Raw genomic sequence first — 56,118 nt, 5'->3', positions numbered from 1 at the left:
TTGGGCGCAAATGACGCACCAGCTCGGCCAGGGCTGCGCCCGGGGTGATGTTTCCCTGCTGCAGATCGAAAAACAAGGTGTCTAGCGTGGAATGTGGCAAGGTGAACAGCGCTCCGTGGTTGGTGCCAGCCAGCAGGGGGTCGTGCAGCATCAGCCCTTATGCAGGCAGCTGCCCGCCTCATGTGTTGTCGTGCAGGGCGCGCTTATGGGCAGTTGCCTGCTGGCTTGGTCTGGCAGATGGAGTTAAGAGATAAAAGCAATATCAGACAATTCTTATTCTTGTTCAGTTCAATTCCTGAGCTACTAATCCGGATTGAGAATGGAATTTCTTTGTTCAGGGTGCTGCAGCAAGACTTTGCTGAATAATGGCCTGAACTGCCTTGTGCTGCAATTTACGGCGGTTGGTAATGACGTAATAGTGTTCCTCCACCCCGCTGACCTGGCCCAGCAAACCCAGTTTGCCATTCCCGGTAATGTCATCTGCAGAAAATGCCGGTGCGGGAAACAGGCCGGCACCTTCCTCGCCAAAGGTTTGCAACAGCGCGCCATCCTTGAATTCCCCGACGACTTCCGGCCGTATGCCCAGTTCGTTCAGCCAATGTTCCAGTTGCGCCCGCAGCACATTGTCCCGGCTGGGGAGCAACAAGGGCGCACGATGCAGGCTGTGAGGAAAATCCGCCTGATAACGGGCTGCCAGTGCTGGTGTGGCGTAGATCATTACCGGGCAGCGCGCCAGCAAATGCGATTGCATGGCTTGTTGTCCGGCGGCCGGGGCCGGGCGGTCGGCCAGTACCAGATCCAGGCTGTGGCTGGCCAGTTCGTTCAGTAACTGGTCGAAAGCTCCTTCAGTGCAGTGCAGTCGCAGTCGTTGCGGCAAGGCCAGTGCCGGTTTGAGCAGACGGTAGGCAATGCTTTTGGGGAGTACATCGCTGACGCCGCTGCTCAGGCGCAGGGTGTTGTCCAGTTGTTCGTCGGCCAGCAGCTCCTGCAATTCCTCGCCCAGCTGAAAAATCCGGTCGGCATAGGTCTGTGCCATGCGTCCGGCCTCGGTCAGCACCAGGCCACGGCCTTGCTGCTTGAACAGGGCGCGGCCGATCTGCTGCTCCAGCCGTGAAATCTGACCGCTTACTGTCTGGGCGCTCATGCCCAGCTGTTGGGCGGCGGCAGTCACGCTGCCGGCGCGCGCCACAGCCCAGAAGTAATGCAAATGCTTGTAGTTGAGATGGCTGAGCATGATGATTCGAAAAAATCGTAAGGATTTTACTATTTTATTTGATTTTTTCGTGGTTCAGAAACATCTATCATGCAGCATCTGAATGTCGTGGCTACGTAAGGGATACGGGCCATCAACCAACCACCACCGAGGGGATAGATCATGAAACGCGTGATTCTGCTGATCGCCACCAATATTGCGGTGATGCTGGTGCTGAGCATCGCCGCCCAGTTACTGGGCATCAACCGCTTCATCACCGCTGGCGGCCTGAATATGGGCAGCCTGCTGGCCTTTGCCGCCCTGATGGGCTTTGGCGGTGCCTTCATTTCGCTGTGGATGTCCAAGACCATGGCCAAGTGGAGCACCGGTGCACGGGTGATTGAGCAACCTGCCAACGAAACCGAGCGCTGGCTGCTGTTTACCGTGCGCAAGCTGGCCGACCGTGCCGGTTTGCCCATGCCGGAAGTTGCTGTGTACGACGGCGAGCCGAATGCCTTTGCCACCGGTGCCAGCAAGTCCAATTCACTGGTAGCGGTATCCACCGGCTTGCTGGCCTCCATGACCGAGCAGGAAGTGGAAGCGGTATTGGCCCATGAAATTGCCCACATCCAGAATGGCGACATGGTGACGCTGACCCTGATCCAGGGCGTGGTGAATACTTTTGTCTTCTTCCTGGCCCGTGTGGTGGGCTATGTAGTGGACAACTTCCTGCGCCGTAATGATGAAGAATCGTCCAGTGGCACCGGTATCGGCTATTTCATTACCGTGATTGTGTGTGAAATCGTGTTTGGCATTCTGGCGTCTTTCATCGTGATGTACTTCTCGCGTCAGCGTGAATACCGTGCCGATGCCGGCGCAGCCAAGCTGCTGGGCAGCCCGCAGCCCATGATTGCCGCGCTGCACCGCCTGGGTGGCGTGCACGCTGGGGAATTGCCGCAGAACATGGCCGCGTCCGGTATTTCCGGTGGGGCCGGCCTGATGGGGCTGATGTCCAGCCACCCGTCGCTGGAGTCGCGTATTGCCGCCTTGCAGGCTGCGCGCTGATTCACCCGGACGGTTGCGGGAGTGAACGATGAGCAGGCCTGTCCTGCTCATCTGCGTTTTATCCGGTCGCATGCCGTCATGGCAGTGCACCATGGGGAAAGATGAAGACGATGGAATGGCTGAATCTGCTGTTTGCCGGTACGCCCTTGTGGATGTGGCTGATGTTCATGGGCATTGTGATGGCCTTGCTGGTGTTTGACCTGGGGGTGCTCAACAAAGACGACCACGAAATCGGGGTGCGTGAAAGCCTGAAACTGTCGGCCTTTTACATTGCCATGGGTCTGGTGTTTGGCGGCTGGGTGTGGTGGTATCGCGGCGGGGATGCCGGCATGCAGTACCTCACCGGCTATCTGGTGGAAAAATCGCTGTCGATGGACAACATCTTTGTGATGTCGCTGATTTTCAGCGGCATGGCAGTGCCGCGCCTGTACCAGCACCGGGTGTTGTTCTGGGGGATTCTCGGCGTCATCGTGCTGCGGGCCGCCATGATAGGCCTGGGGGCAGTGCTGGTAGCCGAATTCAAGTGGGTACTGGTGCTGTTCGGCCTGTTCCTGTTGCTGACCGGGGTCAAGATGCTGTTCAGCCAGGAAGAAAGCCACCCGTCGCTGGATGACAACAAGCTGTACCAATGGCTGCGCCGTCATCTGCGCCTGACGCCCACTTTGCATGGCCATCATTTTGTGGTGCGGGGCGAACAGCATGGGCTGAGTCGCGGCTGGTGGGCCACCCCCTTGCTGCTGACGCTATTGCTGGTGGAAAGCGCTGACCTGGTGTTTGCGGTGGACAGCATCCCGGCCATCTTTGCCATTACCCAGGACCCCTTCCTGGTGTATACCTCCAATATTTTTGCCATCCTGGGCCTGCGGGCGCTGTATTTTGCCCTGTCGGCCATGGTGCACCGCTTTGAATATCTCAAGTATTCACTGGCCATCGTCCTGGTGTTCATTGGCGTAAAAGTGGGGCTGGTCTACCTGAACGACATTCAGCTGGTGAACTTCCACATCCCCACCGGCATATCGCTGGTGGTGACGCTGGGGCTGCTGGCCGGTGGCGTGCTGTATTCGCTGTACAAGACGCGCAACGCCCCGGGTGACAGCCTGTCATAAAGACGTTCTGAGCGCGCCAACCGTGTTTGGTCATGAGCCAGGCCTGGTCTGCCAGCAGCAGCCCGGCTTTTTTCTTGTCGCCAGTCGGCTTTGCCTTTAGCATGGTTATTCTTTGGGAGATGGCATTCCTCCCGCCTGTTTGCGGCTTCCAGTCCGGAGGTGGCAGCAGCGAACCGCCCATCCGGGCTGATGATGCCTGCAGGTATCCCTGGCTGGGAGCTGCAGGTGCGTCAGTAATTTCCGGCTGGGGAGGTGATTGAGTTTTGTCATTCAGAAGAATCTTATGTCTGCCATTTCCCGTTCCGAAACACTTGCCATGCTGCCGCGCATGAGCAAGTTACTATTGCTCTCCTGCCTGGTTGCCTTGCTGGCCGGGTCCGCTTCTGCCTTCTTTTTGCACAGCCTGGTGTGGGCAACGGCAATGCGCCTCAGCCAGCCCTACTTGTTGTTTCTGCTGCCGCTGGCCGGTTTTGCCGTTGGCTGGGTATACCTGCGTTATGGCCGCCAAGTGGAGGCCGGTAACAACTTGCTGATAGACGAAATCCACGACCCCACCCGCATCGTGCCCTTGCGCATGGTGCCGCTGGTGTTGTGGGGCACCGTGATGTCCCACCTGTTTGGCGCATCGGTCGGACGTGAAGGTACTGCCGTGCAAATGGGCGGCGCACTGGCCGATCAGGTCACCCGCGTGCTGGGCTTGGGTAATGCGGACCGGCGCATCCTGCTGATCTGCGGCATTGCCGCCGGTTTTGCCTCGGTGTTTGGCACCCCGCTGGCCGGTGCGGTGTTTGCGCTGGAAGTACTGGCCATCGGCCGCATGCGTTATGACGCGCTGTTTCCTTGTCTGCTGGCGGCCATTGTGGCCGATCAGGTGGGTCTGGGCTGGGGCGTGCAGCATACCCATTACGCCATCAGCCAGTTTCCCGTGCTCAGTGCCTGGACCTTGCTGGCCACGCTGGTGGCCGGGGCGCTGTTCGGCCTGGTGGGCAAGTTGTTTGCCAACAGCACCCATGCCTTGTCGGCGCAGATCAAGCGCCATGTGCCCTATGCGCCGCTGCGGCCCTTGCTGGGTGGTGTGTTGCTGGTGGCCATCGTCTGGCCCACGGGGGCCGAGCGCTTTATCGGGCTGGGTATCCCCACCATTGTGGGCGCATTCACGCAGCCACTACCTGCTTATGACTTTGCCGCCAAACTGGGCCTCACCGTGCTGTCACTGGCCAGCGGTTTCAAGGGGGGCGAAGTCACGCCGCTGTTTTTTATCGGGGCCACGCTGGGGAATGCCTTGTCCCCCTTGTTGCACCTGCCGTTTTCCTTGCTGGCCGGACTGGGCTTTGTCGCAGTGTTTGCCGGTGCGGCCAATACGCCGCTGGCTTCCACCATCATGGCGATGGAGCTGTTTGGCAGTGAGGTGGGCATCTACGCTGCACTGGCCTGCGTGGCCAGTTACATGTTCTCCGGCCATACCGGCATTTATCGTTCGCAACGCATCGCCCATGGCAAGCACCGCCCGTTTCCGCGCGGGCTGAAACTGAGTGAACTGGCGGCATGGCGGCGTCGGCAAGAGTAAGCGCCGCTGACAAAAAACCTGCGCTTGCATTGTGCCTTCCGGCCGTATCCTTGTACTGTCGGTCTCGACGCGTCTTGCCCCAGGGACGCTACGCTTTTTTGTTAGCCGCTCTGAGTCTGGCAGGGTGGTTTGTCCTGTTTTTCACGCCAGTCTGGCTGTCCGATTGGGTAGAAAATTTCACTGGTGAAATTAAATATTCATCCATGAAATTGCTTTGACCTGCGGACAGCCGGCTGGTCTGATAGTGCCAATACTCTAGTCGAGGAGTTTGGCCCCATGCAGTGCTATCAGAATTTCATCAATAACGGCTTTGTCGCTTCCGAGGGCGATGCCGTGTTCACCGTGCTGGACCCTGCCACCGGCCAGCCCTACGCACAGGTGCCTGCCGCTACCACTGCCGAGGCCTTGCGTGCCGTCGAGGCCGCTACCACTGCACAAAAGCCCTGGGCGGCACTGCCCGCCTGCGAGCGTGGCCGGTATCTGCACCAGCTGGCTGCTGCCTTGCAGGCCAGAGCCGGTCAGATCGGTGCCGTTCTGGCGCGCGAATCTGGCAAAAGCCTGAGTGATGCCACCAGTGAGGCAATCTATGCCGCAGAAATCACGCGCTACCATGCCGAATGGGCCAGGCGTATCGAAGGGGAGGTCATTCCCAGTGACAACCCGCAGGAAAACCTGCTGCTGATGCGTGAGGCCATCGGCGTAGTGGCCTGCCTCATTCCGTTCAACTTTCCTGTCTACACCTTGCTGCGCAAGATTGCCCCGGCATTGATCACCGGCAATACCGTGGTGGTGCGCCCCAGCAATAACACCCCTTGCTCAGCTTTTGAAATCGCTCAGGCTGTACTGGATGCCGGTTTGCCCGCCGGGGTGGTGAATATCCTGACCATGAGCCATGTGGTGGCCGAAACCGTGTGCACCCATCCCCGTGTGGGCATGATCACCCTCACCGGCAGCGTGGGCGCAGGGCGCAAGGTGCTGGAGTACTCGCGGGTGAATATCGCCAAGTCATCGCTGGAGCTGGGCGGGAAAACCCCGGCCATCATCGAGGCCGATGCCAACCTGGTACAGGCTGCCAACGATATCGTGGCGTCAGCCCTCAGCCATTGCGGGCAGTTGTGTACCTCGGTGGAGCGGGTGTATGTGCAGGAAAGCGTGTACGAAGACTTTGTCCGCTTGCTCAAGGAGCGCTTTGCCGCCCGCCAGTACGGCAACCGTGCCAGTCATCCCAACTACATGGGGCCGCTGGTCAATGCCACTACCCGCTTGAATATCCACCAGATGGTGGCGCGTGCAGTGGACGATGGTGCGGTACTGGAAACCGGTGGTTTCATTCCTGAAGGCCCTGGTTATTTTTATCCCCCCACCTTGCTGACCGCTTGCCGCCAGGACATGGAAATCGTGCAGGAAGAAATTTTTGGCCCGGTGCTGTGCGTGCTGCAATACCGCACAGTGGACGAAGCGCTGCAGATGGCCAACGATCACCAGTTTGGCCTGGCCTCGGTGCTGTACAGCGAAAACTATCGGACGGCCATGCGCTTTGCCAATCATATCGAAGCTGGTGAACTGTATGTCAACCGCACCCCGGCCGACCCCTATCAGGGCTATCACTCCGGCTGGAAACGCTCGGGCCTGGGGGGAGACGATGGCAAGCACGGCATGCTGGAGTTCACACAAACCCGCCTGGTGGTATTGAAATACTGAGCAGTGCGGTTGCCTGACCCGGATTAAGACCCGCTGACAAAACCCCCGTGCCTGCCTTACCCCTCCTTGCCGTACTTCTTGTACTGTCTGCGTCGGCGCGCCTTGGCTCGGGGTTCTCTACCAGGTTTTGTTAGCGACGCTAAACAACAAGTCTGCACACGACAGGATGGCCAGCGATAAGGCCGCATTCAAGCCCTGCGGTGCAGCAGGAGACACCATCAAGATGAATCATGCTGACTCGATGGCGGCAGCATTGCCGCTGCCTGCCCACAAGCGTTTGCGCTATTTCCAGTTTGGCCTGTTATTGCTGGCGGCGGGTGCGATCTATCCCTTGCTGTATTTGCGGCAGAATTTTGAAACCACCATTTTGCAAAGCTTCCATATCACCAGCGGCGATCTGGGGGTGTTTTATTCCATGCTGGGCGTGGTGTATGCCGTCAGCTATTTGCCCAGTGGCTGGCTGGCCGACCGCTTTCCCCCGCGCTTGCTGATTGCCTTTTCCTTGTCGGTAGTGGGCGGGCTGGGGTTGTGGTTTGCCACTTTCCCGGCATACCAGGCACTGGAAATCATCTTCATCGGCTGGGGACTGGCCGCCGGACTAACCTTCTGGGCGGCCTTGCTCAAAGGGGTGAAGATGCTGGCCAGTGCCAACGAGCAAGGCCGCTTCTTCGGCATTCTGGATGGTGGACGCGGTCTGGTGGAGGCCATTCTGGCATCCATTGCACTGGCCATTTTTGCCTTTCATGTGGAGCGGGGCGAGGATAGCCGGCTGGCCTTGCAGCAGGTGATTTACCTGTATTCCTTTACCTGTCTGGCTATTGCCGTACTGATTCTGCTGTTTCTGGACAAGGGCGTGGCAGAGCGTGATAACGGGGCTGAGCGCCAAAGCAGTGTATTCACTGATTTGCGGCTATTGCTGGCCATACCGCAAGTCTGGCTGCTGGCGCTGATCATCTTTTGCGGTTACCAGCTGTACTGGGCAACGTATTCCTTTTCAGCCTATTTGCAGCAGGGCTATGGCATGAGTGCCGTGGCTGCCGGTTTCATCACCGTCACCAAATTGTGGATGCGCCCGATTGGCGGTGTGGGTGGTGGTTTTCTGGGTGACCGTTTTTCCAAGGAAGGGGTATTGGGCCTGACCATGTTGCTTGCCTCGCTCAGCCTGTTCGGCCTGATCTTTTTCCCCGCCAGCGCAGGTATTTATTTCTTGCTGGCGCTGGTGTTGCTGCTAGGGGTGCTCACCTACGCCATTCGCGGTTTGTACTGGTCCTTGCTGGATGCCTGCCGGGTGCCGCTTTCCGTTACCGGCCTCGCCATTGGTCTGATTTCGGTCATCGGCTATTTGCCGGACATTTTCCTGCCCATGATCAACGCGGCATTTGCCACGCATTATCCCGGTATCGATAGCTACCGATTCTATTTTGCATATATCGCCTGCTGCGGCCTGATGGGCACTGTTGCAGTGTTTACCTTCAACTATCTGAATAAACAACGGGAGTCTGCGTGATGAAAATCGTCTCCATGGAAACGCATGTTGTCGCGGTGCCGCCGCCTCATGTTGGTGGCATGTACTGGATTTTTGTCACCCTGAAAACCGACTGCGGTATTCAGGGCGTGGGGGAGGTGTATGCGGCGACTTTTCATCCACGGGTGATGGTGCCGGCCATTCAGGATGTGTTCGAACGCTATTTGCTGGACCACGAGCCGCACCAGGTGGAGCGCTTTTACCGTGAGTGCTATTCCAGCGGTTTCACCCAACGGCCTGATCTTTCCATGATGGGCATTGTCAGTGGTCTGGAAATGGCCTGCTGGGACATCATCGGCAAGGCGGCCAATCAGCCGGTTTACCAGTTGATTGGCGGCAAGGTGAATGAGCGCCTGCGCTCCTATACCTATCTCTACCCCCAAAATGCCCAGGGACAGTACGACTATGATGATCCGGATCTGGCCGCTGAATGTGCCGCACAGTACATGCAGCAAGGTTTTACCGCGCTGAAGTTTGACCCGGCCGGGCCTTATACCGCGTATTCCGGCCACCACCTGTCACTGGAGGTGATGGATCAATGCGAAACCTTCTGCCGCAAGATTCGCGAGGCGGTGGGTAGCCAGTGTGATTTGTTATTCGGCACTCATGGCCAGATGACGCCTGCGTCTGCCATCCGTCTGGCAAAAAGGCTGGAAAAATACGACCCGCTCTGGTTTGAGGAACCGGTGCCGCCCGGCCAGGCCGATGCCATGGCGCAAGTGGCACGTGCCACCAGCATTCCTATTGCCACGGGTGAGCGGCTGACCACCAAGTATGAATTCCACGAACTGCTGCAAAAAGGAGCCGCCGCCATTTTGCAGATGAATCTGGGCCGGGTGGGCGGCATTCTGGAAGCCAAGAAAATTGCCGGTATGGCCGAGTGCCATTACGTCCAGATTGCCCCGCATCTGTACAACGGGCCTGTTGGTGCGGCGGCCAGCATACAGCTGGCGGCAGCCACGCCCAACTTCCTGATTCAGGAAAGCATCATGACCTGGGGCGGCTTCCATTCCCAGGTGCTCAAGCAGCCTATCCGCTGGGAGGAGGGCTTCATCATTCCGCCCACCGCGCCGGGACTGGGGGTGGAGTTGAACATGGAGGTGGTCAACGCGCATTCGCCTTATGCAGGCGAACGTCTGCACCTGTTGATGGACCCCAAGCCGTTTGATGTGCGGACGCAGTCATCCGATGCCTGGAAGAACCGCTGGAATAATGACGAGGCCCTATGAACCAGTATGATTTCATCATTATCGGGGCGGGCTCTGCCGGCTGCATCCTGGCCAGCCGCCTGAGTGAGTCCGGCCAGTACCGGGTGCTGTTGCTGGAGGCGGGCGGCAAGGACGATTCCTTCTGGTTCCGCCTGCCGGTGGGGTATGTGAAGAACTATTACAACCCGCAAACCAACTGGATGTATTACACCCAGCCGGAGGCCAATCTGGCCGGGCGCAAGCTGTATGCGCCGCGCGGTAAGGTACTGGGTGGCTCCGGTGCCATCAATGCCATGATTTACGTGCGCGGCCAGCCGGCAGATTTTAATGACTGGGAAGCCGCGGGCAATCCGGGCTGGGGCTATCGCGATGTGTTGCCCTACTTCAAGAAGCTGGAAAACCATGCGGGGGGAGCCAATCCCTGGCGGGGTGACAAGGGATTGATCGGCATTACGCCAATGCGGGATCAGGCTCACCCCATTTGCCAGAATTTTCTGGAGGCCTGCCAGCAGCTTGGTTTGCCGCTGAACGAGGATTTCAATGCCGCCAGCTTTGAAGGGGCGGGCATTTATGAAGCCAATATCCGGCATGGCGAACGTTCATCCAGTGGTACTGCCTATTTGCACCCGGCCATGGAACGCGCCAATCTGACCGTGGAAACCCATTGTCAGGCACAAGCCATCCTGTTTGACGAGGCAGGGCGGGCCAATGGGGTTGAAGTCAGGCAGAACGGCGTGGCACGCCGGTTTTCGGCCAGCAAGGAAGTCATTGTGGCCGCCGGGGCGGTGGATTCCCCCAAGCTGTTGCAATTGTCCGGCATAGGCGACGCCGCCTTGCTGCAAGAGCTGGGCATTCCCTTGCGTCAGCACTTGCCGGCGGTGGGGCAGAATCTGCAAGACCATCTGTGTGTGTCGTTTTACTACCGCGCCAATTGCAAGACGCTGAACGATGAGCTGGGCAGCCTGTGGGGGCAGGGCATGGCGGCGCTGCGCTATGCCTTCACCCGCAAGGGGCCGCTCGCGCTGAGCGTGAATCAGGCTGGCGGCTTCTTTCGGGGCAGTCGTGAAGAACAACAGGCCAACTTGCAGCTGTATTTCAACCCGCTGTCCTACAGCATTCCCAAGGATGCCAAGGCGGCACTCAAGCCAGAACCTTATTCCGGCTTTCTGGTGTGCTTCAATCCCTGCCGTCCCAGCAGTCGTGGCACAGTGAGCATCAGCAGCAAAGACCCGGCTGTGCCGGCCAGCATACGGCCTAACTACCTGTCCACCGACAAGGACAGACGCGAGGCGGTGCAGGGCAGTCGCTTCATCCGGCGTCTGATGCAGGCCGAGGCCTTGCGCCGGATTACGGTGGAGGAGGTTACTCCAGCTGGCCGGGTGGATGACGATGACAGCATGTTGCGTTTCTTCCGCGAGGAGTCCGGCTCCATTTATCATCTGTGCGGCAGTTGCGCCATGGGGCCGGACCCGGCCACTGCGGTGGTTTCCCACCGCTTGCAAGTGCATGGTGTGGCTGGCCTGCGGGTGGTGGATGCTTCGGTCTTTCCCAACATCACCTCGGGCAATACCAATGCGCCGGTGATGATGGTGGCGGAGAAGGCGGCGGACATGATTCTGCAAGACTGGCGCTGACCGCAGCTAACAGCTGCGCACACACAGCCTGTTGCAGTGTGTACAGCTTGTGCTGTCTGCGACGGCGCTGGGTGGTTTTGTCAGCCACAGCAAGGCCCTGGCTGGCCATGCTTAACACTCCCGCCCGGGTTGGCTCGCTGCTGCGGGCCACTCGGGCTTTGTCACAGGACTCGTATCTTGTCTGAACGACCAACCACGCCTGCTGTTGACAGCGCCATCGCCATTTTGCAGTTGCTGGTGAATGCCTCCTACCCGCTGACTCAGGCCGAAATCAGCAGCCAGACCGGCATTCCGGCGGCCAGCTGTTATCGCATTCTGGGCAGCCTGTTGCAGGCTCAGCTGATTGTGATGGACCCGGGGCGCAAGAAGGCTTACGGCATCGGCTCGAAGATCTTCCAGATGGCCTCTACCATTTATGGTCGGCAAAGCATCATTCCGTATTTCCATCCGATTGCGGAAATTCTCAAGAATGAAGTTCACAAAACCGTGTTGCTCAGCATTCCGGTGGGCAATACCGTGGTGGTGGTGGCCAGGCTGGAGGCTACACTCAGCAACCATTTTCATTCTTATATCGGCCAGACGCTGCCCTTGCACCGGGCGGCGGCGGGCAAGGCCATTTTGAGCCTGCGCAGCAAGGAATACCTGCAGCATTATCTGGCGGGCGAGCATCTGGCCGCGACACCGGAGCTGGACAGCCAGCTGGAGCGGGCACGGCGTCTGGGCTATGCCCTCACCCATGGCGAGATCGAAAAAGGGGTCAGCTGTCTGGCCGCGCCGGTGGTGAACCTGAGCCATGAGCCGATTGCCGCCATCAGCATCTGTGTGGGCAGCGAAGAATTGAGCGAACAGGCCAGTCGCAGTTATTCCAGCCCGCTGATACAGGCAGCCAGGCAACTGGCGGCGCGCATAGGCTGAAGCCTGGCTGTCAGGCCGAGGTGAAATAGCCCTCCGGCCCATCGGCCAGGGTGCTGGAGATGATGCGCAGCCCCTGTTCCATCTGCAAGGGGTCGACCGTGCCACTCAGGCAGATGCGCACCGCATGCGGCGGAGCGGTGCGGCCCACGGTAAAGGCATCGCCCAGCTTGATGGCCACCTTGCGTCGCCGCAGCATGGTGCCGAATTCGGTGCCGCGCCACGGTGCCGGCAGATACAGCCACACATGCGGGCTGCCCGGATGGCTGAGCATGGGGTAGCCCTGCAACAGCGGCTCGGCCAGCTGACGGCGATGGGCGATATCCAGCCGCTGGGCGTGCAGCAATTGCTGCAATACCCCGTTTTCCATCCAGCGACAGGCAATTTCCACGGTCAACGGTGTTGCCATCCAGCAATTGGCACGAATGATGGCAGCCAGCTTGCCCGACCATGCGCGTGGTGCCTGCACCATGCCAACCCGCAGGCCGGGGGAGACCGACTTGGACAGGCTGCAGACAAAAAACACCTGTTCGGGCAGCAAGGCTGCCAGGGCGGGAGGCGGCTCCGCCAGGATGGCTGCCGGTGTCGCGTCTTCGATGATGTGCAAATGCTGGCGGCGTGCAATCTCGACAATCTGCTGCCGTCTGCTTTCGCTCATGGTGGCGGTAGTGGGGTTGTGCAGGGTGGGCACGCAGAACAACAGCCGTGCATTGAAGGCACGACACATCTGTTCCAGTGACTCGGGTACCAGGCCTTCGTCATCCACGTCCACGCAAATCAGTTGCAGCCGCATTTGCTGTGCCAGTGCCACGATGCCCGGGTAGCTCAGTGCTTCGCATAACACGGCATCACCCGGCATGGTGAGAATCCGGAACAGGCAAGCCAGGGCGTGCTGCGCACCATTGGTGATGGCGACCCGGTCCGCCTCGCCAGAGAGGCCGAAACGGCGCAGCCAGCCGGCAATGGCAAGCCGCTGCCAGGGGTGGCCGCATTCCGGCTGGTAGTCCAGCACCCGTCGTTGGGCCGCCTGATCCTGGCTGATTTCCAGCAGGGTTTGGGCCAGGGCCTGGTCTTGTCCTACCGGCACAATCACGTTTTGCCCCAGGTCTATCAGTGTGCTGTCTGGCTCTTGGGCCAGGGCCTGGGGCAGTTCATTGCTGACCTGGCGTGCCAGCACATAGGTACCGTCGCCAATACGCGACATCACCCGTCCCTGTTCTTCCAGCCTGGCATAAGCCCGGCTGATGGTCCCCACGGTCACGCGCAAGGCACTGGCCAGCGTGCGGTGTGCCGGCAGCTTTTCCCCCACCACCACCTGGCCGCCATCCATCACCGCGCCGATGGCATCTGCTATCGCCTGATAGCGAGGCTGCGCGCAGGTTTCCAGGTCAGGAAGCCAGCTTTTGATGCGCAGTACCAGGTCCATGATTTCCTCGTGATGGCGCGATGCGCCGTGATGGGCGAGTGGCCATGGTAACAGCGGCTGCCGCTGCATTGTATGCAGTCATTTACTCGAATTGACTGCATTGTGGTGTGGCAATTAGAGCGATTACTCTGCGGCAAGCCAAGGCAATGTCTCCCCTGACAGCCGCAGGGTACGCGGCCTTGCCTGCCTGCTTCCTAACCCTGTAATTCCCACTCCCTGAGGAGAGTCAGCATCATGCACATCGGAGAATCCTTTGTCGGCAGCGGTCCCAATGCAGCACACATCAATGTCCTGATCGGCCCGCGCAACGGACCGGTCGGTTTGTCTCTGGCCAATAGCCTGGCTGCACCACGGCTGGGTTACATCCCCTTCATGACCTGCCTGCAACCCAATGTGCCGGTGAAGCCCGCCACCCTGTTTGTGGCCAAGGCCGATCTGCGCGGCGAAACGCACGAAACCATGACCTGGGGCCCCGCCCAGGCCGGTGTGGCCAAAGGGGTGCAGGAATGCCTGCTGGATGGAACCTTGCCGCCGGAAGCGGAAAACGACTGGGCCGTAGTGGCGGCGGTGTGGGTGAGCTGGGGAGCGGACAATGCCCGTCAGGTTTTTGCCAACAATCTGCAAGCCACGCGTGAAGCCATTCAGCGTGCCATGGCTAATCTGCCCACCTTGCAGCAAGTGACGCAGGCCTGCGCCCAGCCGTCCAATCCCTTCTTCGACAGTGCAGCCTGAGGTGGCCGGAATGGAATACGTCAATCTGGGCCGTAGCGGCCTCAAGGTATCGCGGCTGTGCATGGGCACCATGTCGTTTGGCAGTTCGCAATGGCGGCCCTGGGTGCTGGATGAGGCCGACAGCCGTCCCATCCTGCAGCGGGCGCTGGCACTGGGCATCAACTTTTTTGACATGGCGGACTTCTACTCGCTGGGTGTGGGCGAGGAAGTGGTGGGCCGCACCCTGCTGCAACAGACCCGGCGCGAGCAACTGGTGCTGGCCAGCAAGGCCTTTTACGCCATGGGCAACGGGCCCAACGATGGCGGCCTGTCACGCAAGCACCTGATGGATGCCATTGACGGCTCGCTGCGGCGCATCGGCACCGACTATCTGGACTTGTACATCGTGCATGGTTTCGACCCGGACACCCCGATCGAAGAAACCATGGAGGCCTTGCACGACATCGTCAAAAGCGGCAAGGCGCGCTACATCGGTGCTTCCACCATGTATGCCTGGCAGTTTGCCCGCATGCAGCATGTGGCAGAACGCCATGGCTGGACCCGCTTCGTATCCATGCAATGCCAGCTTAATGCCGCCTACCGCGAAGAAGAGCGCGAAATGATTCCATTCTGTCAGGACCAGGGCATTGCGGTGACGCCATTCAGCCCGCTGGCCCGCGGCCTGTTGTCCGGTGCGGCCGATTCGCTGCGCAACCAGACCGACAATTTTACCCAGGAATTCTACGGCGACGAAGTGTCCTGGCAAATCGGCAAGGCGGTGGAACGGGTGGCGGCGGTGCGTGGCGTGGCTCCGGCCCAGGTGGCGCAGGCCTGGGTGCTGCGTCGGCCGGGTGTCACCTCCATGCTGGTGGGCGCGGATGCCGTCTCCCAGCTGGAGCTGGCAGTTGCCGCGCTGGATTTGCAGCTGAGCGATGCCGAATGTTTTGAAATCGACCGCCATTACACCCCGTGTGATGTGATCAACGACCACCACAATGCGCAGCGCATTCCGCGCACGCCCCGCTAAGGACGACCCATGCTTGCATTGAACAATCCGGCATTGCTGCGCCAGCAGGCGCTGATTGACGGCCAATGGCAGGACGCCGACAAGGGCCAGCGCCTGGCTGTCCATAATCCCGCCAATGGCAACCTGATTGCACACGTCCCGGCCATGGGCGCGGCGGAAACCCGGCGTGCCATTGCAGCGGCAGCCCAGGCCCAGGCGCAGTGGCAGTTGCAGACCGGCAAGGCCAGGTCGGTGCTGCTGCGCCGCTGGTATGAACTGATCATGGCCAATCAGGAAGATCTGGCCGTCATTCTCACCAGCGAACAAGGCAAGCCACTGGCCGAGGCGCGCGGTGAAATTGCCTACGCCACCAGCTTTGTCGACTGGTTTGCCGACGAAGCCAAGCGTGGCTATGGCGATGTGGCCCCCACACCGCAGGCCGACAAGCGCATCGTGGTGATCAAGCAGCCAATCGGTGTGGCGGCGGCCATCACCCCGTGGAATTTCCCGGCGGCCATGATCACCCGCAAGGCGGCCCCGGCGTTTGCCGCCGGTTGTGCCATGGTGCTCAAACCGGCCAGCCAGACGCCGTTGAGCGCATTGGCGCTGGCCGAACTGGCCATGCAGGCCGGGCTGCCCGCCGGCTTGTTCAATGTGCTCACCGGTTCGGCGTCGCTGATCGGGGAAGAACTGACCGCCAGTGCCGTGGTGCGCAAACTCAGCTTTACCGGTTCCACCGAAGTCGGCCGCCGCCTGATGGCGCAGTCCGCACCCACCATCAAGAAGTTGTCGCTGGAGCTGGGCGGCAATGCCCCGTTCATCGTGTTTGACGATGCCGATCTGGATGCCGCAGTAGAAGGTGCCATGGTGTCCAAGTTCCGCAACGCCGGTCAGACCTGCGTCTGTGCCAACCGTATTTATGTACAGCGTGCGGTGTACGACAGCTTTGCCGCCAAGCTGGTAACAGCGGTGCAGGCCTTGAAGGTGGGCGATGGCATGGAGCCGGGCAGCACACAAGGGCCGTTGATTGACGACAAGGCCGTGGCCAAGGTGGAGGAGCATATCGCCGATGCCCTGGCCAAGGGCGGCCGCCTGCTGTGTGGTGGTGGGCGTCATGCGCTGGGTGGCAGTTTTTTTGAGCCGACGGTGATTGCCGATGCCCGTCCGGACATGCTGTTTGCCCGCGAAGAAACCTTCGGGCCGCTGGCTCCGCTGTTCTGTTTTGACGACGTAGAGGACGTGATCCGGGCGGCCAATGACAGCGAGTTCGGCCTGGCTTCCTACTTTTACAGCCGCGACCTGAGCCGGGTGTGGCATGTGGCAGAACAACTGGAATGCGGCATGGTGGGAATCAATACCGGGCTTATTTCCAACGAGGTCGGCCCCTTTGGCGGCATCAAGCAGTCCGGCCTGGGGCGTGAAGGCTCGCGCTACGGCATGGATGAATATCTGGAAAGCAAATACCTGTGCTTTGGCGGCCTGTGATGCCATTGCCACGATCTGCAAGCTTGCGCTCAGGAAGGGGGAATCTCATGAACCGCACCTGAAGCCCCGCTTAGTACCTTCATGCCAAAGAGAACAACAGGAGAGACAACATGCAAGGCAAACATTTGATTGGAGTCAGCCTGGCCATGCTATGGCTGGGTAGCAGCAACCTTAGCCAGGCGGGCAGCTGGTGTGCCGCTGGCAAACCGGTGAAGATGGCTGGCATCACCTGGGAGTCGGGGCAGTTTTATGCTGCCGTGATCGGCGAAATCATCCGCAGCGGCTATGGCTGCCAGGTAGAAACCGTTCCGGGCAGCACGGCGGCCACCGAGACCGCACTGGTCAATGGCGACTTGCAGCTGTGGACCGAGCAATGGAATCGCACCGACATCATCAAGAAGGGGGTCGAGTCCGGCAAGATCAAGCTGATTGGCGACTTGCTGCAAGGCGGCGCCTATGAAGGATTCTTCGTGCCGGATTATGTCATCAAGGGCGATGCCCGGCGTGGCATCAAACCCATGGCACCGGGCTTGCAGTCGGTGGCGGACTTGCCCCGCTACAAGGATTTGTTCCGCGACGAAGAAGAACCGGGCAAAGGCCGTTTTCTCAACTGCCCCAGCGGCTGGGATTGCGAACGCATCAATACCCAGAAGCTGAAGGCCTACAAGCTGGAGAGCAGCTATACCAATTTCCGCGCCGGTACCGGTTCGGCCATGGATGCAGCCATTTCCTCGGCCTACGCACGCGGCAAACCGGTGTTGTTCTACTACTGGGCACCGGCCACGCTGATGGGCCGTTACAAGTTCATCCAGCTCAAGGAGGCGGCTTACAACGCCAAATGCTGGCCCACCCTGCAGGCCAACAAGGGCGAGCCACCATGTCCTTCCGCCACCCCGGCAACCAGTTTGCAGGTGGGTATCGGCAGCCAGTTCATGGCAGCCGAACCGGCCATTGTCGCCTTCATCAACAAGGTGAAACTCAGCCCGGATCTGCTTAACCGCACCATTGCCAGAATGAGCGAGCAAAAGCAGAGCCCGGAAGCGACGGCGCGTGAATTCCTCAAACAGCAGCCCGCCATCTGGAAGTCCTGGGTGCCTGCCGACATCGCCCTCAAGGTACAGCAGGCAGTGAAGTGATAAGGCAACACCGGCTGACCGTAGCAAGTCAGCCGGTATTGGCCGGTCACGTGAGAAAAGGATAATTCCATGCCAGACATTTTTCTGCAGTTTTCCTTTGCCGACAGCATCAATCAGTTTGTCAGCTGGCTGGTGCGTGAGTACGGCGACCTGTTCCATCAACTGACAGCGGTATTGCTGAGCACGCTGCTGGTGCCGCTGGAGCGTGCCCTCCTGGCCTTGCCACCACTGCTGGTGCTGTTGATTGTGGCCGGGCTGTGTTACCACGGCACGCGCCGCAAGAGTGTGACGGCGCTGATGGTGGGCGGTTTGTACCTGATCGGCTGCCTGGGCTTGTGGGACAAGCTGATGCAAACCCTGGCGCTGATGGTGGTTGCCACCCTGCTGACCATGCTCATCGGCGTACCGCTGGGCATCATGATGTCGCGCAGTCAGCGTCTGCGCTGGCTGCTGGTGCCGGTACTGGACGTGATGCAGACCCTGCCTACCTTTGTCTACCTGATTCCGGTGCTGATGCTGTTTGGCCTGGGCAAGGTGCCGGCCATCTTTGCCACCATCATCTATGCCTTGCCGCCGCTGGTACGACTGACCGATCTGGGCATCCGCCAGGTGGATGGCGACTTGCTGGAAGCGGCCCGTTCCTTTGGCACCACCCGCTGGCAATTACTGTTTGGCGTACAACTGCCGCTGGCGCGCCCCAGCATCATGGCGGGCATCAACCAGTCCATCATGATGGCGCTGGCCATGGTGGTGATTGCGTCGATGATCGGTTCGCGCGGCTTGGGCGAGGATGTGCTGGCCGGTATCAACAATATGGATATGGGCAAGGGCATGCAGGCCGGGCTGGCCATTGTCATCCTGGCTATCGTCATCGACCGTATCAGCCAGGCCTACGGACAGGATGGCCGGCTGAAACGGACAGTGCGGCAGAAAAGAAAGGCAGGGGTGAGCGCATGAGCAAGATCGAGGTACGCCATGTGTACAAGGTGTTCGGCCGGGAGAGTCAGCCGGTGATGGCCCTGTTGCAGCAGCAGTGCAGCAAGGCCGAGGTGCTGGCCCGCACCGGGGTCAATGTCGGGCTGATTGATGTCAGTCTCAATATCGAGGCCGGCGAAATTTTCGTGATCATGGGCCTGTCCGGATCAGGCAAGTCCACCCTGGTCAGGCACTTCAACCGTCTGATCGAGCCGAGCAGCGGTCAGATTCTGGTGGATGGCGAAGACATCCTGCGCTATGACGAAGCACAGTTGCTGGCCTTGCGACGCAACAAGATCAGCATGGTGTTTCAGGGCTTTGGCCTGCTGCCACACCAGACTGTGCTGGAAAATGCCGCCTACGCATTGCTGACCAAGGGCGTGGCACGCAACGATGCGCTGGACCAAGCCAGGCAGTGGCTGGACAGGGTGGGCTTGGCTGCTTACGAGGACAAATATCCCGATGAACTGTCCGGCGGCATGCGCCAGCGGGTTGGTCTGGCCCGTGCTCTGGCGGCTGATACCGACATCATCCTGATGGATGAAGCATTCAGCGCGCTGGACCCGCTGATCCGTAGCGAAATGCAAGAGCAGCTACTGGCCTTGCAGTCTGGCTTGCACAAGACCATCGTGTTCATCACCCATGATCTGGACGAGGCATTGCGCATTGGCAACCGCATTGCCATCCTGCGTGATGGCCAGCTGGTGCAGCTTGGCACCCCAAGTGATATTCTCACCCGGCCTGCAGATGATTACGTGCAGCGTTTTGTCGAAAAACGGGCAGTACAGCCGCTAGCCGGTTGATTGCCTGTGGCAGCGTGGTACATGGCAGACCGCCCACCATACCGGTGGGCGGTTTTCTGTTTGCAGCCACCGGCGGGCGCCGGTGGTGACACAGCACTTTGGTAGTCGTTTTGCGGCCAGTCCGGACGGTGTTGTGGCAGGATAATGACAATGTTTTGAAGCGCAATGGCAAGGGGTGAGGCGCGCATGGAAGGCGAACTGGTGGTACAGCGTAGTTGGCGCAGCATGTTGCGGGCCGTGGCCAGCCTGTTGCTGGCTTATGCCTTGCTGGTGGTGGGCAATGCGCTGGGCAATACCGAAACCTCGCTCAGCCTGCTGGCCAACGGCGTGCCGGTGGCCGTGGCGGGCATGGTGCAGTCGGCCTACTATGCCGGGTTTTTCATCGGCGGCTTTTTTTGCAGCGGCATGATCCGCCAGTATGGCCATCACCGCGCCTTTGCCGCGCTTACCGCCATCATCTGTGTGCTGACCCTGTGTCAGGCCCTGTTTACTTCCCCCTGGCTGTGGCTGCTGGCCCGCCTGGGCAATGGCCTGGCCATGGTGGGCATCTATATGGTGGTGGAAAGCTGGCTCAACGGCTGTGTGAGCAATAGCCAGCGCGGCCAGCTGTTTTCGCTCTACCTGATCATCAGTTATCTGGGTGCCAGTGCCGGGCAATGGCTGCTCAAGCTGCCATTTTCCCAGCCCGGCTGGGCGTTCATCATCGTGGCCATGCTGTTTGCCCTGGCCATCATGCCGGTGACCCTGACCCAGCAACAGCCCCAGGTTTTGCCTGCGCCGTCATCCGGCAATGTGCTGGCGCGTGCCTTGCGCACCTTGCGTCTGCTGGGGCGGCGAGCGCCGCTCAGCCTGGTGGGCGCACTGCTGGCAGGCTGTTTCAACAGTGCTTTTTACACCATGTTGCCCGCCATGCTCAGTCAGCTGGGCAAGTCAGCGGCGGATATCGCCGGTTTCATGGGCATGGCCTTGCTGGCTGCACCCTTGCTGCAATGGCCAATGGGCAAATGGGCGGACAGTAGCGACCGTGCCCAGCTACTGGCCTACTCGGCACTGGTGGTGGCAGTGTTGTCGCTGTTGCTGATACTGCTGACCGGCTCGGGCTGGATGCTGCCGCTGGTGATGGTGTATGTGGCGATTGCCTTTACCTTTTACGGCACGCTTAGCGGCATTGCCAACGATGCCATGCCGCCGCGCCATCGGGTTGAAATCAGCGCGTCCTTGCTGATGGTGTATGCACTGGGCGGCACGCTGGGGCCTGTGCTGTGTTCTACCGTGATGGCTGCTGTCGGACCGTCTGGTTATTTCGTGGTGTCGCTGGGCCTGGCCGCCTTGCTGGGCGTGTACGCGCAGTGGACGGTCAAGCGCTGGCCCTTGCCCAGCCTGTTACCGCCGCGCTGAGCGACGTTTTGTCACCCGGCTGATTCATCATGCGGTTTTTCCTCTGGCGAAAGCATCATTCCATGACGGTAAAAATCTTCCGTGGCAGTGCCGTACTGGCGCTGCTGGGCTTGCTGGTGTCGTGGGCGGTGCATGCCGCCAATGCCGATGCCTTGTGGAATATCGTGCATCAGCAATGTGTGCCGCACTGGCAACAGACACAAGACCCGGCCCCTTGCGCCCAGCTGGAGATGGCGCAGGGTGAGGCGCAAGGACATGCCGTGCTCAAGGATATTCACGGTGTACTGCAATATCTGTTGATTCCCACCGCGCGGGTCAGCGGCATCGAAAGCCCCTTGCTGTTGCAAACTGACGCGCCGGATTACTGGGCCGCCGCCTGGCGGGCGCGGCAGTGGATGGAGCGGCTGCACGGCAGTGTGCTACCGCGTGAGGCGGTGGCCCTGACGGTAAACTCGCAATGGGGCCGCAGCCAGAACCAGCTGCACATTCATGTTTCCTGCGTCCGGCCGGAACTGCCCGCCCGCCTGCAACAGGCTGGCATCGGGCCGCACTGGCAGCCGCTGCCAGGTGGCATCAACGGCCATGCCTATCTGGCGCGGGCGGTGTCGGGGGGGGCGCTGGATGGCGTACAACCATTTCGCTTGCTGGCCGATGAAGTGGCAGGTGCCAGTACGCAGATGGCCAGCTACACCCTGGCAGTGATTGCCACCCGCCTGGATGACGGGCCGGGGTTCTGGTTACTGGCCAGCAAGGCGGATGTGCTGGCCGGCAACTTTGCCTCCTCCGAGGGCGATGTGCAGGACCATGACTGTCAGGTGTTGTCACCTCAGCCAGCTAGGCCATGATGCCGGGGGCCGGACAGCGCCCAGGCACACACGCCGGTCAGGCTGCATGCCGCCCCGGTCAGCACCACCCCCGTCCAGCCCCAGTGGCCATAGGCCCAGGCTGAAGCCAGCGAACCGGCGGCCCCGCCGATGAAATAGCTGGTCATATAGGCTGAGGTCAGCCGGTTACGGGCTTCCGGCCGGATGCGGTAAATCGCCCCCTGATTGCTGACATGGCAGCCCGCCACCCCCAGGTCCAGCAGCAAGATGCCCAGCAGCAAGGCGGTAATCGAGTGCGGTGCCAGCGCCAGCGGCAACCAGGCCAGCAACATCAGCCCCAGGCTGAGCCGGGAGGCCAGCGCCCCGTGGCCCTTGTCACTCAGCCGTCCCACGATATTGGCGGACAAGGCTCCGGCTGCACCGGCCAGGCCAAACAGGCCGATGGTGCTGTTGGAAAAACCGAATGGCGGTGCAGACAGCAAGAACGCGACGGAAGTCCACATCACGCTGAACGTGGCAAAGGACATGGCACCCAGCAGGCCGCGCAGGCGCAGGGTGGGTTCTTCCGCAAACAGGCGCAACACGGACTGCAGCAGCGCACCATAGCGCAAGCCCGGTGTGGCAGGCGTGTGCGGCAGCTGACGGGCCAGTACCAGCGTCATCAGCAGCATGCCGCCGGTGCCGCACCAGTACACGGTGTGCCAGCCGCCCAGGTCGGCCAGGCTGCCAGCCACAGTGCGGGCCAGCAAAATGCCGGTGAGCAGGCCGCTCATGATGGTGCCCACCACCCGGCCGCGCTCGGCTTCACTGGCCAGGCTGGCACCCAGTGGCAGCAGGATTTGCGCCACTACCGAGCACACACCGGCGATGGCGGTACCCAGCAATAACTGGCTGATGCTGGTGGCCGTAGCGCTGATCAACAGGCCGCCACTGGCCAGCGACATCATCAAGAGAATCAGCCGCCGTCGTTCCAGCATGTCGCCCAAGGGCACAATCAGCAGCAAGCCCAGGGCATAGCCTAGTTGCGCCGTGGTGATGATGCTGCCGGCACTAGCGGCGCGGATGCCCAGTTCGCGACTGATTTCCGGCAACAAGGGCTGGGCGTAATAATTACCGGCTACGGCCAGGCCGGTGGCGCCTGTCATCAGCCACATCAGCAGTGGACTGAGGCCGCCATGTGCATGGCCGGGGTGGGGTAGGGTGTGGGTGGTGGACATGTGTTGGCTTTCGGTTGTGGGCTGCACAAGGGTTGTTTGAGCCGCTAACAAAAAACCTGCTGCTGCGTTGCGCCTCCTTGCCGTACTTTTATGTACTGTCGGCGTCGGCCGGCCTTGCCCCAAGGACGCTAGGCTGGTTTGTTAGCTGCTCTTAATGCATGCGGTAGCAGTATCTACTGGCCTAAAGAATGACTCCAATGTATTGTTTTCATGTTTTTGATCGTGAAACGAGATGGATTGAATGAACTTGCGCCAGATTGATTACGTGCTGGCGGTGGCCGAAGAAGAAAGCTTCACCCGTGCGGCCGAGCGCTGTCATACCGTGCAGTCCGCCCTTAGCCATCAGATTGCCCGGCTGGAGCAAGAGTTTGCCGCCCGCTTGTTCGAACGGACTTCGCGGCAGGTCACGCTCACCCCCGCCGGGCAAACCTTCGTCAAGCATGCCCGTCAGGTGCGGGAAGCCGCGCAAAGGCTGGAGGATGAAATGGCGGCTGCTACCGGGGAAATCCGCGGTAGCTTGCGCATAGGCTGTATTTCCACGCTTGGCCGGCTGGATTTGCCGGCCCTGCTGGCGCAATACCATCGCCGTCATCCGCAGGTGGACATCAAACTGTCCATGGGCATGAGCGATGTGATGATGGACGAGCTGCGTGTGCAGCAGATCGACGTGGCCTTTCTTGGTGTGTGGCCGGGAGAGCCGGTGCTGGGGCTGGATGCCCGTTTGCTGTGGGAGGAGCCCTTGCTGGCCTTGCTGCGTCCGGACCACCCGCTGGCCGCCTTGCCGCAGCTGGATTTGCAACAGCTGGCGGGCTGCACGCTGGTGGACTGGCCTGCCGGCAGCGGGCCACGGCAACAAACCGACATGGCATTTGCGGCCCAGGGTATCAAGCGCAGGGTCTGTTTCGAGGTGAACCATGCCGACATGCTGGTCAGCCTGGTGCAAACCGCCGCTGCGGTGGGGATGGTCCCCGCCATGAGAGCCGACCAGCATGCCGGACTGGTGGCGCTGCCCGTACGGGATGGCCCGCGCCGCCGGGTATACCTGGCCAGTCACGAGAGCCCGACGCCGGCGACAGCCGCTTTCCTTAGCCTGCTAAACCATCATTTGCCACCTGACCCGGACGGCGCAAACACATGAGAAATGCAGCCCGCAGACGGAGGCCGGCATGAGCGGTAGCGTATTTGCCCTGCTGATGCTGGCTGCGGCGCTGCATGCCAGCTGGAATATCATGATCAAGGCGGCGGCCTCCGCCTGGTTCGGCACCGTGCTGGTGGCGGGGTGTGCCAGCCTTCTGGCCCTGTGTGCCTTGCCCTGGCTGCCTGCTCCGGCCGAGGCCAGCTGGCCTTTTATCGGTACGTCGGTGGTGTTGCAGCTGCTGTATCTGTGGCTGATTGCCCGCAGCTACGGCCAGGCGGATCTGGGCCTGGTATACCCGGTGATGCGCGGTACGGCCCCCTTGCTGGTGGCGCTGTGCAATGTCGTGGTACTGGGTGAAAGGCTCAGCGGCATGGCGCTGGCCGGTATCGGTGTGTTGTGCGCCGGTTTGCTGGGCATGGCGGCATCCGTACTGAAAGAACGCCGCAAGGGGCTGTGGCTGGCCTTGCTCAATGCGCTGGTGATTGCCGGCTATACCCTGGTGGACGGGGTGGGGGTGCGGCTGTCCGCGGCACCGCTCAGTTATACCTTGTGGATATTCCTGCTGTGCGGTCTGCCCTTGCCGCTGTGGGCGGTGTTGCGGCAAGCAGCCGCGCTGCAGCGTGCCTGGCAGCAGGACTGGTGGCGCGGCCTGCTGGGCGGGCTGGGCACCATCAGTTCCTATGGCATTGCCCTGTGGTCCATGACCCGGGCACCGCTTGCGGTGGTGGCCGCGTTGCGCGAAACCTCCATCCTGTTCGGCTTGCTGCTGGCCTGGCTATTACTGGGCGAGCGGGCTGGCCGTTTGCGGCTGCTGGCGGCTGCGGTGATGGTGCTGGGAGCCTGCTTGCTGCGGCTGGCCTGAACGGCTGGCAGGCTTCTTGCGTTGGTCTGGCTGTTCCTTCCGGCAGGACCATATTGTGTCTCACTCTCCACCTTCGCCCCCCCAGCAAGTCATCCAGCTGCGTCGTGATTACAACAGCTGGGTGGCGCGTGAATCGCTGGAAGACTACGCCCTGCGTTTTACCCCGCGCCGTTTCCGCCAGTGGTCGCTGTGGCGGGTGGCCAATACCGCGCTGGGTGGCGCTGCGTCTTTTCTGGTGCTGGAAGCCGTGGGTGCCACCATGCTGGTGCAAGCCGGTTTTTTCAATGCCTTGCTGGCCATTTTGCTGACCGGGCTGGTGATTCTGCTGGCAGGGCTGCCCATTTCGGTCTATGCCGCCCGCTACGGGGTGGACATGGATTTGCTCACCCGTGGTGCCGGTTTCGGTTACATCGGCTCCACTGTCACTTCGCTGGTGTATGCGTCTTTCACCTTCATTTTCTTTGCGCTGGAAGCGGCCATCATGGCCTATGCGCTGGAGCTGGGTTTCGGTATTCCACCAGTAGCCGGCTATCTGCTGTGCGCCTTGCTGGTGCTGCCGCTGGTCACCCACGGCGTCACCGCCATCAGCCGCCTGCAAAGCTGGACCCAGCCCCTGTGGCTGCTGTTACTGGTGCTGCCTTATGCGTTTTTGCTGTGGCAGGAGCCTGAAGCCCTGCAAGGGCTGTGGCATTACCCTGGTGCGCAGGGGACGGGCATGCAGTTTGATTTGCGCCGTTTTGGTGCGGCTTTTGCCGTGGGCATTGCGCTGATCACCCAGATGGGCGAACAGGCCGACTACCTGCGCTTCATGCCGCCGCGCACGGCTGACAATGCCCGCAGCTGGTGGCTGGCCTGCCTGCTGGGCGGGCCGGGCTGGGTATTGCCAGGGGTGGCCAAGATGCTGGGTGGCGCGCTGCTGGCCTGGCTGGCCTTGCGTAATGCGGTGCCGCTGGCCAAGGCGGTGGACCCGAACCAGATGTATCTGATTGCCTACTCGCATGTGTTCAGCGACGGGCATCTGGCCATTGCCGCCACCACGCTGTTTGTCATTGTTTCCCAGCTGAAAATCAACGTCACCAATGCCTATGCCGGTAGTCTGGCGTGGTCCAATTTCTTTTCCCGGCTTACTCATAGCCATCCGGGCCGGGTGGTATGGGTGGTGTTCAACACCGTGATTGCCCTGCTGTTGATGGAGCTGGAAGTGTTCCAGGCGCTGGGCCAGGTACTGGCGCTGTACAGCAATATCGCCATTTCCTGGATCATGACCGTGGTGGCGGATTTGCTGATCAACAAGCCGCTGGGCCTGAGCCCGCGCGGCATCGAGTTTCGCCGTGCCTATCTGTACGACATCAACCCGGTAGGGCTGGGGGCGATGACGCTGGCGTCCTTGCTGGCGGTGGCGGCCCATCTGGGGGCGCTGGGCGAGGTGGCGCAGGCCTTGTCGCCGCTGGTGGCCATGTGTGCGGCCTTGCTGCTCACGCCCTTGTTTGCCTGGCTGAGCGGTGGGCGTTACTACCTGGCGCGCCTTCCTTCGGCCACTCGTCATGCCCATCACCGCTGTGTGCTGTGCCAGCGCGAGTACGAAGCCGAGGACATCGTGGTTTGCCCGGCCTATCAAGGGCATATCTGCTCGCTGTGCTGCACGCTGGACGTACGTTGCGGCGATTTGTGCAAGCCGCAGGCTACGCTAGCGGCGCAATGGCAGGGCTTGTTGCAACGGCTGTTGCCACGCGGTTTGCAGCCATATCTGCAACGCGGGCTGGGGCATTATTTATTGCTGATGGCCGGTATCAGCACCTTCTGGCTGTTGCTTTTGGGCCTGTTGTACTTCATCGCCTTGCAGGAAGGTGCGGTGGCCGGGCTGGCCGGGCTGCTGTTCCGCCTGTTTGCCGTGCTGCTGCTAGCCAGTAGCGTGCTGGCCTGGTGGATGGTGCTGACCCATAACAGCCGACAGGTAGCGCAGGAGGAGTCGCGCCGTCAGACCGGTTTGTTGCAGCGCGAAATCGACCTGCATCGCCAGACCGACCAGCTGCTGCAACAAGCGCGGGAAGCGGCCGAGCAAGCCAATCAGGCCAAGAGCCGCTATGTCACCACCATCAGCCACGAGCTGCGCACTCCGCTCAACAGCATTCTGGGCTATGCGCAAATCCTGCATGCCGATGCCAGCCTGCCAGCGGCAGCGCGCCAGTCTGTGGAGGTGGTGCGCCGCAGTGGCGACCATCTGCTGTCGGTGATTGAAGGCACCATGGACATTGCCCGTATCGAAAGCGGCAAGCTGACGCTGGACATGCGCCCACTGGATTTCACCGCTTTCATGCAGCAGCTGGTGGCCATGTTTAGCCTGCAAGCGCAGCAAAAGGGGCTGGATTTCAGCTTTGTCCCGCAAGGCGAACTGCCGACCGTGGTGCGGGCCGATGAAAAGCGGCTGCGGCAAATCCTGATCAATCTGCTGGGCAATGCGGTCAAGTTCACCGAACGTGGCGAGGTCAGTCTGGGTCTGCGCTATCAGCGCGAGATGGCCACCTTTACCATTCGCGATACCGGCCCCGGCATTGCCCCGGCCGACCAGCCACGGCTGTTTGAGCCGTTTGAACGCGGTAAACAGTCGCAGCAGGGCGGTAGCGGCTTGGGCCTGACCATCAGCAAGATGCTGACCGACCTGATGGGCGGGGAAATCCGCCTGGACAGTGCGCCGGGGCAGGGGGCGCTGTTCACCGTGCGGCTGTTCCTGCCCGCGCTGTACGGCCAGCAAGCCGAACAGGCCATCCCGCGCCAGCAGCGTACCGGCTATCTGGGGCTGCGCCGCCGGGTGCTGCTGGTGGACAACGAGGCAGTGGACCGCACCATGTTGCGCCACATGCTGCACGCACTGGGGTTTGAGCTGGCCGAGGCCAGTAACGGGGAGGACTGTCTGGCACAGTTGCCGGTCTTCCGCCCGCATGCGGTGTTCATGGACCTGGCCATGCCAGGCATGGATGGCTGGCAGACCTTGCGTGCTATTCGTCAGGCGCAGGCAGGCATGGCGGATGGCGCTGCACTGGCCATCATCTCGGCCAATGCCTTTGAAAAGGGGCAGGACAACGATGTCGGCATCCTCCCGGCCGACTTCTTCGTCAAGCCTATCCGTATCGACGACATTCTGGACTGGCTGGGAAGACGCTTGCAGCTGGAATGGCAAACGGCCAGCCAGCCGGTTTCCGCCCCTGCCTTGCAAGGCCTGCACACCAGTGCTGCCACGCTTACCCTGCCAGATGCCGCCTTGCTGCACCCGCTGCGCGAGGCGCTGGAGCTGGGCTACCCCAAGGGGGTGAAAGCGGCATTGCAGACCTTGTCCGAACAGGCGGCCGAACATGGCGAATTCCTGCGCCGTGCCCAGAGTCTGGTGGACGCCTTCCGCTTTGATGCACTGCGCAGCTTGTTGCAGTACCAGGAAGAAACAGATTGATGGAGCAAGACTGATGGAACAGGCGGCCAACCGCAGCGCGCTGGTGCTGATCGTGGATGATGTGCCGGACAACCTGCAATTGCTGCACGATGCACTGGATGCCGCCGGTCATACCGTGCTGGTGGCCACCCATGGCGAAGCCGCCTTGCAACGGGCCAGGCTCAGCCTGCCGGATGTGATCCTGCTGGATGCGGTAATGCCGGGCATGGATGGCTTTGAGGTAGCGCGACGCCTGAAGCAGGATTATGTCACCCGGCCCATTCCCATTGTGTTCATGACCGGTCTCACCGACAGCGAACACGTGGTGGCAGCCTTTGCCGCCGGTGGTGCGGACTATGTCACCAAACCCCTGCGTCCGCCGGAAGTGCTGGCGCGCATTGCCGCCCATACCGCCAATGCCCGTCAGATGCAGCAGGCCAGCAGCGCGCTGGATGCTTTTGGTCAGGCCACCCTGGCACTGAACCCCGACAACGGGCGACTGGTGTGGCAAACCGCGCTGGCACGCCAGTTGTTGCAGCGCTATTTCGGGGTGGAAGACCAACAAGCCCCGGAGGCGCTGTGGCGCTGGGCAGCGCTGGCGCAGCAGGCCAGGCTGCAAGGGGAGGATTTGCCGGGGCAATGGCCGGGCGAAGCCGGGCAGAAGCTGCTGGCCAGCTTCCATCTGACGCCCGGCGAGCCGGAATGGCTGGTGGTGTTGCGCGAAGAAGGGCTGCAAGCCACGCTGGCAGCACTGATTGCGGCCTTCCGGCTGACCCAGCGCGAAGCCGAAGTGCTGCACTGGCTGAGCCTGGGCAAGACCAACCGTGACATTGCCGACATCCTGGGCATGAGCCCGCGCACGGTCAACAAGCACCTGGAGCATGTGTTTGCCAAGCTGGGGGTGGAAACCCGCACCTCCGCCGCCGCCATGGCGCTGGGGCGCGGACATGCTTGAGGCCCGGTAACAAAAAAACGCACCCGGTTTCTCTACGCGGTTTGCTCAGCGTTTGTTAATGCGGCTAACAAAATAGCGTAGCGTCCCTGGGGCAAGGCGTGCCGACGCAGACAGTACACTGAGTACGGCAAGGAGGCGCAACGCAGCAGGGTTTTTGTTAGCCGCACTTGGCCCGAAACGGTTACTTCACAAGCTGTCATGTTCGGCAAACACCTCTTTTGCCGCAAACATGCCGTTGAGCGCGGCGGGAAAACCGGCATACACCGCCATCTGCAGGATGGTTTCGTGGATTTCCTGCTGGCTGAGGCCGACATTGAGCCCGGCGGCAATATGCACTTTCAGCTGCGGTGTGGCATTGCCCAGTGCCGTCAGCGCGGCAATGGTGGCCAGCTCGCGCTGTTGCAGGCTGAGGCCTGGGCGGTTGTACACCTCACCAAAACCGAATTCTATGATGTAACGCCCCAAATCCGGGCTGATGTCCTGCAAGCTGGCAATCACGCGTTCGCCCGCTGCGGCGTCGACTTCACGCAGGCGGTTCCAGCCTTGTTGGTAAAGAGAGTGGGTCATGTGCTGCTCCTGTGCTGTCCGGCTGGACATCCGCTTGCAAGGCGCAGGCAAGTTCGGCGTAGAAGGCCACCTTGTCGCGCATGACGCTGAGATTGTCTTGCAATGTCGCCAGCCGGTTTTCCAATGTCAGCACATGCTGTTGCAGCATCTGCTGACGCCGGACCACACTGTCCAGTTGCTGTCCGTCGCGGCGCAGCGTGGCGTAGGCCAGCATGTCCTGTATCGACATGCCGGTGCCACGCAAACGCAGCAAGAAGGCAATCCAGCGCTGGTCGGCTTCGCCATAGCAGCGGTGACCGCTGTGGGTACGATGGATAGGGTCGATCAGCCCGATTTCCTCGTAGTAGCGCAAGGTATGGGCGGACAGCCCGCAGCGCTGTGCCATTTGGCGGATGGTCAGTGTGGTCATGGTGTTCAGCCTGAAGCTTCGAGTGCACTTTAAGTCAAGCCTGATGATAGCCTGATTGCGCGCTGCGCAGATTCGCGCATGCCAGATGGCTGTGCTAGATTGGCCCGCTTGTCCTATACGCCTGATTTTGCCCAGGAGCCGTGTCGTGCTTTCTCCCCGCCAGTTGTTCAAGCGCCTGTCCGGCAGGCTTACCGCCCTGTTTGGCCGCGGCCTGGTGCTGTCCATGTCGTCCATCTTGCTGGGCGGGGTGTTGCTGATGCTGCTGGGGCTGTGGCTCACCAATGCGGCCGCCCCCACCACCCTGACCATTACCAGCGGGCCACCGGGCAGCGTATTCCAGAAAACTGCAGTGCGTTACCAGCAAATCCTGGCGCGCGAGGGGGTGAAGGTGAAGATTCTTCCTTCCGATGGCTCGCTGGATAATCTGCATCGTCTGCTCGACCGGCGTCAGACCGTGGATGTGGGTTTTGTGCTGGGCGGGGAGGTCGCCAATGCCGATACCAAAAGCCTGATGTCGCTGGGCAGCATTTCCTATCAACCCTTGATGGTGTTCTACCGTGGTGCAGTACGGCCGCTATTGTCCGATTTCAAGGGGCAGCGGCTGGAAATCGGCGAGGCGGGCAGCGGCACGCACAATCTGGCGCTGGCCTTGCTCAAACTCAATGGCATCACCCCCGGTGACGGCACCGTGCTGCTGGACACGGTGGCAGGCAATGCGGTGAAGGCCTTGCTGGACAATCAGGTGGACGCGCTGTTCGTGATGGGCGATTCCACCTCTACCGACCTGTTGCGCCAGCTGCTGCACACGCCGGACATTCATCTGTTCAACTTTGCCCAGGCGGATGCCTATGCGCGCCGGGTCAGTTACCTGAACAAACTGACTTTGCCGCGCGGCGGGCTGGATCTGGGCAAGGACATACCCGAAACCGATACCCAGCTGATTGGCCCCACCGTGGAGCTGATCGCCCGTGAGGGCCTGCATCCGGCCTTGTCCGACCTGCTGCTGGAAGCCGCGCGGGAAGTACATGGCAAGCCGGGGCTGTTCAAGAAAGCGGGGGAGTTTCCGGTGCTGGCCGAGCATGAAATCCGCCTCAGCCCGGATGCCCATCGTTATTACGCCTCCGGCAAAAGCTGGCTGTACCGCACCTTTCCCTTCTGGCTGGCAGGGCTGGTGGCCCGCGCGCTGGCAGTCATCCTGCCGCTGGTGCTGTTGCTGATTCCCGCCCTCAAGGTGGCACCGGCCATTTACCGTTGGCGCATCCAGTCCGGCATCAATCGCTGGTATCGGGTGCTGTTCGACATCGAGCGCGAGGCAGTGGCGCAGCGTACCGTGCCGGGCAAGCAGCAAGAGTTGCTGCACCGCTTGGCCCATGTGGATGCCACTGTCAGCAAGATTGTGGTGCCGGCGGCCTTTGGTGATTTGCTGTACGAGCTGCGCGGCCATATCGACTTTGTGCGCAGCCGCTTGCAGGCGGATGCCGCCAGTGCCGATCTGCCAGTACCGCCGGACCCAGCCGACTGAACCCGGTTCGCGGCCCTGGGTGGCCCGGTGAGGGGGCTTGATGCGGGCAAGGGCTCAGCCTGTGGCCTGCCGCGTGCGTTGTTGTCGGCTGCTGAAGACAAACAGCAGGGCCATGCCCCACAACACGGCCACCATCCAGCCCGAACCGGCATGCTGCATCAAGAGGCCGGTGGCAGCCGGGCTCAGGCTGCTGGACGCATTCCAGCTGAGCGAAATCAGCCCGGAAATACGCAATAGCGCGGCACCGCTGAATAATTCGCCACTCGCCACCATCGCCAGGGTGTAGATGGCACCGGCACAACCGCCCAGCACAAACAGATAGGCCTCCCACAGCAGCGGCAGCTGCATCATCCACGGCAGCAAGGGTAGCAGCAGGCAGACCAGCACCCCGCACAGCAGATGTATCCGGCGGCGGCCAAGGTGGTCGGCCAGCCAGCCAATGCCAAACTGCAAGGTGGCATCGCCTGCCAGCAAAATGGAGGCCGAGGCCAGCGCGTGGCTCTGGCCCATGCCACCCTCCATGGCCACCAGCGGCAGAAAGCTCAGCATCACGGTATCGAAAGAGGCAAAAAACGCTGTGCCCAGCAAGATGGAAGGTGCACTGCGCACGATGCCCAGCCAGCCGGTATTGCTGGCCTTGTCATCCGCAGTGGACGCTGTGTGTTGCGTATGACTGCCGTCACGTGCTTCCGGTCTGGCCAGCATGATGCCCGGTATCCCCAGCAAAAACAGCGCGCCACACAGCAGGAAAGCCCGATCCGGCCAGCGTGCCAGCAGGTCGGTCAACAAAGGGCCAAGCACCTGGCAGGCGGTAAAACAGGTGGAGTAAAGCGCGACGATGCGGCCACGCGCATGGTCTCCCGCCAGGGTGTTGATCCAGCTCTCGCCCAGCACAAACAGCGGGGCCATGGCCGCACCAAACAGGAAGCGCGCCAGCAGCCAGCCGGGAATCGATTGCAGGAATTGCAGCGGCATCACCGACAGTGTGGCCAGCAGCAGGCAGCCCAGCATCACATTGCGCCGTCCCAGCCGCAGTGCCAGCGCGGGCGCCGCCATGGTGGCCAGCACACCGCCCAGCGCACTGGCGGCTACGGTCCAGCCAATGACTTCCGGGCTGAAACCACGAGCGGTGAGGGCAAGCGCAGTCAGCGGCATGGTACTGCCCAGGCCCAGGCCTAGCAGGGCAACACTGAAGATCACCGCGGCGAAATCACGCCAGGCGCTGCGTGGCAGCATGAACAGCTCCGTGGGAAATGGGAGAGACAGCCTAGCACAAGGGCATGGCGCTGCGCCAAGCCATCCTGGATACCCCTGCGCAGCCATCTACGTCATGTAACGTATTTTGCTGATCCGGTCCGGATCGTACTCTGATGACGCAGCGCAACATCCACACCAATCATCAGGGGAATCTCATGGCAAGCACTCGTCGCACTTTTCTGAAGTCCGCTCCGCTGGTTCTGGCCGCCGCCGGTCTGTTGTCCATGCCGGCCTTTGCCGCCGACACCATCAAGGTAGGGGTTCTGCACTCCCTGTCCGGCACCATGGCCATTTCGGAAACTTCGCTCAAGGACATGGCGCTGTTTGCCATCGACCAGATCAACGCCAAGGGCGGGGTGCTGGGCAAAAAGCTGGAACCGGTGGTGGTGGACCCGGCCTCCAACTGGCCGCTGTTTGCCGAAAAGGCCCGCCAGCTGCTGAGCAAGGACAAGGTAGCCGTCACCTTTGGCTGTTGGACCTCGGTATCGCGCAAATCGGTACTGCCGGTGTACGAAGAACTCAACGGCCTGCTGTTCTATCCGGTGCAGTACGAGGGTGAAGAAATGTCGCCCAATGTGTTCTACACCGGTGCCGCTCCCAACCAGCAAGCCATTCCGGCGGTGGAATACCTGATGAGCAAGGAAGGCGGCGCAGCCAAGCGCTTCTTCCTGCTGGGGACCGACTATGTCTACCCGCGTACCACCAACAAGATTCTGCGTGCCTTCCTGCACAGCAAGGGCGTGAAGGACGAGGACATTCAGGAGATGTACACCCCGTTCGGGCATAGCGATTACCAGACCATCGTCGGCAACATCAAGAAGTTCGCCGCCGGTGGCAAGACGGCGGTCATTTCCACCATCAATGGCGACTCCAACGTGCCCTTTTACAAGGAACTGGGCAACCAGGGCCTGAAGGCGACCGACGTGCCGGTGGTGGCCTTCTCTGTAGGTGAGGAAGAACTCAAGGGCATTGATGCCAAGCCGCTGGTGGGCCATCTGGCTGCCTGGAACTACTTCATGAGCGTGAAGAACCCGGTCAACAGCAAGTGGATTGCCGACTACCGAGCCTGGGCCAAGAAAAAGGGCCTGGCCAATGCCGACAAGCTGGTGACCAACGATCCGATGGAAGCCACTTATGTGGGCATCAATATGTGGGCCGAAGCGGTGAAAAAAGCCGGCACCACCGATGTGGCTGCGGTGACCAAGGCCATGGCCGGCATCAAGTTTGCCGCCCCGTCCGGCTTTACCCTGGAAATGGACCCGAAAAACCATCACCTGCACAAGCCGGTGATGATTGGTGAAATCCAGTCCAACGGCCAGTTCTCGGTGGTATGGAAGACCAAAGCCCCGATTCGCGCCCAGCCGTGGAGCCCCTTTATCCCGGGGAATGACAAGAAGCCCGATACCCCGGTGAAGAGCAAGTAATAGCGGCTGACAAAATCCCTGCAGCAGCGTTGCGCCTCCTTGCCGTACTGCTTGTACTGTCTGCGTCGGCGCGCCTTGCAGCAGGACGCTGCGCTACTTTCTCAGCCGCTCATATTGTTTGTTCCAAGCGTAGTACGGGACGACGCGCGCCATTGCCCGCTGCTGCCCTGACCGGGCTGTGGCGGGCACATTCTGTAAGGCCTGTAAGGAAAAATACCATGCAATTGTTCAAGCCTTTGATCCTGCTGTTGTCGCTGTGCAGCAGTCTGGTGGCGGCCAGCCCCTTGACCGAGCTGGCACATGCCGACCCGGCTGACCGTGCCGGTCTGATCACGCAATGGACAGTGCAGGCCGACGGCCCGCGCCGTCAGGCGGTTGCCGCACTGGAGGAGGGCAGGCTGTTCTCCAGTGCCGATGGCAGCCATGTGTTGTTGCAAGGGACTGACGGCAAGCTCAGCGACGTGGATAGCGGCCAGCTGGTGGCTGGCGATGCCGCCAGTCTGGATACCTTGCCGGTCAACAACAGCGTGCGCAGCGCGCTGGAGGCGTTTCATGCTGCCGGTGATCTGGCCGACCCGGACCGCAACAAGCGCCTGAGTGCCATCCAGGCCTTGCAGGACAGTGCCAACCCCGGCCTGCTGCCCTTGCTGCTGAGCCGTCAACGACAGGAACAGGACAGCCAGGTGAAGCAGGCCTTGCACATGGCCAGCGCCCGCCTGCAACTGGCCAGCCCGCTTGTCGCCCAGCGGCTGCAGGCCATTGGGGTTCTGGCCGATAGTGCCGATCCGGCCACCGTCAGCCTGCTGGCTCCGTTGGCCAGTGAAGCTGGCGAGCAGGATGCCAGCGTACGGGCGGCAGCCAGCCAGGCCATCAGCGCCATCAAGACCAGCCAATGGCGTTACAACATGCTGGGCTATGCCTTCAGCGGCATCAGCCTGGGCTCGGTATTGCTGCTGGCCGCCCTGGGCCTGGCCATTACCTACGGCTTGCTGGGCGTCATCAATATGGCGCACGGTGAAATGCTGATGATTGGTGCCTATGCCAGTTATGTGGTGCAAAACCTGTTCCGCACGTGGTGGCCGGGGGCATTTGATGCCTATTTGCTGGCCGCGCTGCCGGTAGCCTTTGCCGTCACCTTTGTTATCGGCATGGCGCTGGAGCGGTTGATCATCCGCCATCTGTATGGCCGCCCGCTGGAAACCCTGCTGGCTACCTGGGGCATCAGCCTGATGCTGATTCAGGCGGTGCGCATACTGTTTGGTGCGCAAAACGTGGAAGTGGCCAACCCGTCCTGGCTGTCCGGCGGCTGGGAGATCACCCCGGCACTTACCCTGCCGTACAACCGGCTGGCCATCATTGCCTTTGTCGCTGCTGTGCTGGTCCTCACCTGGCTGGTACTCAACAAGACCCGGCTGGGCCTGTTCGTGCGTGCGGTCACGCAAAACCGCCGCATGGCCGACAGCGTGGGCGTGCCCACCGGCAAGGTGGACATGCTGGCCTTTGGCCTGGGTTCGGGCATTGCCGGGCTGGGCGGAGTGGCTTTGAGCCAGATCGGCAACGTGGGCCCGGAGCTGGGGCAGGGCTATATCGTCGACAGTTTCATGGTGGTGGTGCTGGGCGGGGTGGGCCAACTGGCCGGTACCGTGACCGGGGCCATGGGCCTGGGCATCGTCAACAAGATTCTGGAACCGTCGCTGGGAGCGGTGCTGGGCAAGATCCTCATTCTCGGCTTCATCATACTGTTCATCCAGAAGCGTCCACAAGGCCTGTTTGCCCTCAAGGGCCGGGTACTGGACTAGGAGAGACCATCATGCAAACGTCACTTTCCCTGCGGCTGGCCACCCGTCTGGGGCCGCAGCCGCTGAAACTGGCCGGTGCTGCGGCACTGGCTGTGTTGCTGGCCATGCCAGCCCTGCATTTATGGACGGACCCGGCCAGCAGCCTGCATGTGTCGGCCTATACCCTGACGCTGGTGGGCAAGATTTTGTGCTATGCCATCGTGGCGCTGGCCATGGACCTGGTATGGGGTTACACCGGTCTGCTCAGCCTGGGGCACGGCCTGTTCTTTGCCCTGGGCGGTTACGGCATGGGCATGTATCTGATGCGCGCCATCGGCCATGACGGCAATTACCAGAGCGATCTGCCGGACTTCATGGTGTTTCTGGACTGGAAGTCGCTGCCCTGGTTCTGGCAGGGAAGCGAACATCTGGCCTGGGCGCTGTGTCTGGCCGTGGGCGTGCCCGGCCTGTTGGCGCTGGTGTTTGGCTGGCTGGCGTTTCGCTCGCGCATCAAGGGTGTGTACTTTTCCATCATGACCCAGGCGCTCACTTATGCTGCCATGCTGCTGTTTTTCCGCAATGAAACCGGCTTTGGCGGTAATAACGGCTTTACCGACTTCAAACGCATTCTTGGCTATGGCATTGCCGCACCGGGCACCCGCGCCACGTTGTTTTTGCTGACCGTGCTGCTGCTGGTGGCAGCGCTGGCTGCCGGTTTCTGGCTGGTGCACAGCAAGTTCGGCCGCATCCTCACCGCCATTCGCGATGCCGAGTCGCGGCTGATGTTCTGCGGTTACAACCCGCTGTATTACAAGCTGTTCATCTGGGTGGCTTCCGCCATGTTGTGCGGCCTGGCCGGGGCGCTGTATGTGCCGCAGGTGGGCATTATCAATCCGGGTGAAATGTCACCGGCCAACTCGATTGAAATTGCCATCTGGGTGGCGGTGGGCGGGCGTGGCAGCCTGATCGGCCCGGTGCTGGGCGCAGGCTTCATCAATGCCGCCAAAAGCTGGTTTACCGTGGCTTTTCCCGAGTACTGGCTGTTCTTTTTGGGTGCGCTGTTCATTGCCACCACGCTGTTCTTGCCACGCGGCCTGTTGGGCTTGCTGCGTAGCCACAAGGAGAATGCATGATGTCCGCCACTACTTCGCAACCGGTGCAGCGTGAAAGCTGGGATGGAGATGTCCCGGCCAGCGGCCGCCTGTTACAGCCAGGCCTGGATGTCACCCATGGCCAGATTCTGTATCTGGACGACATCAGCGTCAGCTTTGACGGTTTCCGGGCGCTTAACCGCCTGTCGCTGTCCATTGCAGTGGGTGAGCTGCGCTGCATCATCGGCCCCAATGGCGCAGGCAAAACCACCATGATGGACGTGATTACCGGCAAGACCCGCGCCGACAGCGGCTCGGCCTTTTTCGGGCAGACCATCAATCTGGCCCAGCATTCCGAGGCCGAAATCGCCCAGCTGGGCATAGGCCGCAAATTCCAGAAACCGACAGTATTCGAGGCGATGACGGTGCAGGAAAACCTGGAGCTGGCGCTGGCCGGGCCGCGCTCGGTGTGGGCCAGTCTGCGTGCTCGCCTGACCGGTCAGCAGCGCGATCGCATTGAAGAATTACTGACGCTGATTCGCCTGGGCGAGCAGCGGGCACGGCTGGCCGGGCTGTTGTCACACGGGCAGAAGCAGTGGCTGGAAATCGGCATGCTGCTGGCGCAGGAGCCGCAGCTATTGTTGCTGGACGAGCCGGTGGCCGGCATGACCGATGCTGAAACCGAAAAAACCGCCGAGTTGCTGCTGACCCTGCAAGGGCAGCATTCGCTGATGGTGGTGGAGCACGATATGGATTTCATCGCTAGCATTGCCGGCAAGGTGACGGTGCTGGCCGAGGGCGCAGTTCTGGCCGAAGGGACGTTGGCACAGGTACAGGCCGACGAACGGGTGATCGAAGTTTATCTGGGGCGCTGACATGCTGGACATACAGGAACTGGAACAATACTACGGCGGCAGCCACATTCTGCGCCGCGTCAGCCTGCAGGCCGAAATCGGCCAGGTAACCTGCCTGCTTGGCCGTAACGGCGTGGGCAAATCCACCTTGCTGCGCTGCCTGATGGGCCAGCTGCCAGCCAAAAGCGGCAGCATTCGCTGGCAGGGCGAGGACATCAGCCGCTGCGCACCGCATCAACGCGTGGCACGTGGCATTGCCTATGTGCCGCAAGGGCGGGAAATTTTTGCCCGGCTGACGGTGGAAGAAAACCTGCGCATGGGGCTGGCACGTTTTGGCGGCAAGGCCGGGCGTGATATTCCGGCCTCGGTGTACGAGATGTTCCCGGTGCTATACGACATGCGTCAGCGCCGTGGCGGCGACCTGTCCGGTGGCCAGCAGCAGCAACTGGCCATCGGCCGGGCGCTGGTCAGCCAGCCTTCGCTGCTGGTGCTGGATGAACCCACCGAGGGCATCCAGCCCTCCATCATCAAGCAGATTGGCGAAGTCATCCGCAATCTGGCCGCGCGGCGCGACATGGCCATCCTGCTGGTGGAGCAGTACTACGATTTTGCCGAAGCACTGGCCGACCGCTATATGGTGATGTCGCGCGGTGAAGTGATACGTTGCGGAGCTGGTTCCGACATGGCGCAGGACGGTGTACGCGAACTGCTGGCCATCTGACAAGGCAGGCTGCCACCCGGCACGCTAATTGCTGATTCGTATCTCATCCACCTTGCTGATTGACTGCTGATGAATCTGAATGAGCTGAGCATGGTCGGCGGCTTGCCTGCCGGTTTGCAAGCCGGCTGGCCTGCTGCACTGGAATTGGGCTATGCCGTGGTGCATGGTCGCACCGTGCCGGTGCATCGCCGTCACCAGGGGCCGTTGCGGGTGCAAAAACACTTCATCGACGCGCATGGCCAGTGCCAGCACATTGTGGTGCATCCGCCAGGTGGCATGGCGGGTGGCGACAGGCTGACGCTGGACATCGACCTGGCCGCAGGCAGCCAGGTTCTGCTGACCAGCCCCGGCGCTGCCAAATGGTATGACAGCTTCGGGCGACAGGCAGGTCAGCAGCTGCAAGTGCGGCAGCAGTCCGGCAGCCTGCTGGAGTGGCTGCCGCAGGAAACCATTCTGTATGCCGGCAGCGTGGTGGTACTCGACAACCGCTTTTTGCTGCAGGGCGATGCCCGCCTGTTGGCCGGCGAGGTGATGTGCCTGGGGCGGCCGGCCAGTGCCGAGCGCTTTGATCGCGGCTGCTGGCAGCAAAGCGGCGAAGTGTGGCGTGATGACAAGCTGCTGTGGTGTGAACACAGCCATGTGCCCGGTGACAGCCCCTTGCTGGCCTCGCCGGTGGGCATGGGCGGCCACAGCGTGCTGGCCACCCTGCTGTGGGCCGGGCCGGACTTGCCGCCCGAGCTGCACCAAGCCTGCCTGGAGCTGCCCTGTGCCGGGTGTGCTGCGGCCAGCCAGTTACCCGGCGTGTGGCTGGCCCGCTTTATTGGCGACAGTGCCGAAGCCGCCCATCACTGGCTGCGCAGCTGTCGCGACCTGATCTACCCCTTCAGCCACGGACGTGCGGCCAGCCAGCCGCGCATCTGGGCAAGCTGACACGAAAGCATTCCATGGAACTGACCCCCCGCGAAAAAGACAAGCTGCTGATCTTCACCGCCGGTCTGGTAGCCGAACGCCGCCTGGCGCGTGGCCTGCGGCTGAATTATCCCGAAGCCGTGGCTTATATCAGTGCCGCCATTCTGGAAGGCGCGCGTGACGGACAGAGCGTGTCCGCGCTGATGCACTACGGCACCACCTTGCTCAAGCGCGAACAAGTGATGGACGGTGTGCCGGAGATGATTCCGGACATCCAGGTGGAAGCCACTTTCCCGGACGGCACCAAGCTGGTCACCGTGCACCAGCCCATTGTCTGAACCACAGTCTGCCCACAGGAGATGCAGATGATTCCAGGAGAAATCCGCGTGCAGGATGGCGAGATCGACCTTAACGCCGGCCGCGACACCATCAGCCTGGTGGTGGCCAATCGTGGCGACCGGCCGATACAGGTGGGTTCGCATTATCACTTTGCCGAAACCAATGATGCACTGCTGTTTGACCGTGCCGCAGCGCGCGGCTTCCGGCTGAATATTGCCGCCGGCACCGCCGTGCGTTTTGAGCCGGGCCAGACCCGGACGGTAGAACTGGTGGCGCTGGCCGGTGCGCGCCGGGTGTTCGGCTTTCAGGGCCGGGTGATGGGGGACTTATGAAAATCAGCAGACAGGCCTATGCCGAAATGTTCGGCCCCACCACGGGCGATGCGGTGCGCTTGGCCGATACCGGCTTGTGGGCAGAGGTAGAGCGTGACTTCACCGTGTATGGCGAAGAAGTGAAGTTTGGTGGCGGCAAGGTGATTCGCGACGGCATGGGGCAGGGCCAGGCGCTGGCCGCCGAGGTGGCCGATACCGTGATTACCAATGCGCTGATCATCGACCACTGGGGCATCATCAAGGCGGATATCGGCCTGAAAGCCGGGCGCATTGCCGCCATTGGCAAGGCGGGCAACCCGGACATACAGCCCGGCGTGGACATTGTGATTGGTGCGGCGACGGAAATCATTGCTGGTGAAGGCATGATTGTGACCGCAGGCGGTATCGACACGCATATTCACTTCATTTGCCCGCAGCAAATTGAAGAAGCGCTGGCATCCGGCATCACCAGCATGATAGGCGGCGGCACCGGCCCGGCCACCGGCACCAACGCCACCACCTGCACACCCGGCCCCTGGCATATGGCCAGCATGCTCAAGGCCGCCGAAGGCTTTGCCATGAACCTGGGCTTTACCGGCAAGGGCAATGCCAGCCTGCCGGAAGCACTGCGCGAACAGGTACGCGCCGGGGCCATCGGCCTGAAGCTGCACGAAGACTGGGGCAGTACCCCGGCCGCCATCGACAACTGTCTGAGCGTGGCCGACGAGATGGACGTGCAGGTGGCCATACACACCGACACGCTGAACGAATCCGGCTTTGTCGAAGCCACACTGGCGGCGCTCAAGGGCCGCACCATTCACACCTATCACACCGAGGGGGCCGGTGGCGGCCACGCGCCGGACATCATCAAGGCCTGCGGCTTTGCCAATGTGCTGCCCAGCTCCACCAATCCGACACGGCCGTTTACCGTCAACACCATCGACGAGCATCTGGACATGCTGATGGTGTGCCACCACCTGGACCCGGCCATTGCCGAGGACGTGGCTTTTGCCGAAAGCCGCATCCGCCGCGAAACCATTGCCGCTGAGGACATCCTGCATGATCTGGGTGCGTTTGCCATGATGTCTTCCGACAGCCAGGCCATGGGTCGGGTGGGGGAAACCATCCTGCGTTGCTGGCAGACAGCGGACAAGATGAAGCAGCAGCGCGGCCCGCTGGTAGGCGATGGCGAGGGCTGCGACAACACCCGCATCAAGCGCTATATCGCCAAATACACCATCAACCCGGCCATCACCCATGGCATCAGCCACGAGGTGGGCAGTATCGAGGTGGGCAAGCTGGCCGACCTGGTGCTGTGGAAGCCGATGTTCTTTGGCGTCAAACCTTCGCTCATCCTCAAGGGTGGCATCATCGCCATGGCTGCCATGGGCGATGCCAATGCCAGCATTCCCACCCCGCAGCCGGTGCACAGTCGGCCGATGTTCGGCAGCTTCGGCAAGGCCATTGCCGATGGCAGCGTCACCTTTGTGTCGCAGGCGGCGCTGGACGCAGGAGTAGGTCAGGCGTTGGGTCTGAGCAAGCGGCTGGTGGCAGTACAGAACTGCCGCAGCGTGCAAAAGACCGACCTGATCCACAACGACTACCTGCCGCAGATCGAGGTGGACCCGCAGAACTATCAGGTCAAAGCCGATGGTCAGCTGTTGTGGTGCGAGCCGGCCGCCGTACTACCCATGGCCCAGCGCTACTTCCTGTTCTGAACAGGCTGCGCGGGGACAAGAAAAAACATGGCCTGGAAACGATGTCGTCCTGGTCAGGAAAACAGACAAACGAGGAAAGAATATGCTGGTGATTACCGAGCGACTGCCCCAGCCCTGCCGCAGCGATACCGACTTGCTGCTCAGCTTTGAGTTGCGCAGCAAAACCCGGCTGCGTACCCGCACCGTGGATGGCGAGGAAGCCGGATTGTTTTTGACTGCCGGCGCACCGCTGGCGCATGGCCAGTGCCTGCGTGCCGAAGACGGCCGCGTGGTGCGCATACTGGCTGCCGATGAAGCCTTGCTGCATGTACGTTGCGCCAGCCCGGAAGCACTGTGCCGGGCGGCCTACCACCTGGGTAATCGTCACGTTCATTTGCAAGTGGGCGATGGCTGGTTGCGCTTGCTGGACGACTATGTGCTGGAGCAGATGCTGCAACAAATGGGTGCCGAAGTAAGTCGCCTGTTTGCGCCGTTCAACCCGGAAAGCGGTGCCTATGGCAGTGGCCATCATCACTCGCACGGCAAGGAAGCCGCCTTCCAGTACGCACCCAAACTGCATCTGTTTGGCCAGCCTGCATGAGCGCCATCTTGCCCTTGCTGCAATTGCTGCGCCTGGCCAGCCCCGGTTTGCCGATTGGCGGCTTCAGCTATTCGCAGGGACTGGAAAGCGCGCTGGAGCTGGGCCTGGTCCACGACGCCGCCAGTGCGCAGCAATGGTTGCATGATGTCTTGCAAGGCCCGCTCTGCCGTTTTGACGCCGCCATGCTGGCGCAGATGCTACAGGCCGTGGCCGATGGCGATGAGGCCGCTTTGGCCCAGCTCAACCAGCGCTATCTGGCCAGCCGCGATTGCCGCGAGCAAAGGCAGGAAACCATACAAATGGGCTACTCGCTGCGCCAGTTGCTGGCGGGTTTGCCGGAGGGGCAGTCCATGTCCTGGCCGGATGGCTTGGGCCATGGCGAAATCTGCCTGCCCACGGCATGGGCGTTGGCAGCCAGTGCACTGGGCATTGCCCGGCAAGAAGCGGTGACAGCATTGCTGTGGAGCTGGCTGGAAAACCAGGTGATGGTGCTGCTCAAGGCCATGCCCATGGGGCAGAGTGCTGGCCAGCAATTGTTATCAGCCTTGCTGCCCACACTGGCCGAGGCGGCGGAGCTGGCCGTCAGCCTGCCTGCCGTACAACACAGTAATTTCGCCCCCGGCCTGATGTGGGCGGCGATGAAACACGAAACCCAATACAGTCGCCTGTTCCGATCATGAGCCAGCATCCTGACTGTTTGTCTGTCACGGAGCGATGGCAAGGCCTTGGTCCTGTGTTTCAGCATTCTGAAAAAGCCTAATACCATGCAAATCATCATCGATGACCTGACTGACCCGCGCGTGCACGCGCTATTGCAAGAGCATCTGGCCGGCATGTATGCCAATTCGCCAGCGGAAAGCGTACACGCGCTGGACCTTTCTGGCCTGAAGGCCGCCGAGCTCACTTTCTGGACCGCGTGGGAGGGCGAGCAGGTGCTGGGTTGCGGCGCACTCAAGCAGCTTGACCCCGCGCATGGCGAAATCAAATCCATGCGAACCGCTGCCGCCCATCTGCGCAAGGGTGTGGCACAGCGCATTCTGGCGCAAATCCTGCACACAGCGCAGCAGCGTGGCTATCAGCGGCTCAGCCTGGAAACCGGCAGCACCGCGGCATTCCTGCCCGCCCTGGCGCTATATGAAGGCTTTGGCTTTAACCGCTGCGGGCCGTTTGCCCATTACCGTGAAGATCCCTTCAGCATCTTCATGAGCCTGGAAATCCAGGCTCATCCCTTAGCTGCTACCGAACTAACCCAACAAAAAGGACATCCGGCATGAAAAAGAGCGCACTTCGCGTGGGTATTGGCGGGCCGGTCGGCTCGGGCAAGACCCACCTCACCTGGGCCTTGTGCAGCGCCCTGCGCGACATCTACAACGTGGCCGTGGTCACCAATGACATTTACACCCAGGAAGATGCCCAGTTTCTGGTGAAGAACGAAGCCCTGTCGCCGGACCGCATCATCGGGGTGGAAACCGGCGGCTGCCCGCATACCGCCATTCGCGAAGATGCTTCGATCAATCTGGAAGCCGTGGCACGGCTCAATGCCCGCCATCCGGGGCTGGACGTGATTTTCATCGAAAGTGGTGGCGACAATCTGGCTGCCACCTTCAGCCCGGAGTTGTCCGACCTCACCATTTACGTGATCGATGTGTCTGCCGGTGACAAGATTCCGCGCAAGGGCGGGCCGGGCATTTGCAAGTCGGACCTCTTGGTGATCAACAAGATCGACCTGGCACCGCTGGTGGGGGCCTCGCTGGAGGTGATGGAGCGCGATGCACGCAAGATGCGCGGCGAGCGGCCGTTTGTGTTCAGTAATCTGAAAAGCGGGCAGGGCCTCTCGGACATCATCGCCATCATCGAGGAGAAGGGCATGCTCAAGCTGTAAGCCAGTTGTTCTGGGCAAACAGATGGTGAGTTGATGTGACAAGGCCGGGCCATGCCCGGCCTTGTCATGGCAGCAGTGCTCTTGGAGCCGCTAACAAAAAACCTGCTGCCGCGTTGCGCCTCCTTGCCGTACTCAATGTACTGTTTGCGTCGGCGCGCCTTGCCCCAGGGAGGCTACGCTATTTTGTTAGCTGCTCTTACTGCGGAGCGTGCGGGCCGTCTTCCTGCGGGGCCTGCGGTCGCAGCGGCCTGGCCAGTACCATGCCGTCGTAGGGCTGGCATATGGCGGGAATGCTGTCGCCGTGCAGGTATATGGTGGTCTTGCTGCCTATCTTCTTGCCTACGCAGGCTTTGACGGCAGCCAGGGGCGGCTCATGCGGCGGCGGTGGCATGTGCGCATGCTCATCGGCCGGATGGTGGCCACCTGCCTCGCAGGGCGGGTGCTCCGGCATGGAGGCGTCATGCGCTTCGGGCTGGCAACGATGTACAGGTGAATCTGGCGGCATGCTGCTGTCCGCAGCTTGGCTGGTGTTGCATAACAGCAGGCCCAAAGCGGCGCTGACAAGGAAAAAGTGAGAGGGGCGCATGAGAGTCCTGCTTACATGGTGAACAATATGCTCACCATAGTCAGGCGCTGGCAGCGGCACAATCAGGCCTCTGCCAGCTTTACACCGCTTTGAGCGAAGTGAAGCCAATTAGCCCCGTTTAACATGCTTTACATGCACAGCCGGGGCAAGTTCCGGGCTTGGCGCGGCTAACAACATAGCGTAGCGTCCCTGGGGCAAGGAGGCGCAACGCAGCAGCAGGGTTTTTGTCAGCCGCACTTAGAAGTGGTAATGGGCAAAGGTAAACAGCACATTGCCATTGCCCTTGCCGCCGGGAATATAGGTGCTGTTGATGGTCAGATTGCCATAGCTGATGCCCACCAGCGGCAGCACCCCGGGGAAGGGGAAGGAGTGCAGGGTGTCGGTGCGCGAGGTGATGAAAGCGGTATAGCCGATTTCCGCCCGCCATTCGCCCAGGCGGACAAAGGGGTGGGTATAGGCATAGCCGGCAATCGGCTCTACTTTTTTGTGCGAGTCAAGAAAAGCCATGGCGTACAGCGCATGCCAGTTGTCATTGTCGTCACGCAGGCTGCGGCCCAGGCCAAAGCCCCAGGGGTTTTCATTGAACTCGGCGATCTTCTCTTTGGTATAGGCCCAGCGCATGTGATAGGTGTTCAAGGGCAAATAGGCATCCAGCGTGCCATCGTTCCAGACATGCTGGACTTCGTTGCTGGCGGTCTCCAGCCAGGAGTCGGCACGCGCCGGGCTGGAGAGCAGACAGGACAAGGCGCTGCCAAGGACAAGGGTAGTGGTAAAACGGGTATAAGCGGACATGAATCTCAACTGGCGGTGTGCTGCCAGCCAGAATGGCAGCACGATTGCAAAAATAGGGCAGGGCTGGGGATGTTACCTGTACTGGCCAGCAGGTCAAGTCAGCTCGGCTAGACCGGTTTAATCACGCAGAAGTTCCCGCTGTTCCAGCTCGGCTGCTTGCATGTCGCGGCACAAATGCAGCAGGGTGGCGGCGGCATCCGGGGCATGCGCTTGCAGACGCCGGGCCGCCGCGTCCAGCAACTGGCGCGCCTTGTGCCATTCGCCGTATTCCAGATACAGGCTCGCGCGTTGGTACAGGTTCATGCTGTCTTCCCGGTACAGGGCGGGATGCTGTGCTGGTTGTTGCTGGATGGTGTCCAGCCGCTCGCGGTTCAGCGCCTGGACGCGTGGCAGAAAATCATGGCACAGGGTATTGATGCTGCCATGCGTCAGCGCAGGCAGTGGCGGGCGTCGGGATACCAGTCGGGAGAGCGCCTTTAACATGACAGGGCAGTCCTGGCCTGCCTGGAGCAGGGCATGGTGATAAAACCTGCACCATACCCTGTCCGTACGTCAACTTGCGGCAAGAAACATCAATAGTTGTAAGGCCGGACCTTGCCTGCCGTTTCAGTCCTGCAAGGCCGGGTTCAGGGCGCTGCGCACCGTGCTTTCATCCAGCGCGGACGAGCACAGCTCGATGAAACGGTAGGCGTAGCTGCGCAGATAATGACCGCGACGAATGGCAATGCGGGTGGTTTGCTGGCCGAACAGCGGCTCGCCCGGCACCACTTTCACCGCCTGGTCGCGCTGCGGGTCCACCGCCATGGAGGCGACAATGCCGACTGCCAGCTCCAGCTCCACATAGGTCTTGATCACGTCGGCATCCAGTGCCGACATCACGATGTCCGGCACCAGCCCGGCGCGGGCAAAGGCACGGTCAATCTGTGCACGACCGGTAAAGCCCTGGTGATAGGTGACAATCGGGTACTCGGCCAGTGTTTCCAGCGACAGGGTTTGCTGATGCAGCGGATGTTCCGGCGGGGCAATCACGCTGTGGTACCAGCCATAGTAGGGAAAGGAAACCAGCTCGGGCACTTCGGCCACCGCTTCGGTAGCAATGCCGATATCGGCATCGCCGGACTGCAACAGGCGTACCAGCTCTTCCGGGCTGGCCTGATGCAGCACCAGGTGTACTTTGGGAAAGGCTTTCTTGAAGGCGGTCACCACCTTGGGCAGCGCATAGCGCGCCTGGGTGTGGGTGGTGGCAATGGTCAGCTGGCCTTCATCGCGCAGGCTGAACTGCTCGGCCAGGCGCTTGATGTTGCCTGCGTCCAGCAGCATGCGCTCCACGATGATCAGCAATTCCTTGCCAGGGTCGGTCAGCCCCAGGAAACGCTTGCCCTTGCGCACGAACAACTCGACGCCCAGTTCGTCTTCCAGGTCCTTGATGTGTTTGCTGACGCCGGATTGCGAGGTGTACAGCGCGTTGGCGACTTCGGTGAGGTTGAAGTTCTGGCGCACGGTTTCGCGGATGATGCGCAGTTGCTGGAAGTTCATGACCATGCCTTGAATTTATATAACTCAAAGCAGGATATTTCTGTTTTTAATATAACAAAAATAACATTTGCTTGTTTGCATATGCCATCTTGGTATCAGCTTGCGGCGTATCACACCAGCCACAGCTCACCCACCTGTGTTGCCAGTGCCTGGCAGGCGGGCGATTCGGCTGCTGACTGATTGCTGACCAGCAAGTCGATGGCTTCCGCCCGGCACAGGCTGAAGCGGCTGCTGACGCCCAGCTTGCTGGCATCGGCCAGGATAAAGGTTTGATCTGCCTGCTCGCTCATGGCAAGGGCCACTTCAGCCTCGGCAAGATCGTAATTACTGGCCCCCATATCGCAGCTGACGCCCACCGGGGACAGTAGGGCGATGTCTGCCCGGTAATGGCGGATGGCATTCACCGTGCTGCCACCCACCGTGGCTGCGGCACGTTCGCCCATTTCCCCACCCAGCATGATGAGCTGATGGCGCTTGCCCCCTTCTGGCTGGCGCAGTGCCAGTGCCACATCAAAAGCATTGGTGATGATGGTCAGGCCGGAGAGGCCGGCCAGTTGCCGGGCCAGCAGGGCGGTGGTGGTGCCGGCATCAATGAACACGGTTTGCCCGGCACTGAGCCTGCTGCACACCGCACGGGCAATGTCCTCCTTGAAACGGACGTTGAGCTGCGCCCGTTCGGCAATCGGGGCTTCCGTTGCGCTGGGACGCACGATGCCGCCATGGGTGCGGCGTAACTGACCCAGCGCTTCCAGCGCGGCAACGTCGCGCCTGACTGTTTCGCGCGATACCTGTAGCTCCCTGACTAGCCGGTCAGTGCTGATGCGCTGCTCCAATGCCAGCAAGGCACGGATGCGCTGGTAGCGCTCTTCTTGCCACATGGGCGTTTCCCCCTGAAATTTGCCTGCTCATTCTCCCTGGCTTTGCTGCCCTGTCAAGCCGGTCGGCTGCTGGATTTTGCAGGTCGGATTTGCACGCTTTGTGTACTTTTGTGGCAAAGTTGTAATATTGGGTGTTTATTATGCTGGCCATGCTGACGGGCTGGCATGGCCTCCCGTCTTCCTTTGTCATCCGGATCGGGAGATACCATGCAACGCCGCCAGTTCATTCATGCCCTTGCCGCCGTGTCCGCCAGCAGCCCCTTGTTGCTGGCCTCTTCATCAGCCCGTGCCCAGAGCAACACGGCCAGCGTACCGCTGGATACCGCACGCTGGTCGCCACTTAATGCCGCGCGCCTGCAATTGCTGCTGGACCAGTACGGCCGTCACAGCCCCACTTACCGCGCCGATCGCAAGCCTTATGCCGTGTTTGACTGGGATAACACCTGCATCATGAATGACTGTGAAGAAGCGTTGCTGATGTACCAGATCAACCATCTGCAGTACAAGCTGACGCCCGAGGAGTTCCACCAGGTCGTGTGGCGTGACGTGCCGGATGAAACCTTCATGGCCGACTACAAGACGGTGGATGGCAAGCCGGTACGCATGGCCGACATCGCAGCCGATGTGGTGGCGGACTATCGCTGGCTGTATGCCAACTATCAGGGGTTGGCTGGCAGCCGCAGCCTGGAGGACGTGCAGGCCAGCGACCAGTTCAAGGATTTCCGCGCCAAGCTGTACTTCATGTACGACGCCATCTGCGACAGTTTCCCGCTGGAAATCGGCTACAAGTGGATCATCTATTTCTACAAGAACATGAGCACGGCCGAACTGCAGGCCATGGCCCTGGCCTCCAACAAGGCCGCGCTGGGCGATGGCCTGCGCAAGATGCGCTATCAAAGCCCGGATACCCTGCCAGGCAAGGCGGGGGTGGTGGCGGATACCCATTTCCATGGCATCCGCGTGCATGAGGAAATCCGTGGGCTGATGCATACCCTGCGCGCCAACGGCATTGATGTGTATGTCAGCACCGCGTCCATCGACGACGTGGTGCGGGTATTCGCCGGCCATGCCGATTTTGGCTATGGCGTACCGCCGGAGAATGTCATCGGCTTGCGGCTGGAAATGGTCAATGGCCGTTATACCGATCGCTACCTCAGCGGCTGGCATTTCAACTGGGGCCCCGGCAAGACGGTGGGCATCCGCCAGCAGTTGCAGGCCAAGAAGGGCTATGGCCCGGTGCTGGTGGCGGGCGACAGCGATGGCGATGCCTGGATGCTGCGCGACTTTGCCGATACCTCGGTAGGGCTGATCGTCAATCGCATGAAAAAGGGCGAAATCGGCGCAGACAGCCAGCTGGCCGCCCAGCAACTGGGTCAACCGCAGGCGCGCTTCATTCTGCAAGGACGGGAGGAGGCAACCGGCTTGATGGTGCCGGATGAAAAGTCGCTCAAATATGGAAAAACCGAGCGCAAGCTGCTGGCCTGAGCGGGCTGTAATCCAGGCTTAATGCAAACGCCAGATGGCGCGATAGGCTTGCTGGTAGGGCAGGGCGGCATCCACCTCCTGCTCGCCCAGCTGTTGCAGCACTTCTCGGGTAAGCAGAATGGGTTTGCTGGCATAGCCGCTGGGGCTGGCATGGGCAAAGGCGCGGTTGAGTTCGTCTGCCATCTGCCAGCCTTGCGCCGCAAGTGGTTCGGCCACGGTTGCACTTTGCTGTGACAGTCCGGCCCGGATGCGGCTGATGGCCTTGCTGGAACCGTCTCCGGCCGAAACATTGCGGATATCCGTGCGCCGCACATGCAGCAGCGGATAGTTCATTTCATCGAAATAGACATCGTTGATGGCCAGTGTGTGCGTCCATTGCTTGCCATAGCGCTGGTTCAACTGCCTGACCACCGCATCCATCCGTTCTGCCGCATGGTTGATGGGGATGTTTTCCACGCTCAGCAATTTGCAGGTCTTGCACTGTGCCAGCGTCTGCTGCATGAAGCGGGTTTTGGCATTGGCAATGTCAAAGCGCTCATCATTGAAGATTACTACCCCGGCCTTGCCCTGACTTTGCTGGATGACATAGCTAGCGGCCAGCCGTGCCACTTCCTGCGGGTCGGTGGTGACATTGAAAAACAAGCCGTCCTGTGCTCCGGGCGTGGCGGTGGCATGCCAGCCCACCAGCGGAATGCCGGCCTGCCTTGCCGCACCGATTTCCACCCTCAGGTCGCTGGTGGCAATGCCCCCCAGAACCACGCCTTGCACCCGGCGTTCGCTAACGGCGCTGGCCAGTGCCTGGCGTAGCAGCGCACTGCTGCCTTTGCCGTCGATGATCTGTAACTGCCATCCCAACAGCCCGGCAGCAGTGGCAAAGGCACGATAACTGCCTGCAATGCCACCATTACGCAGATCCTGCGCCAGATACAGCACCTGATAATGGCCCGGCTGTCGGGGTGGGCCACTGCGTGGGCCGTCCCAGCGCTGCTCTGCCAATGCCGCCGCCAGGCCCTGACTGGCCAGCATCAGCACTATCAGCAGTGTGCGTTTCATTGCCATGACAACCTTTCGGCGTGCTGGCCCATGAGGGGTGGAGAAAAGACTAAGCGGGCAAGCAAAACAGCTCGCGCTAGGCTACTGCCATTCTATAAGTTCAGGTCGGATATGTGTATTGAATATGCATTTTACTTGTCCTGACGCAGATACCGCCAAACAAAAACCGCCCGGCAGGCGGGCGGTTGAAGTGCAATGGCACAGGATCAGAGTCGTTCGAAAATAACGGCTATGCCCTGACCACCGCCAATGCACATGGTAACCAGTGCATAGCGGCCATTGACGCGCTGCAGTTCGTACAAGGCCTTGGTGGCGATCACCGCACCGCTGGCTCCGATGGGGTGACCCAGGGCAATGGCACCGCCATTGGGATTGGCGCGGGCCGGGTCCAGCCCCAGCGCCTTGCATACCGCCAGGGACTGTGCGGCAAAGGCTTCGTTGGATTCGATCACATCCATCTGATCCAGCGTCAGCCCTGCACGTTTCAACGCTGCTTGCGTGGCCGGAATCGGGCCTTCACCCATGATGTGATTGGGTACGCCGCACACCGCGTAAGAAACCAGCCGTGCCATCGGCTGTTGCCCGGCTGCCGCTGCGGCATCCGCGCCGGCCAGCACCAGGAAGGCCGCACCATCATTGATGCCCGAGGCATTACCAGCAGTAACCGAGCCGTCTTTCTTGAATGCGGGTTTCATCTTGGCCAGTGCTTCCAGCGTGGTGGCGCGCGGATGTTCATCGGTATCGAATACCACTTCGCCCTTGCGGGTCTGGCTGACGATGGGGACGATCTGGCTGGCAAAGCGACCCTCGGCAATGGCGGTGGCCGCGCGCTGTTGCGAAACCAGCGCGAACTGGTCTTGTTCTTCGCGGCTGAGCTGCCATTTGTCCACCAGGTTTTCGGCGGTAATGCCCATATGGCCCACACCGAAGGGGTCGGTCAGCGCGGCGGTCATCATGTCCAGCGCCTTGACGTCGCCCATGCGCGCACCGCTACGCAATTGCGGCAACAGATAACCGGCACGGGACATGACTTCCACCCCGCCACCGATGGCATAGTCACAGTCTCCCAGCATGATGGCCTGTGCACTGGACACCACGGCTTGCAAGCCGGAACCGCACAGGCGGTTGACGGCCATGGCGACCGACTCCATCGGTAAACCGGCAGCAATGGAAGCCAGTCGTGCCACATAGGCATAACGGCTTTCGGTTGGAATGCAATTACCCACCGTGACATGGTGGATGCGGCTGGCGGCTGCGCCAGAGCGCAGCACGGCTTCCTTCATCACCATGCCGCCCAGTTCGGCCGGTTCCAGATGGCTCAGGCCGCCACCAAACGTACCGATCGCCGAACGCACGGCACTCAATACCACGATATCGCGTTGTTTCATTTGTTGTTTCTCCCGTGTCGTGTTGTTTCAAGCCACCACCTTACCAGCCGGAAATGTATGCAAGCAAGCAATTGCTTGGTTTGCCTGCCGGACAGTACCGCCAGCAGTAGACACGGTTGCTGCTGGAGTCTGGTACAGCTGCTTTGCAGTATGATGGACCGTTGCCCAGCGGTTTACTCATAAGGAAAAAACATGAGCGTATTTATCTTTGCCAGTTTGCGTTGTCTGCCCGAACACAGTCAGGCGTTACGTGATGCCATGCGCGGCATGCAGCGTGACAGTCTGGCGGAAGCAGGCTGTGAGGTGTACCAGCTGTTGCAGGAAGAGGGCGACGCAAACGTACTGCATGTGTTTGAGCGTTACCGCGACATGGCTGCGGTGGAAGCCCATCGTGCTTCTGCCCATTACCAGGCTTACCGGGCCTGGGTGGCAGACAAGCTGGCGGCACCCGTGGAAGTGAAACTGCTGCAGGCGCTGGATTGATGACCAAGGGGGCGGGCTTAAGCTGTTGCCCGGCCCCTTGTGTGCTCATCTCGCCGAACGGGTTACCGGCTCGGCAATCGGTTCAATACGGCCCAGCAGGAAGAGGAAGGACAGCACGCCAATCAAGAGCATGAAGCCGGCAATCAGGAAAGCGTTGGTAAAGGAGTGGGTTTGACCCACGATGATGCCGGTGACAATCGGTGCCACCGCGCCCATCATGTTGTTGGCAAAGTTCATGATGCCGCCCACCGTGCCGGTACCGCCACGCGGGGCAATCAGTGAAGGCAGCGACCAGCCTACCGGTGCAGCGGCGGCCAGCCCGCTCAGGGCAATGCTGATCCACACAATGGCGATGACCGGGTCGCTGGTGGTGGTGGTGCCGAATACCGCCAGCCCCAGCAACATGCCACCCAGCAATACGCCCTTGCGCACCCGGGTTTCGTCATGGCCACGCGCAATCAGGTGGTCAATCAGCCAGCCGCCCACCAGGAGATCGGCCAGCGTGGCGCATATCCACGGAATGGCCGCATAGCTTGCCGACTTCAGAATGCTCATGTGCATGGTTTGCACCAGATAGCCGGGCAACCAGGTGAGAAAAAGGTAAAACACATAGCCATAGGCGGCAAAGCCAATAGACAAACCCCATACTTTACGTTGCCGTAACAGATAGCCCAGCATGGCCAGCGATCCGGCCTGGCTAACGCCCTCGGCGGTAGCCCCGCCTTCGGTGATATAGCGGTATTCTTCTGCCGACAGCTTGCTGTCCTGGCTGGGGTCGCGATAGATCAGGGTAAAGGCTGCAAAGTAAGCCAGGCTGAGCAGGGCGGTGAGGCCAAAGCCCCAGCGCCAGCCCAGATGCACCACGGTGAGGGCCACCAGCGGCACGCCTATCACATTGGAAAACTTGGCAGCCGCATCGAACAGGGCCGTGGCCATGGCGCGTTCGCGGCGGGGAAACCAGTAGCCGGTGGCCTTGGCACTGACCGGGAAGCCCGGTGCTTCGGCCACGCCCAGCAAGGCCCGGGCGACAAACACGCCGCCAAATCCCCCGGCACAGGCGGTCAGGGTGGAGGCGACTCCCCACAACAAGGCACCCCAGCGCCCGACGCGGGTTACGCCGAAGCGGTCCAGGATCAGGCCGGTCGGAATCTGTAACAGCGCATAGGTCCAGAAAAAAGCACTGAACAAAATCCCCAGGTCACTGCTGGAAAGATGGAACTCCTGCTGCAATTGCGGCGCAGCGACGGACAGGCTGATACGGTCGAAGTAATTGACCAGTACGCCAATGCCCAGTAGCCCGCCAATGCGCCAGCGACGTGGTGTGCTGCGGCGTGATGTGGAATGTTGTGTCACCTGAAGTCTCCTCTGTTGTCTCGGTTTTTATGCTTGGGACTGACGTTGTGCTATTTGCTGCAAGCCGTGCTGCAGCAAGGTGGCCAAGGGCTGGCTGACATCCAGCGTGATGACGTTTTCACTGGCTGGATCAGGTATTTCCAGGTCGGCAAACTGGCTGTCCAACAGCGAGGTGGGCATGAAATGGGCGTCCCTGGCCGCCATGCGCTCGGCAATGACAGCCTTGTCGCCCGCCAGATGCACCAGCAGCAAGTCCGGGTCGCCGCTGCGCAGGGTGTCGCGGTAGCGGCGCTTCAGGGCCGAGCAGGCCAGCACCACGGCTTTTTGCTCTGTTCTGGCCCTTGCCAGTTGTGCGGCCAGCTGTGTCAGCCAGCCAGCGCGGTCGGCATCGGTGAGGGCAATGCCGGCCTGCATGCGGGCAATGTTTTCCGGTGGATGAAAGCGGTCGCCTTCGATGTAGGCAGAGGACAGGGCGTTAGCCAGTGCCTGTCCCAGACTGCTTTTGCCGCAGCCGGCCACTCCCATCACGACAATGTTTCGATTTTTCATGTTAGCGCTAACAAATTGGGATAAAAAAATTTGCCTGAGCAATCTGGCGCGATGTTAGCGCTAACAGAAGCGCGCAATCAATCAAATCATGTGCTGCATGGCAGCAATGCCAGTACGGCGGATAGGAGGCTGGTTTGTCAGGCCTGTTGGCATCTCTGCCTCGAATGTGTCAGGTACTGGCGCGTACCTGTAGCTGGAAGCCCAGATCCAGCTTTTGTACCGCAGTGGTTTCACCGCGCAGCTGTTGCAGCAACATGCGCGCGGCAGCCGCGCCAATCTCAAAGCGCGGCGTGGCAATGCTGCTGAGGGCGGGGGTGGTCCAGGCGGCGGCTTGCAGGTCGTTGAAACCGCCGATGGCCAGTTGCTCGGGCAGAGCGATGCCGCGTTGCTGGCAACGGGCAATCGCGCCGATGGCCAGGTCGTCATTGCAGCAGAAAATACCGTCACAGTCCGGGTGGGCAGCCAGCAGGGCATCCAGCATGTCGGCCCCCATTTGCATGCTGGAAGGGGAAGGATTCAGCCATTCGAGTGCCGGGTCGTGACAGCCGGCCTGTTGCAATGCCGAACGGTAGCCATGCAGCCGCTTGATCACCCGCTCATCCAGCTGTGCACCCAGAAAGGCGATGCGGCGCTTGCCGCGCGCAAGCAGATGGCCGGTCATGCTGGCACCGGCGGCTTCCTGAGAAAAACCGACACAGGGCCTGTCATCCTGACTCAGGTCCATCATGTACACCGCAGGCAGTGCCTGCTGCGCGACGATCTGGCGGAAGGCGGGCAACTGGTTCAGCCCGGTAACCAGCAGGCCGTCCGGGCTGTGCTGCAAATAGGCACGCAACAGGGCCAGCTCTTCGCTGTCGCTGTAATGGGTATTGCCGATCAGCATCTGGTAGCCGGCCGGCTGCAAGACTGATTCGATGCCAGCCAGTGCATCAATGAAAACGGTATTGCTCAGTGAGGGAATCAGCACCAGGACCGTGTGTGAACGGGCCGATGCCAGTTGGCGCGCAGAGCGATTGGGTACATAGCCCAGCTGTTCCACCACCTGCAGGATTTTCTCGCGCAGGGCAGGGGACACCCGGTCCGGCGAGTGCAAGGCGCGGGAGACGGTAATGGCGCTGACACCAGCGGCCTGGCCGACATCGTGCATGGTGACACCAGTGCCGGAACGCAAGCGGGGTTTTCTGGACATACTGAACCTGATCTGCGGTGAGTTGCCAGGCCAGTTGGCCTGATGGGCGGATTGTAACGCAGGCTCAGCACCAGTTGCAGGCAGATCTGCACCGCAGATGGTTTGAAAATGCACTGGCTGCGGTTATAGTGCCCCTCCCTAAAGTACAGGAGGTGGCCAGTACGAAATGGCATGGTGCTGGCCTTGCCAACAAT

General features: G+C 61.0%; 53 protein-coding genes, 1 pseudogene and 1 riboswitch (2 of these 55 running past the window's edge). Of the genes and pseudogenes, 37 read left to right on the top strand and 17 right to left on the bottom strand.

Going from position 1 to position 56,118, the window contains the following annotated elements:
- Together HWX34_RS00530 and nhaR are read right to left on the bottom strand one after the other, a co-directional pair.
- A protein-coding gene (locus tag HWX34_RS00530) for a site-specific recombinase (RefSeq protein WP_178970486.1) crosses the window boundary here: on the bottom strand, window positions 1-151 show its start. The gene continues 1,931 nt to the left of window position 1, outside the view; the window shows 151 of its 2,082 coding nt (coding positions 1-151); its start codon is at window positions 149-151; the stop codon falls past the left edge of the window.
- A 183-nt stretch (window positions 152-334) separates the two neighbouring features.
- A complete protein-coding gene (gene nhaR, locus HWX34_RS00525) occupies window positions 335-1,234 on the bottom strand; it encodes a transcriptional activator NhaR (protein WP_178970485.1) in 900 nt (299 codons plus the stop codon).
- A 141-nt stretch (window positions 1,235-1,375) separates the two neighbouring features.
- Here nhaR and htpX point away from each other — a divergent pair, with 141 nt between their 5' ends.
- From htpX to HWX34_RS00485, 8 genes are all read left to right on the top strand, one after another.
- Entirely contained in the window at window positions 1,376-2,257 is an 882-nt protein-coding gene (gene htpX / locus HWX34_RS00520; protein WP_178970484.1) for a protease HtpX, read from the top strand.
- 101 nt (window positions 2,258-2,358) lie between these two features.
- The gene (locus tag HWX34_RS00515) at window positions 2,359-3,363 is read left to right on the top strand and encodes a TerC family protein (protein WP_255496509.1); all 1,005 of its coding nucleotides are present in this window, start codon (window positions 2,359-2,361) and stop codon (window positions 3,361-3,363) included.
- A 106-nt stretch (window positions 3,364-3,469) separates the two neighbouring features.
- Window positions 3,470-3,569, top strand: a riboswitch (Fluoride riboswitch).
- Between the two features lie 77 nt (window positions 3,570-3,646).
- The gene (locus HWX34_RS00510) at window positions 3,647-4,930 is read left to right on the top strand and encodes a voltage-gated chloride channel family protein (protein ID WP_178970483.1); all 1,284 of its coding nucleotides are present in this window, start codon (window positions 3,647-3,649) and stop codon (window positions 4,928-4,930) included.
- A gap of 276 nt (window positions 4,931-5,206) precedes the next feature.
- Window positions 5,207-6,631 (top strand): aldehyde dehydrogenase, encoded by a 1,425-nt coding sequence (gene aldA / locus HWX34_RS00505; protein ID WP_178970482.1) that lies wholly within the window; start codon window positions 5,207-5,209, stop codon window positions 6,629-6,631.
- A gap of 223 nt (window positions 6,632-6,854) precedes the next feature.
- Window positions 6,855-8,138 carry a nitrate/nitrite transporter gene (locus HWX34_RS00500; protein ID WP_178970481.1) on the top strand — a complete coding sequence of 428 codons (1,284 nt, stop codon included), beginning with the start codon at window positions 6,855-6,857 and terminating at the stop codon, window positions 8,136-8,138.
- The gene (locus tag HWX34_RS00495) at window positions 8,138-9,385 is read left to right on the top strand and encodes a mandelate racemase/muconate lactonizing enzyme family protein (RefSeq protein WP_178970480.1); all 1,248 of its coding nucleotides are present in this window, start codon (window positions 8,138-8,140) and stop codon (window positions 9,383-9,385) included. Before HWX34_RS00500 ends, HWX34_RS00495 begins: the two co-directional genes overlap by 1 nt.
- On the top strand, window positions 9,382-10,998 hold the full coding sequence (locus HWX34_RS00490; RefSeq protein ID WP_178970479.1) for a GMC family oxidoreductase: 1,617 nt from the start codon (window positions 9,382-9,384) through the stop codon (window positions 10,996-10,998). Before HWX34_RS00495 ends, HWX34_RS00490 begins: the two co-directional genes overlap by 4 nt.
- Before the next feature lie 177 nt (window positions 10,999-11,175).
- Window positions 11,176-11,913, top strand: a complete 738-nt coding sequence (locus HWX34_RS00485; protein ID WP_218644998.1) for an IclR family transcriptional regulator — start codon at window positions 11,176-11,178, stop codon at window positions 11,911-11,913.
- A 10-nt stretch (window positions 11,914-11,923) separates the two neighbouring features.
- On the opposite strand, the gene HWX34_RS00480 is transcribed toward HWX34_RS00485, so the two are convergent.
- Window positions 11,924-13,336, bottom strand: coding sequence for a PLP-dependent aminotransferase family protein (locus HWX34_RS00480; RefSeq protein ID WP_218644997.1), 1,413 nt, complete (start codon window positions 13,334-13,336; stop codon window positions 11,924-11,926).
- 234 nt (window positions 13,337-13,570) lie between these two features.
- Here HWX34_RS00480 and fae point away from each other — a divergent pair, with 234 nt between their 5' ends.
- The 8 genes from fae (at window position 13,571) to HWX34_RS00440 (ending at window position 21,695) form a co-directional block, all read left to right on the top strand.
- On the top strand, window positions 13,571-14,068 hold the full coding sequence (gene fae, locus HWX34_RS00475) for a formaldehyde-activating enzyme (protein WP_178970478.1): 498 nt from the start codon (window positions 13,571-13,573) through the stop codon (window positions 14,066-14,068).
- 10 nt (window positions 14,069-14,078) lie between these two features.
- The gene (locus HWX34_RS00470) at window positions 14,079-15,074 is read left to right on the top strand and encodes an aldo/keto reductase (RefSeq protein WP_178970477.1); all 996 of its coding nucleotides are present in this window, start codon (window positions 14,079-14,081) and stop codon (window positions 15,072-15,074) included.
- Between the two features lie 9 nt (window positions 15,075-15,083).
- On the top strand, window positions 15,084-16,538 hold the full coding sequence (locus HWX34_RS00465) for an NAD-dependent succinate-semialdehyde dehydrogenase (protein ID WP_178970476.1): 1,455 nt from the start codon (window positions 15,084-15,086) through the stop codon (window positions 16,536-16,538).
- Between the two features lie 110 nt (window positions 16,539-16,648).
- Window positions 16,649-17,674: an ABC transporter substrate-binding protein gene (locus tag HWX34_RS00460; RefSeq protein WP_178970475.1), complete on the top strand. Its 1,026-nt coding sequence runs from the start codon at window positions 16,649-16,651 to the stop codon at window positions 17,672-17,674.
- Window positions 17,675-17,743: 69 nt separating this feature from the next.
- On the top strand, window positions 17,744-18,631 hold the full coding sequence (locus HWX34_RS00455) for a proline/glycine betaine ABC transporter permease (RefSeq protein ID WP_178970474.1): 888 nt from the start codon (window positions 17,744-17,746) through the stop codon (window positions 18,629-18,631).
- Complete coding sequence (locus tag HWX34_RS00450) at window positions 18,628-19,452, top strand: glycine betaine/L-proline ABC transporter ATP-binding protein (protein ID WP_178970473.1); 825 nt, start codon at window positions 18,628-18,630, stop codon at window positions 19,450-19,452. The genes HWX34_RS00455 and HWX34_RS00450 overlap by 4 nt, the downstream gene beginning before the upstream one ends.
- 186 nt (window positions 19,453-19,638) lie before the next feature.
- Window positions 19,639-20,850, top strand: a complete 1,212-nt coding sequence (locus HWX34_RS00445; RefSeq protein WP_178970472.1) for an MFS transporter — start codon at window positions 19,639-19,641, stop codon at window positions 20,848-20,850.
- Between the two features lie 62 nt (window positions 20,851-20,912).
- Window positions 20,913-21,695 carry a CDP-diacylglycerol diphosphatase gene (locus tag HWX34_RS00440; RefSeq protein WP_178970471.1) on the top strand — a complete coding sequence of 261 codons (783 nt, stop codon included), beginning with the start codon at window positions 20,913-20,915 and terminating at the stop codon, window positions 21,693-21,695.
- Here HWX34_RS00440 and HWX34_RS00435 read toward each other — a convergent pair.
- Entirely contained in the window at window positions 21,677-22,891 is a 1,215-nt protein-coding gene (locus tag HWX34_RS00435; protein ID WP_178970470.1) for an MFS transporter, read from the bottom strand. The genes HWX34_RS00440 and HWX34_RS00435 overlap by 19 nt on opposite strands.
- Before the next feature lie 241 nt (window positions 22,892-23,132).
- Between HWX34_RS00435 and HWX34_RS00430 the strand changes: the two genes are divergently transcribed.
- The 4 genes from HWX34_RS00430 to HWX34_RS00415 are packed head-to-tail and all read left to right on the top strand — an operon-like array spanning window position 23,133 to window position 29,270.
- Window positions 23,133-24,029, top strand: a complete 897-nt coding sequence (locus tag HWX34_RS00430; protein WP_178970469.1) for a LysR family transcriptional regulator — start codon at window positions 23,133-23,135, stop codon at window positions 24,027-24,029.
- A gap of 28 nt (window positions 24,030-24,057) precedes the next feature.
- Window positions 24,058-24,891, top strand: a complete 834-nt coding sequence (locus HWX34_RS00425) for an EamA family transporter (RefSeq protein WP_178970468.1) — start codon at window positions 24,058-24,060, stop codon at window positions 24,889-24,891.
- A 55-nt stretch (window positions 24,892-24,946) separates the two neighbouring features.
- Complete coding sequence (locus tag HWX34_RS21525) at window positions 24,947-28,336, top strand: ATP-binding protein (protein WP_218644996.1); 3,390 nt, start codon at window positions 24,947-24,949, stop codon at window positions 28,334-28,336.
- Between the two features lie 13 nt (window positions 28,337-28,349).
- Window positions 28,350-29,270 (top strand): DNA-binding response regulator, encoded by a 921-nt coding sequence (locus HWX34_RS00415; protein ID WP_178970467.1) that lies wholly within the window; start codon window positions 28,350-28,352, stop codon window positions 29,268-29,270.
- A 186-nt stretch (window positions 29,271-29,456) separates the two neighbouring features.
- Here the strand turns inward: HWX34_RS00415 and HWX34_RS00410 are convergent, their stop codons facing one another.
- Together HWX34_RS00410 and HWX34_RS00405 are read right to left on the bottom strand one after the other, a co-directional pair.
- The gene (locus HWX34_RS00410) at window positions 29,457-29,837 is read right to left on the bottom strand and encodes a carboxymuconolactone decarboxylase family protein (protein WP_178970466.1); all 381 of its coding nucleotides are present in this window, start codon (window positions 29,835-29,837) and stop codon (window positions 29,457-29,459) included.
- Window positions 29,794-30,246 carry a MerR family transcriptional regulator gene (locus HWX34_RS00405; RefSeq protein ID WP_178970465.1) on the bottom strand — a complete coding sequence of 151 codons (453 nt, stop codon included), beginning with the start codon at window positions 30,244-30,246 and terminating at the stop codon, window positions 29,794-29,796. Before HWX34_RS00405 ends, HWX34_RS00410 begins: the two co-directional genes overlap by 44 nt.
- Window positions 30,247-30,391: 145 nt before the next feature.
- On the opposite strand from HWX34_RS00405, the gene HWX34_RS00400 reads away from it, so the two are divergent.
- A complete protein-coding gene (locus HWX34_RS00400; RefSeq protein WP_218644995.1) occupies window positions 30,392-31,768 on the top strand; it encodes a TAXI family TRAP transporter solute-binding subunit in 1,377 nt (458 codons plus the stop codon).
- Between the two features lie 54 nt (window positions 31,769-31,822).
- On the opposite strand, the gene HWX34_RS00395 is transcribed toward HWX34_RS00400, so the two are convergent.
- Entirely contained in the window at window positions 31,823-33,004 is a 1,182-nt protein-coding gene (locus tag HWX34_RS00395; RefSeq protein WP_178970463.1) for an MFS transporter, read from the bottom strand.
- Between the two features lie 257 nt (window positions 33,005-33,261).
- Here HWX34_RS00395 and urtA point away from each other — a divergent pair.
- The 13 genes and pseudogenes from urtA to ureG all read left to right on the top strand — a co-directional run.
- Window positions 33,262-34,449: pseudogene (urtA, locus tag HWX34_RS00390) on the top strand (urea ABC transporter substrate-binding protein); the annotation flags it as partial.
- A 218-nt stretch (window positions 34,450-34,667) separates the two neighbouring features.
- Window positions 34,668-36,248 carry an urea ABC transporter permease subunit UrtB gene (gene urtB, locus HWX34_RS00385; protein ID WP_178970461.1) on the top strand — a complete coding sequence of 527 codons (1,581 nt, stop codon included), beginning with the start codon at window positions 34,668-34,670 and terminating at the stop codon, window positions 36,246-36,248.
- 11 nt (window positions 36,249-36,259) lie between these two features.
- Complete coding sequence (urtC, locus tag HWX34_RS00380) at window positions 36,260-37,360, top strand: urea ABC transporter permease subunit UrtC (protein ID WP_178970460.1); 1,101 nt, start codon at window positions 36,260-36,262, stop codon at window positions 37,358-37,360.
- On the top strand, window positions 37,357-38,193 hold the full coding sequence (gene urtD / locus HWX34_RS00375) for an urea ABC transporter ATP-binding protein UrtD (RefSeq protein ID WP_255496507.1): 837 nt from the start codon (window positions 37,357-37,359) through the stop codon (window positions 38,191-38,193). The genes urtC and urtD overlap by 4 nt, the downstream gene beginning before the upstream one ends.
- A 1-nt stretch (window position 38,194) precedes the next feature.
- Window positions 38,195-38,893, top strand: a complete 699-nt coding sequence (urtE, locus tag HWX34_RS00370) for an urea ABC transporter ATP-binding subunit UrtE (RefSeq protein ID WP_178970459.1) — start codon at window positions 38,195-38,197, stop codon at window positions 38,891-38,893.
- Between the two features lie 69 nt (window positions 38,894-38,962).
- A complete protein-coding gene (locus HWX34_RS00365; RefSeq protein WP_255496506.1) occupies window positions 38,963-39,823 on the top strand; it encodes an urease accessory protein UreD in 861 nt (286 codons plus the stop codon).
- A gap of 14 nt (window positions 39,824-39,837) precedes the next feature.
- Complete coding sequence (locus tag HWX34_RS00360; RefSeq protein WP_178970458.1) at window positions 39,838-40,140, top strand: urease subunit gamma; 303 nt, start codon at window positions 39,838-39,840, stop codon at window positions 40,138-40,140.
- A gap of 27 nt (window positions 40,141-40,167) precedes the next feature.
- A complete protein-coding gene (locus tag HWX34_RS00355) occupies window positions 40,168-40,473 on the top strand; it encodes an urease subunit beta (RefSeq protein WP_178970457.1) in 306 nt (101 codons plus the stop codon).
- The gene (gene ureC, locus HWX34_RS00350) at window positions 40,470-42,170 is read left to right on the top strand and encodes an urease subunit alpha (protein ID WP_178970456.1); all 1,701 of its coding nucleotides are present in this window, start codon (window positions 40,470-40,472) and stop codon (window positions 42,168-42,170) included. The genes HWX34_RS00355 and ureC overlap by 4 nt, the downstream gene beginning before the upstream one ends.
- An 82-nt stretch (window positions 42,171-42,252) precedes the next feature.
- Window positions 42,253-42,750, top strand: a complete 498-nt coding sequence (gene ureE / locus HWX34_RS00345; RefSeq protein WP_178970455.1) for an urease accessory protein UreE — start codon at window positions 42,253-42,255, stop codon at window positions 42,748-42,750.
- A complete protein-coding gene (locus tag HWX34_RS00340) occupies window positions 42,747-43,430 on the top strand; it encodes an urease accessory protein UreF (protein WP_178970454.1) in 684 nt (227 codons plus the stop codon). Before ureE ends, HWX34_RS00340 begins: the two co-directional genes overlap by 4 nt.
- An 84-nt stretch (window positions 43,431-43,514) precedes the next feature.
- A complete protein-coding gene (locus tag HWX34_RS00335) occupies window positions 43,515-44,024 on the top strand; it encodes a GNAT family N-acetyltransferase (protein WP_178970453.1) in 510 nt (169 codons plus the stop codon).
- Window positions 44,021-44,632, top strand: coding sequence for an urease accessory protein UreG (gene ureG, locus HWX34_RS00330; protein ID WP_178970452.1), 612 nt, complete (start codon window positions 44,021-44,023; stop codon window positions 44,630-44,632). Before HWX34_RS00335 ends, ureG begins: the two co-directional genes overlap by 4 nt.
- Window positions 44,633-44,828: 196 nt before the next feature.
- Here the strand turns inward: ureG and HWX34_RS00325 are convergent, their stop codons facing one another.
- From HWX34_RS00325 to HWX34_RS00305, 5 genes are all read right to left on the bottom strand, one after another.
- A complete protein-coding gene (locus HWX34_RS00325) occupies window positions 44,829-45,137 on the bottom strand; it encodes a hypothetical protein (protein WP_178970451.1) in 309 nt (102 codons plus the stop codon).
- 318 nt (window positions 45,138-45,455) lie between these two features.
- Entirely contained in the window at window positions 45,456-46,010 is a 555-nt protein-coding gene (gene pagP / locus HWX34_RS00320) for a lipid IV(A) palmitoyltransferase PagP (RefSeq protein ID WP_178970450.1), read from the bottom strand.
- 117 nt (window positions 46,011-46,127) lie between these two features.
- Window positions 46,128-46,493 carry a hypothetical protein gene (locus HWX34_RS00315; protein ID WP_178970449.1) on the bottom strand — a complete coding sequence of 122 codons (366 nt, stop codon included), beginning with the start codon at window positions 46,491-46,493 and terminating at the stop codon, window positions 46,128-46,130.
- Between the two features lie 123 nt (window positions 46,494-46,616).
- Window positions 46,617-47,546, bottom strand: a complete 930-nt coding sequence (locus HWX34_RS00310; RefSeq protein ID WP_178970448.1) for a CysB family HTH-type transcriptional regulator — start codon at window positions 47,544-47,546, stop codon at window positions 46,617-46,619.
- Window positions 47,547-47,656: 110 nt separating this feature from the next.
- Window positions 47,657-48,424, bottom strand: coding sequence for a DeoR/GlpR family DNA-binding transcription regulator (locus HWX34_RS00305; RefSeq protein WP_178970447.1), 768 nt, complete (start codon window positions 48,422-48,424; stop codon window positions 47,657-47,659).
- 207 nt (window positions 48,425-48,631) lie between these two features.
- On the opposite strand from HWX34_RS00305, the gene HWX34_RS00300 reads away from it, so the two are divergent.
- Window positions 48,632-49,909, top strand: coding sequence for an HAD family hydrolase (locus HWX34_RS00300; RefSeq protein WP_178970446.1), 1,278 nt, complete (start codon window positions 48,632-48,634; stop codon window positions 49,907-49,909).
- Between the two features lie 18 nt (window positions 49,910-49,927).
- On the opposite strand, the gene HWX34_RS00295 is transcribed toward HWX34_RS00300, so the two are convergent.
- Both HWX34_RS00295 and HWX34_RS00290 read right to left on the bottom strand, forming a co-directional pair.
- Window positions 49,928-50,962 carry a substrate-binding domain-containing protein gene (locus HWX34_RS00295; RefSeq protein WP_178970445.1) on the bottom strand — a complete coding sequence of 345 codons (1,035 nt, stop codon included), beginning with the start codon at window positions 50,960-50,962 and terminating at the stop codon, window positions 49,928-49,930.
- 206 nt (window positions 50,963-51,168) lie between these two features.
- Window positions 51,169-52,350, bottom strand: coding sequence for an acetyl-CoA C-acyltransferase family protein (locus HWX34_RS00290; RefSeq protein WP_178970444.1), 1,182 nt, complete (start codon window positions 52,348-52,350; stop codon window positions 51,169-51,171).
- A 192-nt stretch (window positions 52,351-52,542) separates the two neighbouring features.
- On the opposite strand from HWX34_RS00290, the gene HWX34_RS00285 reads away from it, so the two are divergent.
- Window positions 52,543-52,833 carry a putative quinol monooxygenase gene (locus HWX34_RS00285; protein ID WP_178970443.1) on the top strand — a complete coding sequence of 97 codons (291 nt, stop codon included), beginning with the start codon at window positions 52,543-52,545 and terminating at the stop codon, window positions 52,831-52,833.
- 45 nt (window positions 52,834-52,878) lie between these two features.
- Here HWX34_RS00285 and HWX34_RS00280 read toward each other — a convergent pair whose 3' ends face one another.
- The 3 genes from HWX34_RS00280 to HWX34_RS00270 form a co-directional block, all read right to left on the bottom strand.
- Window positions 52,879-54,186: an MFS transporter gene (locus tag HWX34_RS00280; RefSeq protein ID WP_178970442.1), complete on the bottom strand. Its 1,308-nt coding sequence runs from the start codon at window positions 54,184-54,186 to the stop codon at window positions 52,879-52,881.
- A 27-nt stretch (window positions 54,187-54,213) separates the two neighbouring features.
- Window positions 54,214-54,735 (bottom strand): gluconokinase, encoded by a 522-nt coding sequence (locus tag HWX34_RS00275; protein ID WP_178970441.1) that lies wholly within the window; start codon window positions 54,733-54,735, stop codon window positions 54,214-54,216.
- Window positions 54,736-54,904: 169 nt separating this feature from the next.
- Window positions 54,905-55,924, bottom strand: coding sequence for a LacI family DNA-binding transcriptional regulator (locus HWX34_RS00270; RefSeq protein WP_178970440.1), 1,020 nt, complete (start codon window positions 55,922-55,924; stop codon window positions 54,905-54,907).
- Between the two features lie 192 nt (window positions 55,925-56,116).
- Between HWX34_RS00270 and HWX34_RS00265 the strand changes: the two genes are divergently transcribed.
- Window positions 56,117-56,118, top strand: a 2-nt sliver of a protein-coding gene (locus tag HWX34_RS00265; protein WP_178970439.1) for an endonuclease. It continues 853 nt past the right edge of the window; a 2-nt sliver of its 855-nt coding sequence is all that appears in the window; the start codon is cut by the window's right edge — 2 of its three bases fall inside, at window positions 56,117-56,118; its stop codon lies off the right edge, out of view.

Source organism: Aquitalea sp. LB_tupeE, assembly GCF_013391415.1.
Lineage (GTDB): Bacteria > Pseudomonadota > Gammaproteobacteria > Burkholderiales > Chromobacteriaceae > Aquitalea.
This window is presented reverse-complemented; position numbering and strand designations above follow the sequence as displayed.

Excerpts from the sequence above, each read along its gene's own strand:
- HWX34_RS00290 (WP_178970444.1), bottom strand. The coding sequence starts at position 52,350 with ATGAAACAACGCGATATCGTGGTATTGAGTGCCGTGCGTTCGGCGATC.
- HWX34_RS00275 (WP_178970441.1), bottom strand. The coding sequence starts at position 54,735 with ATGAAAAATCGAAACATTGTCGTGATGGGAGTGGCCGGCTGCGGCAAA.
- HWX34_RS00285 (WP_178970443.1), top strand. The coding sequence starts at position 52,543 with ATGAGCGTATTTATCTTTGCCAGTTTGCGTTGTCTGCCCGAACACAGT.
- urtE (WP_178970459.1), top strand. The coding sequence starts at position 38,195 with ATGCTGGACATACAGGAACTGGAACAATACTACGGCGGCAGCCACATT.
- HWX34_RS00395 (WP_178970463.1), bottom strand. The coding sequence starts at position 33,004 with ATGCTGCCACGCAGCGCCTGGCGTGATTTCGCCGCGGTGATCTTCAGT.
- fae (WP_178970478.1), top strand. The coding sequence starts at position 13,571 with ATGCACATCGGAGAATCCTTTGTCGGCAGCGGTCCCAATGCAGCACAC.
- HWX34_RS00295 (WP_178970445.1), bottom strand. The coding sequence starts at position 50,962 with ATGAAACGCACACTGCTGATAGTGCTGATGCTGGCCAGTCAGGGCCTG.
- HWX34_RS00300 (WP_178970446.1), top strand. The coding sequence starts at position 48,632 with ATGCAACGCCGCCAGTTCATTCATGCCCTTGCCGCCGTGTCCGCCAGC.
- pagP (WP_178970450.1), bottom strand. The coding sequence starts at position 46,010 with ATGTCCGCTTATACCCGTTTTACCACTACCCTTGTCCTTGGCAGCGCC.
- HWX34_RS00480 (WP_218644997.1), bottom strand. The coding sequence starts at position 13,336 with ATGGACCTGGTACTGCGCATCAAAAGCTGGCTTCCTGACCTGGAAACC.
- HWX34_RS00360 (WP_178970458.1), top strand. The coding sequence starts at position 39,838 with ATGGAACTGACCCCCCGCGAAAAAGACAAGCTGCTGATCTTCACCGCC.
- HWX34_RS00415 (WP_178970467.1), top strand. The coding sequence starts at position 28,350 with ATGGAACAGGCGGCCAACCGCAGCGCGCTGGTGCTGATCGTGGATGAT.
- ureG (WP_178970452.1), top strand. The coding sequence starts at position 44,021 with ATGAAAAAGAGCGCACTTCGCGTGGGTATTGGCGGGCCGGTCGGCTCG.
- HWX34_RS00490 (WP_178970479.1), top strand. The coding sequence starts at position 9,382 with ATGAACCAGTATGATTTCATCATTATCGGGGCGGGCTCTGCCGGCTGC.
- HWX34_RS00455 (WP_178970474.1), top strand. The coding sequence starts at position 17,744 with ATGCCAGACATTTTTCTGCAGTTTTCCTTTGCCGACAGCATCAATCAG.
- nhaR (WP_178970485.1), bottom strand. The coding sequence starts at position 1,234 with ATGCTCAGCCATCTCAACTACAAGCATTTGCATTACTTCTGGGCTGTG.
- HWX34_RS00335 (WP_178970453.1), top strand. The coding sequence starts at position 43,515 with ATGCAAATCATCATCGATGACCTGACTGACCCGCGCGTGCACGCGCTA.
- HWX34_RS00470 (WP_178970477.1), top strand. The coding sequence starts at position 14,079 with ATGGAATACGTCAATCTGGGCCGTAGCGGCCTCAAGGTATCGCGGCTG.
- HWX34_RS00445 (WP_178970472.1), top strand. The coding sequence starts at position 19,639 with ATGGAAGGCGAACTGGTGGTACAGCGTAGTTGGCGCAGCATGTTGCGG.
- HWX34_RS00315 (WP_178970449.1), bottom strand. The coding sequence starts at position 46,493 with ATGTTAAAGGCGCTCTCCCGACTGGTATCCCGACGCCCGCCACTGCCT.
- HWX34_RS00500 (WP_178970481.1), top strand. The coding sequence starts at position 6,855 with ATGAATCATGCTGACTCGATGGCGGCAGCATTGCCGCTGCCTGCCCAC.
- HWX34_RS00325 (WP_178970451.1), bottom strand. The coding sequence starts at position 45,137 with ATGCCGCCAGATTCACCTGTACATCGTTGCCAGCCCGAAGCGCATGAC.
- HWX34_RS00270 (WP_178970440.1), bottom strand. The coding sequence starts at position 55,924 with ATGTCCAGAAAACCCCGCTTGCGTTCCGGCACTGGTGTCACCATGCAC.
- HWX34_RS00365 (WP_255496506.1), top strand. The coding sequence starts at position 38,963 with ATGAATCTGAATGAGCTGAGCATGGTCGGCGGCTTGCCTGCCGGTTTG.
- HWX34_RS00410 (WP_178970466.1), bottom strand. The coding sequence starts at position 29,837 with ATGACCCACTCTCTTTACCAACAAGGCTGGAACCGCCTGCGTGAAGTC.
- HWX34_RS00355 (WP_178970457.1), top strand. The coding sequence starts at position 40,168 with ATGATTCCAGGAGAAATCCGCGTGCAGGATGGCGAGATCGACCTTAAC.
- HWX34_RS00510 (WP_178970483.1), top strand. The coding sequence starts at position 3,647 with ATGTCTGCCATTTCCCGTTCCGAAACACTTGCCATGCTGCCGCGCATG.
- HWX34_RS00515 (WP_255496509.1), top strand. The coding sequence starts at position 2,359 with ATGAAGACGATGGAATGGCTGAATCTGCTGTTTGCCGGTACGCCCTTG.
- HWX34_RS00465 (WP_178970476.1), top strand. The coding sequence starts at position 15,084 with ATGCTTGCATTGAACAATCCGGCATTGCTGCGCCAGCAGGCGCTGATT.
- HWX34_RS00305 (WP_178970447.1), bottom strand. The coding sequence starts at position 48,424 with ATGTGGCAAGAAGAGCGCTACCAGCGCATCCGTGCCTTGCTGGCATTG.
- urtB (WP_178970461.1), top strand. The coding sequence starts at position 34,668 with ATGCAATTGTTCAAGCCTTTGATCCTGCTGTTGTCGCTGTGCAGCAGT.
- HWX34_RS00430 (WP_178970469.1), top strand. The coding sequence starts at position 23,133 with ATGAACTTGCGCCAGATTGATTACGTGCTGGCGGTGGCCGAAGAAGAA.
- HWX34_RS00405 (WP_178970465.1), bottom strand. The coding sequence starts at position 30,246 with ATGACCACACTGACCATCCGCCAAATGGCACAGCGCTGCGGGCTGTCC.
- HWX34_RS00460 (WP_178970475.1), top strand. The coding sequence starts at position 16,649 with ATGCAAGGCAAACATTTGATTGGAGTCAGCCTGGCCATGCTATGGCTG.
- aldA (WP_178970482.1), top strand. The coding sequence starts at position 5,207 with ATGCAGTGCTATCAGAATTTCATCAATAACGGCTTTGTCGCTTCCGAG.
- htpX (WP_178970484.1), top strand. The coding sequence starts at position 1,376 with ATGAAACGCGTGATTCTGCTGATCGCCACCAATATTGCGGTGATGCTG.
- HWX34_RS00340 (WP_178970454.1), top strand. The coding sequence starts at position 42,747 with ATGAGCGCCATCTTGCCCTTGCTGCAATTGCTGCGCCTGGCCAGCCCC.
- HWX34_RS00435 (WP_178970470.1), bottom strand. The coding sequence starts at position 22,891 with ATGTCCACCACCCACACCCTACCCCACCCCGGCCATGCACATGGCGGC.
- urtC (WP_178970460.1), top strand. The coding sequence starts at position 36,260 with ATGCAAACGTCACTTTCCCTGCGGCTGGCCACCCGTCTGGGGCCGCAG.
- HWX34_RS00495 (WP_178970480.1), top strand. The coding sequence starts at position 8,138 with ATGAAAATCGTCTCCATGGAAACGCATGTTGTCGCGGTGCCGCCGCCT.
- HWX34_RS00425 (WP_178970468.1), top strand. The coding sequence starts at position 24,058 with ATGAGCGGTAGCGTATTTGCCCTGCTGATGCTGGCTGCGGCGCTGCAT.
- HWX34_RS00310 (WP_178970448.1), bottom strand. The coding sequence starts at position 47,546 with ATGAACTTCCAGCAACTGCGCATCATCCGCGAAACCGTGCGCCAGAAC.
- ureC (WP_178970456.1), top strand. The coding sequence starts at position 40,470 with ATGAAAATCAGCAGACAGGCCTATGCCGAAATGTTCGGCCCCACCACG.
- urtD (WP_255496507.1), top strand. The coding sequence starts at position 37,357 with ATGATGTCCGCCACTACTTCGCAACCGGTGCAGCGTGAAAGCTGGGAT.
- HWX34_RS00450 (WP_178970473.1), top strand. The coding sequence starts at position 18,628 with ATGAGCAAGATCGAGGTACGCCATGTGTACAAGGTGTTCGGCCGGGAG.
- ureE (WP_178970455.1), top strand. The coding sequence starts at position 42,253 with ATGCTGGTGATTACCGAGCGACTGCCCCAGCCCTGCCGCAGCGATACC.
- HWX34_RS00440 (WP_178970471.1), top strand. The coding sequence starts at position 20,913 with ATGACGGTAAAAATCTTCCGTGGCAGTGCCGTACTGGCGCTGCTGGGC.